Below are 54,983 nucleotides of genomic sequence, written 5' to 3'. Positions count from 1 at the left end.
CACCTGCAGGGCGCCGCGCATCTGCAGGTGGCAGCGATCGAGCCAGGGCTGGTGACTCTTTTCGGCGGGGCGGAACACACGTTCCATCACCTGCAGCAGTGCCTTTTCGACGGCGCCGGTCGCATAGCCGACCAGCTTCAGCGCCTGCCGGCGCTGCGCGCCGTGCGGCGGCAGCAGCGAGGTGCCCTCGGCGGCCTGGCCGTCCAGCCAGTCGAGGATCACCGCCGACTCGGTCAGCGCTTCGCCGTCGTCCAGCACCAGCACAGGCACGCGCCCGAGCGGGCTGTACTCGCGGATGTGGTCGAAGTCACGACCCACCGACCAGTCGCGGTGTTCGAACGATACGCCGTGCAGCTCCATCGCCACGGCGACGCGCCGTACGAACGGCGAATCGAACATGCCGATCAGGATCACGCGCCGTTGTCCCGCTTCAGGCCGGGGAAGCCCAGCTTCTCGCGCTGCGCGTAGTAAGCCTCGGCCACGCCCTGCGCCAGCTTGCGCACGCGCAGGATGTAGCGCTGGCGCTCGGTCACGGAGATCGCGCGGCGCGCATCCAGCAGGTTGAAGCTGTGGCTGGCCTTGGTGACCTGCTCGTAGGCGGGCAGCGGCAGGCCGGCCTCGACCAGCTTCAGCGCTTCCTTCTCGCAGGCGTCGAAGCGATGGAACAGCTCGGCGACGTCCGCGTGTTCGAAGTTGTACGTGCTCTGTTCGACTTCGTTCTGGTGGTAGACGTCGCCATAGGTGACCACGCCCTGCGGACCGACGGTCCACACCAGGTCGTAGACGTTGTCGACGTTCTGCAGGTACATGCAGAGGCGCTCGAGGCCGTAGGTGATCTCGCCCAGCACCGGGCGGCATTCCAGGCCGCCGGCCTGCTGGAAGTAGGTGAACTGGGTGACTTCCATGCCGTTCAACCAGACTTCCCAGCCCAGGCCCCAGGCGCCGAGGGTCGGCGATTCCCAGTTGTCCTCGACGAAGCGCAGGTCGTGCACGCGCGGATCGATACCCAGCGCCTTCAGCGAGCCGAGATACAGCTCCTGCAGGTTGTCGGGATTGGGCTTCATCACCACCTGGTACTGGTAGTAACGCTGCAGGCGGTTGGGGTTTTCGCCGTAGCGGCCGTCGGTGGGGCGGCGGCTGGGCTGCACGTAGGCGGCATTCCACGGCTCCGGTCCCAGCGCGCGCAGGAAGGTGGCCGGGTGGAAGGTGCCGGCACCGACTTCCAGGTCCAACGGCTGGATCAGCACGCAGCCCTGTTCGGCCCAGTACTGGTTCAGGGTCTGGATCAGGGCCTGCAAACTGAGGCCCTGGAAGGTGGTTGCCGATGAAATGGTTTGTCCGGCCATCGCGTTATCGTGCACTGCGGAAAAGCGGGCTAGTATACGGGCAAGCCCTTGTCCTTCCGCCGCTTTTCGCCCGTTCGCCGCCGTCGTGGATATGCCCGTGAAAGCCCCTTTCCTCATCGTCGAAACCGGCCAGCCGGTGCGCTCGATGCGGCGCTATGGCGGCTTCCCGCACTGGATCCGCGTCGCCGCCGGATTGGAAGCGGACGAAACCGTGGTGGCCAACGTCGAGCGCGGCGATGCCTTGCCCTCGCGCGAAGGCTTTGCCGGCGTCATCGTCAGCGGCTCCGCCGCGATGGTCACCGATCGCGCCGACTGGAGCGAGCGCAGTGCCGACTGGCTGCGCGATGCCGCCCATGAAGGCCTGCCGCTGCTGGGCATCTGCTACGGACACCAGTTGCTGGCGCACGCCCTCGGCGGTGAAGTCGCCTACAACCCGGCCGGGCGCGAGTCCGGCACGGTCCACATCGACCTGCATCCGCATGCGCAGGACGATCCGCTGTTCTCCGCGCTGCCGCTGAAGTTCGCCGCCCACGCCACCCATGTGCAGACGGTGGCGCGGCCGCCGGAAGGCGCCACGGTGCTGGCGCGCTCCGAGCAGGACGGGTGCCATGCCTTCCGCTGGCGCGACCGCGCGTGGGGCGTGCAGTTCCACCCCGAATTCGCCACCCACCACATGCGCGGCTACGTGCATGCCCGCGCCGACCACCTGCGCAGCGAGGGCCGCTGCCCGGGCACCATCGCCCGCAGCGTGACGGCGGCGCCGCAAGCCCGCAAACTATTGCGGCGGTTCGTCCGCCATGCGCGTGGCCTGCACGCGCGCTGATTCACCGCTGCACACCCCTCAGAGAACCCCGATGTCGACGATCAACAAGGTGCCGGCCAGTGCCGGCGCGGAATGGCTGCTGGCGGGCTTCGCGCTGCTGAAGCGCGCGCCGGTGCCGCTGGCCACGCTTGCTGTGCTGTGGGGATTGATGTCGATGGTGGTGGCGCTGGTCGCCGTGACGCTGCCGGCGATGACGCTGGCGATGCAGTTCCTGTTGGTGCTGGCCGGCCCGCTGTTCTTCGCGGGCATGCTGTGGGCCGTGCGCGAAGTCGACCAGGGACGCGCGGCGCAGCCCTCGAACCTGCTGCAGCCGGTCCGCGATGGCCACGCGCCCGCGCTGCTGGCGACGCTGTTGCCGCAACTGCTGGCCGCGCTGGTGATGGGCGCGCTGCTGTTCGTGATGGTGGGGACCGAACAACTGCAGCATCTGGCCGATGTCTACCAGAAGATGCAGACGATCGCGGCCGCCGGCGGCCAGCCCGACCCCTCACTGGTCGAAGGGCTCCCGGCCGGTCGCCTGCTGCTGTGGCTGTTGCTGGTGGCGGTCGTCTTCGTGGCGGTGAAATGGATGACGTTCATTGCGTCGCCGCAGATCCTGTTCTCCGGCACGCACGTCATCGACGCCATGCGCAACAGCCTGCGCGCCTGCGTGCACAACTGGACCGCGATGCTGGTGTTCTACCTGCTGGCCGGCATCGCCATCTTCGCGGTCGGCATGGGATCGCTGCTGGTCGCGTCGATCCTGGCGCTGGTCGTCGGTGGGGCCATCGCAATGGGGCTGTGGCAGTTCACCTTGATGGCATTGGTGATGCCGGTGCTTGCGGGTGCCGCCTACACCGCATGGCGACAGATGCTGGGCGAGGGCGCGGCCACGCCGGGCGCACCAACGGCGCCCTCGCGGATCGAGGTCTGAAGCCGGCGCAAGCGCCGACGCTGCATCCAGTAGAGCCGAGCTTGCTCGGCTGAGCCGCCAACCGACGTCGGCCGAAGAGAAGCGGAGCAAGCTCCGCTCTACGAAAAGCGCGCCCACGCTCGGGACATGCCGGTGCCGTGGAGGCGGACTTGCCTTGTCGAGCGACTACGGCGTCTCGGGCGCCGGTTTCGGTTTCAACCAGCCGGCGGCGATGATGCCCAGCTCGTACAGCAGGCACATCGGGATGGCGAGCATCAGCTGCGACACCACGTCGGGCGGCGTGATCAGCGCGGCGATGACGAAGACACCGACGATGGCGTAGCCACGGCCCTCGCGCAGCTGCTGCGGCGTCACCCACCCCAGCAGCACCATGATCACCAGGGCCACCGGCAGCTCGAAGCTGACGCCGAAGGCCAGGAAGATCACCATCACGAAGTCGAGGTACTTCGCCGGATCCGGCGCCAGCGTCACGATGTCCGGCGTGAACACGGTCAGCGCGTGGAACACGCTGGGCAGCACCAGGAAGTACGCGAACGCGCAGCCGGCATAGAACAGCGCGATGGCCGAGACCAGCAGGGGCACCGCCAGTCGTTTCTCGTGCTTGTACAGGCCGGGTGCGACGAAGCTCCAGGCCTGGAACAGCAGCCACGGCGAGGACAGGAACAGGGCGAGGAAAAACGCCAGCTTGATCGGCGCGAAGAACCCGGACGTCGGGTCGCTGGCGATCATCTGCGTCGCCTGTCCCGCGGGCAGCTGGGAGATCAGCGGCTGGGCGAGGCGATCGTAGAGCTGCCGCACGAACGGTAGCAGCGCGAGCAGGATGATGCCGGTCCCTGCGAGACCGCGCACCAGCCGCGTGCGCAGTTCCAGCAGATGTTCCATCAGGCTGCTCTCGGCTTCCTGCTCCGGGGATTCGCGGTTCATCGCGCGTCCTTCGGCGGGAACAGGTCGGCGGTCGTGCCCGTTTCGGGCACGTGCGTTTCGTCCTGCGGAGCATCGACCTGCGTGTCGGTCGTCGAAGCGAGGCGGGCTTCCTCTTCGAGCACCGGCCCAGGATCGGCTGCCGCAGGCGCAGCCGGCGGTTTCGCGAGCGCGGGCGGCGTGATGGAAGACTCGATGTCGTCGCGCAGCGCCTGTGCGTCATCGCGGGCGGCCTGCCGCAGGTCCTCGAACTGGCGCTCGGTTTCGCGCGTGCTGTCGCGGATGCGCTGCTCGGTATCGCGCAATGCGTCCTGCGCGTCCTTCAGGTTGCGCTTGAGTTCCTCGGAGGCGAGCTCACGTTCCAGCTCGTCCTTCACCGAATACCACTGCGCACGTGCACGGCGGACCCACAGGCCGGCGAAGCGCGCGGCCTTGGGCAGGCGTTCGGGACCCAGCACGATCAGCGCGACGATGGCGATGACCAGCAGTTCACTGAAACCGATGTCGAACATGGTCGCGGCGGGCGTCCCGCCGGATCAGTTGGCGTCGCGGTCGCGCTCTTTGGCGGCGCTGGACTCATCGGTGCGCGACTGGTCGTTCAGCTGGCCGGCCGGCTTGTCGTCGTCCTTCATGCCCTTCTTGAAGCCCTTGACCGCTTCGCCCAGGTCCTGGCCGGCGTTGCGCAGGCGCTTGGTGCCGAAGACGAGCAATACGACCACCAGCACGATGATCCAATGCCAGATGCTCAAACCGCCCATGGTGTACTCGCAGGAAAGTTGGGGCGCTCAGGATAGCGCAGGCGGACCGCCCGGATGGCGATCCACCGCCCATTACTTCCGTTACGGGGTGCCGTCCAGCGGCTCGGTGCGCACTTCACCTTCCTGCACGGGCTCGAAGCCCTGCGTCTGCACGGGCGCTTCGACGACCACCGGCGCAACGGCGGGTGCGGGCGCGCGCGCCGTCGTCTGCGCGGGGGTGCCGCTCGTACCGCGGTTGCCGCGGGCAAGCTCGGTGACTTCTTCCAGTTGGTCGCGGAAGCCGACCACGGCATCCGACGGCTGACCCGCGCGGCTCTCGAAGATGGCGCGCGGCGTGGCGGCGCTGCCGTAGACCGAGGTGTTGGCGTCGTCGTCGATCTGGAGCACGGCACCATCGAGTGCCACGCCGGCGAACAGGCCGCGCGCGCGCGACCACGACCAGATCTCGGCCTTCAGCTGGCCATCGGTGGAGGCGCTGGCATTGCGGCCGACCGGGCCGGCCGCCACGCCGGCATCGGCGCCGAGGGTGAACTTGCCGTTGACGATGGAGTCGAGCGAGCGGTCGTTGCGGAACACCAGCACCACGTCCGACGACTGCACGCCGGCCTGGAAACCGATGCTGCCGCCGGTGAGCTTGATGAAGACCGGTTGCGACCAGCTGCCATCGGGATTCTTCACCGACATCAGGCCGTGGCCGCGGCGACCGCCGATCACCAGGCCCGCCTTCAACGTATCCGGAATGACGACGATCGCCCTGCCTTCGTCGAGCAGCTTGTCGGGGATCCCGTTCTCGGGGATGCGCTGGATCTCGTTGAGCACGCGCACCGCGTTGGTGGCGCGCTCGTCTTCCTTGGGACCCGCGATGGCCTGGCCGGCGAACAGGGCGGCGGCCAGCGCGAGCGCGGTGGGCGGCAGCAGGCGACGGGAGGTGCGGTTCATGGCGGCTCCATAAGGGGGTTTCGCAGCAGGACGCTGCAACTGCCTGAAAGTAGGCGGGCTGTGATGAATCGGTGCTGACGCGTGCCGTCCCGTCTGCGGTGCGGCGAAAGGTCGCACGGCATCGGCGCGACTGCGACGCTCTGACACAATACGCGGATGCCAGCGACCACGCCCGCCACTGCACTGCTCCTCGTCAATCTGGGAACGCCCGAGGCGCCCACGGCTCCGGCGGTGCGCCGCTATCTGGCCGAGTTCCTCAGCGATCGCCGCGTGGTGCAGATCCCCTGGCTGCTGTGGCAGCCGCTGCTGCGCGGGTTGATCCTGCCGCTGCGCGGCCCGCGCGCAGCGGAGAAGTACGCCAGCATCTGGATGCCGGAAGGTTCGCCGCTCGCCGTGTACACGCGCCGGCTGGCCGGAGCGGTGCAGGCGCAATTGCCGGAATGGCGCGTGCTCGACGCGATGCGCTACGGCCAGCCGGCATTGGCCGAGCGGCTGCGTGCGCTGCGAGCCGAGGGGATCCGCCGCGTGGTGGTGCTGCCGCTCTATCCGCAGTACTCCACGACGACCACCGAGTCGGTCCGCGACGTCGTGCTGCGCGAGGCCACCGGCCTCGAAGTGCAGTTCATCGAGCAGTACGCGACGGATCCGCACTGGGTCGCGGCGGTCGTGGCCTCGGTCCGGCAAGGGCGCGAGCGCCACACCGCCGGCGAACACCTGCTGTTCTCGTACCACGGCCTGCCGCAACGGCTGGCGCGCAACGGCGATCCGTACCCGCAGCAGTGCGAGGCCAGTACCCGAGCGATCGTGGAGGCGCTGGGCCTCGGTGAGGGGGAGTGGACGCTGACCTACCAGTCCCGCTTCGGCAAGGAGCGTTGGCTGGAGCCGGCCACCGACGCCACGCTGCAGGCGCTCGCGGCGCGTGGCGTGCGCCGGGTCGATGTGGTCTGCCCTGGCTTCGCGGTCGATTGCCTGGAGACGCTGGAAGAGATCGCGATGCAGAACGCCGAGCTCTTCCATGCAGCGGGTGGTGGTGAGCTGCGTTACCTGCCATGCCTCAACGATGACGCCTTGCACGCCGATGCGCTGGCGGCGCTGGCGAGACGGGTAGCGGGCCCCGGCGCATGAGCGTGCGCGAGTTCGAGGTCGACATCCCGCTGGGGCGGATCGCCGGACTACGGGCCGGCCACGACGGCGCGCGGGTGCTCGCGCTGCACGGATGGCTGGACAACGCGGCCAGCTTCGTCCCGCTGGCGGGCCACCTGCCGGGCGTGCAGCTTGTAGCTCCCGACCTGCCGGGCCACGGTCGCAGCGCGCATCTTGCGCCCGGCGCCGAGTACACCAGTGGGGTGGCGGTCAATGCCGTGCTCGACATCGCCGATGCGCTGGGCTGGGAGACGTTCTCGCTGCTCGGCCATTCGATGGGGGCCGGCATCGCCAGCCTGATGGCGGCGGCGGTACCGCAGCGCGTGCAGCGGCTGGTGGTGATCGAAGCGCTTGGTGGCCTGGCGGAAACCGTCGAGCGCACCGCCGACCGCTGGCGTGAAGCGATCGCCGCGGCCCGTGCGCTGCCGGGCAAGCAGTTGCGCGTGTTCGCCGATCTCGCGGCACCGGTGCGCGCGCGCATGCTGGCGAACCAGTTGAGCGAACCGGCGGCGCGGCTGCTGGTCGAGCGAGGGGTGCGGCCGGTGGAAGGCGGCTTCGTCTGGAGCAGCGATCCACGATTGACGCTGCCGACGCCACAGCGCCTGGATGAAGCGCAGCTCGCGGCGCTCGTGGCCGGCATTGCCTGCCCGACCACGGTGGTCTACGCGGATCCGCCGCAGCCCTACTTCCCCGAACCGCTGCGCTCGCAGCGCGCGGCACGGCTGCCGGATGGTCGGTTGCACGTCATGGCCGGCACGCACCACCTGCACATGGAAGATCCTGCCGGCGTCGCCGCCGTGGTCTCAGGTTTCCTGGCGTCCTGATCCGCCGCGCTTGGCGGCATGGAATTCCACGGCCAGCGCCACATCGCCCTTCCGGATGGGCGCGCTGCTCCGCCACCAGGTGGTGGTGACCGCGTCCAGCTCGCCATCCTGCTGCGCCAGACGACGCAGCAGTGCGATGTCCTCCGCACTGGCCAGTTGTTCGTTGGGCAGGTAGTAGTGCTCCAGTGGCGCGCGCGCCGCTGCCGGCATCCGTGTCAGACGGGCGATGAGTCCCGCGGCCGCCAGGCCGGACAGGATGTAGCCGGCGAGCAGCAGGGGGATGGAATCGTGCGTGCTGCCGAGCCACGCCACGCTTCCGGCGGCGGGCAACAGCAGGGCCAGGAGTTTCCCGAGGCGGTCGAAGCGCTGGATCCTGCTGGCTTCGCGTCGTCGTTCACGGGCGCGTGCGCCGGCTTCCTCGACCGACAGGCTCTTGCGGCTCATCAGCGCGCGGCGCGCGCCGAGGCTGGCGGCCGTTTCGGTGATCGGAAGGTTGTACAGCGAGAATCCCCGCGCGGCGTTGCCGGGCTCCGGCGGACGGGAACTGTCCGCGGTATCGGACGTGAAGGGGAGATGTGGCGCGGATGGACGCTGGTTCATGATCGGCGGGCGGCGGGAGGAAGGGGCCGACCGGCGGTCCAGCGCTCCTTGCTGGCCCGCCGATGCCGGCTTGCCTCTGAATTCGTGACGCCCGTCTCATTCAGGACATGAGAGGCATCACATGAAGTCGGCGCCTACTGTGTGTTGAGAAGCCGGTGCAGCTTGGCCTTGAGCCGGCGGCCCTCGGCGTGGAACCACGCCCGCTCATCGCGCCAGGAGGGGAAGCGGCTTTCGACTTCCCGCCAGAAGGCCGGCGAATGGTTGGCCTGCAGCAGGTGGCACAGCTCGTGGACGAGCACGTATTCGAACGCCGACGGCCGGCCCAGCACCAGCGCCAGGTCCAGCGTCAGGGTGCCATCCGGCGCCAGTGATCCCCATTGCGAGGACATCACCTTCAGGCGGATCTGGCGTGGCGCACGCGGAAGCCCGGCGAGGTAGGCCGGCAACCATCGCCCGATGTCGGCGCGCGCCTCGGCCTCGTAGAACGCGCGCAACGTACGTCGCAGGGTGGCGTCGCTGACGCGGGCAGGCAGGTGGACGTGGATGCCGTCCGCCTGCCGTTCGATGCGGGCGAAGCGGCCCTCGTGCCACCGCAGGGGAATGTCTTCGCCGCGCAACGGCAGATGGGTCGTCTCGCCCGGAACGAACGCGGGCGCATCGTCGTCCGGCGCGTGGCGCGCGAGCTGCTCGGCCAGCCAGTCGCGATGCTGCTGCAGGAAGCGCTCGCCCGAGACCAGGCTGGCGCGCCACGGCAAGGTCAGGCGCGCGCCACGCTCGTCGATGCTGAGCTTCAGCCGCTTCGCGCGAGGGTCGCGGACACGCTGGACGTCCAGCGCGCGGCCGTCCTCCAGCGTCACCGTCACCGTATCGCGCTCCACGCTGCGCGGCGTGCGGGTGATCAGGCGCTGGAGCAGGGACGGCATGGGGCGATGGTAGTGGATGGGCCGCCGCGGTCGCGTGCGCTCAGTCGGCCTTGCTGAGCTTGAGCGCGTGTTCCAGCACCAGGAACAGGCGCTTCACCTCACCCGACATCAGGGCGAAGCGTGCATCCAGTTCGGCGCGCAGGTCGTCGTGCTCGGTGTTCTCCAGCTGGTCGACCGCACCGTCGAGGAACTTCAGCTTGCGCACGATCAGGTCTTCGCCGAGGACGAAGGACACGTGGTCGTCCAGCACCAGCGCCAGCTTGGTGACCTGCTTGCCGGCTTCCAGGTGCTTGGCGATCTCGTCGCTCTGCAGCTCCTGATTCTGGCACTTCACCACGGCGCCACCGTCCATCGCGTCCTTGAGCTCGCATTCCTCGCCCAGCGACAGGCCTTCCGGCAGGGCTTCGCCGGCGATCCAGCCGGTCAGCACGTTGCGCGGCGCCACTTCGGCATTGAGTGGCAATGCGGGGAAGCTGCCCAGCGCGCGGCGCACTTCCGACACCACGTTCTCGCCGGTCTTGCGCGAGGACGCATCGATGGCGATGAAGCCATGCTCCAGGTCGATCAGCGCGTCGGTGCGCGAGGGCTTCACGAACGCGCGCGGCAGCAGTTCGTGCAGCAGGTCGTCCTTCAGTCGCTTGCGCGTCTTGCCGCCGGGCTTGCGGCCTTCCTTCGCCTCGATTTCCTGCAGCTTCTTCTGCAGCAGGTCGTTGACCACCGCGCCAGGCAGGATCTTGTCCTCGCCGCCCACGCTCAGCCAGATGGCGTCGTTGATGCGGTGGGACAGCGCTTCCTCGCCACGGCCGAACGGCGAGATGAAGCCGCGCGAGGACAGTTCCAGCGGCCCGACCGGCTTGAGGGCGGCTTCCGGGAGCAGTTCATCGAGCTGGGAGAAATCGAGGGAGGTGGGGAAGCGGAACAGCGTCAGATTGCGGAAGAACATCGAAAGACAGGTCTCTGGAAAGCGGAAAGGCCATGCCGCGGTGGGCGTGGTCGAAAGGGGCGTATCAGGTCTCGTCGGCGACAGGATCGCCCGCGAGCCACTGGGCCGCGCCGGGCAGTGCGGCGCCATCGCGATGGCCGAGCGACAGGAAATCGAACAGGTTCGGATCGCTGAGCTGCGACGGGCGGATGTCGCCCAGCGCGCGTGCGATGGTCTCGATGCGGCCGGGCGTCTCGCGTTCCCAGGCGTCCATCATCTTCTTGACCTGCTTGCGCTGCAGGTTCTCCTGGCTGCCGCACAGGTTGCAGGGAATGATCGGGAAGCCCTTTGCGTCGGCGTACTCGGCGATGTCGTCCTCGCGTGCGTAGGCGAGCGGGCGGATCACCACGTGCTTGCCGTTGTCCGACAGCAGCTTGGGCGGCATGCCCGACAGCTTGGCGTGGAAGAACATGTTGAGGAAGAACGTCGCCACCAGGTCGTCGCGATGGTGGCCCAGCGCGATCTTGGTGAAGCCGTTCTCCTCGGCATAGCTGTACAGCGAGCCACGGCGCAGGCGCGAGCACAGCGAACACATCGTCTTGCCTTCCGGGATCACCCGGCTGACCACCGAATAGGTGTCCTGCTCGATGATGTGGAACGGCACGCCCACGCGCTCCAGGTACTCCGGCAGCACGTGCTCGGGGAAGCCGGGCTGCTTCTGGTCCAGGTTCACCGCGACCAGCTCGAAGCGCACCGGCGCCTTCTTCTGCAGCTGCAGCAGGATATCCAGCATGGTGTAGCTGTCCTTGCCGCCGGACAGGCACACCATCACCTTGTCGCCGTCCTCGATCATGCCGAAGTCGGCGATCGCCTGGCCGACCTGGCGACGCAGGCGCTTGGCCAGCTTGCCCTGCTCGTGCGCGGCGCGACGCGGATCGGTGGCCGGACGGCGCAGGACGGGGTCGGGCAGGGGCAGGACGGTGCTCATGGCGCCATTCTACCCGGGCGTCCTCCGACCCTCGCCTCGCGCGGGACGGGTGCTGTCAGTCTGCGGCGGCGTCCTGCGGCGGCGTGTCCCCGGCGGCCGGTGCTTCGGGCTCCGGCGTGTCGCCTTCCGGCATCCACGTGGACGAGGGGTGCCGGCCCGGCATGGTGTTTCCTTCCGGCCAGGACAGCCACGCCATCGGGCCGCCGGCGCGGATCACCATGCCGTCGCGGGTTTCTTCCGGGATCGGCGGCATTTTCCAGAAGCCGGGCTTGGGGAACGGCTGCAGGTCCTGCGCGTACAGGCGCGGCAACAGCGCCGCCGCCCGCGCAGCATTGGTCTCGATGGCCTGGCGCAGCGGCGCGCAGTCGTCGGCCACCCAGACGCGCGCGCGCTCTGTCGAGGCGTAGCGTAGCGACCACTCCGCCGAGCGCGCGTCCTTGAGGCGTTGCTGGTGGGTGGCGTAGCGGCCGGCGACACGCCGCCGCGCGTCGGCGTCGCCGCGATTGGCGGCTTCGACGAGCGCGGCTCCGCCGCCCTCGATCCACTCGGCCTGTGCCTCGTCCACCAACCGCTGCATGTCGTCGGGGGTCTTGGCGGGCAGCGGGGCGGCAGGACTGGCGACCGTGATCTGGCCGTCCCAGCTGACGCGGGAGTCCTTGCTGCCTTCGCCCTTCGGCGCGTACATCACCTGCACCGTGGTCAGCAGGTAGTCCAGGTCCGGTGTCAGCGCATAGCTGAGCAGCAGCATGTGGCGTTCGTCCTTGGCCGACACCACGTCGTCCAGGGTCTGCTTGCCCGTCAGCACGTGGCGGGCGACGGTCGGTTGCCCCTGGTGGCGGGCGATGGGCTCCAGCGCATCCATGAAGGCCGTGCTTCCGTCCAGCAGGCACTGCCGTTCGCGCAGCAGGTCGTACGCAGGCTGTACGGTGGCGCGCGCTTCCTTGAGGCGCTGGTGCTCGATGCCGGCGACGACCAGCCCACCGATCAGGTTGCCGGCCAGCAGGGCGCCGGCCGGGATCGTGTTGGACACGACGGTCGGGGCGCCGGCAGGGCCGACATAGGGCACCTGCATGCGGGTGCGGTCGTTCAGCGCGACCAGGTGCAACGGCGCCGCACGCAAGGTGTCCAGCGGCGGCGGTTGCCGATCGGCGGCAAGAACGGTGGGCGACATGGCGCACGACAGCAGCGCCGCCATGCAGCAGCGTGACAACACGGACATCGATTTTCCCCTGGACATGATGATGCCGGTCCCTCGCCGGCGGCCGATCCTAGCACCGGACAGGCACGCGCATGCGGTGACGATGCGGAGCGGGACGGTGTACGCTCGCGGCGTGGACATCGACAACCCCGCCGACATTGCCGAGAAGATCGCCGCGCTCCGGGTGGAGCACCGCGATCTGGATGAGGCCATCGTGCGGCTGGTCGACGATGAGGCCGCCGACGAGGTCGCGATCAAGCGGCTCAAGAAGCGCAAACTGTGGCTGAAGGACTGCATCGCGCGTCTCGAAAGCGCGCAGATCCCCGACGAGCCGGCCTGACCACCGGAGACAGCGAAGACGAAGGCCCGCCTGGGCGGGCCTTCGGACCTCCGGGGCGATCGATCACCGGTAAAGACGGACGACCTGCAGGGTCCAGTCGACTTCCTTGTCGCCGGCCTTCGCCTCGAGCACGGCATGTTCCGTTTCCAGGAACGCATCCGCCGCGGGCGAATCCAGGTCGCCGATGGCTTTCAGTGCCATGGCGCGGTCCTGCCAGAGGTTGCCGTCGCGGTAGATCGACGTCAGCAGGTCCAGCTGGTCGACCGCGCCCAGCGTGCCCAGCGAGGAAATGGCCGCCAGGCGGACGTACTCGTCCGGATCGCGCGCCAGCGTCGCCATGGGGCCGATCGCGTTCGGGTTGTTGGTGAATCCGAGCGCGTAGACGTCGAGATAGCTGTCGTCGCTGCGCGTGGCGATCTTCTTCACCAGGCGGTCCACGTCGGCATCGCTGCTGCGCGCGCCGTGCAGGCGTGCGGCGATCTTCGCGGCCAGTTCCTTGATGGCCAGCGACAGCGGCTGGTTGAAGGTGGGCTCGACGACTTCATCGAAGCTCCAGACCGGGACCTTGCCGCGCTTCACGAACACGCCCAGTCGCTGCTTGCCCGTCGGCGTCACCAGGTCGCCGCCGAGGAAGGTCAGCGTGACGAACGGACTGAAGCCGTTCGCGCGATGGTTCTGCATGCGGAACGCCGTCAGTTCCAGCGTCGGCAGCGCGTTGCCGCCCAGCTCGACCTGCGTGGGCAGGCCGCGCGCCACCAGCTCCGCCTGCAGGTTCTTCGCGAGGTAGCTGGCCGCATCGAGCGGCGCGCCGTCCACCGTCAGCGCGGCCGGAAGGACGCCGCTGGAAAAGGCGCGGCCCGCACCCGGCCGTGCATCGACCAGGGCCAGCGTGGTGGACGGCCCGGAGGTGCCGAACACCAGGTGTTCGGAAGGTGCCGGATGGCGGACGGAATACGACTTGGGCGCGCAGCCCGCGAGCAGGGCGAGCGCAGCCACGCATGCGGCCATGCGGGCGAAATGACGGACGGACATTGAGTTCCCCTGTGTGATGTGACGTTCCCTGTGGCGACCGGTCCCCACCGGACGCCGCGGGCGAGTATAGCCACGCCGACACGACTGACACGCGGGCGCGCGACGTCCTTCAGGGGCGACGCAATCTGACGCAGTGCGTCACTCCGGCGCAGGCCGTTGCGCCACGTCCGGCGACGCGCGTCCGGCTACGCGCCGCCGAGAGGGGAAGAAGGCGCCGCATGCGTGCGCGGCCAACAGTTGGCCCGATGCTTGCTTGATTGTCCGGCGTGGGGATTTCCCCTACCGACTGACCGTCTGCCGTCCTGCCGGCGCCGCGGTTCCCGATGATCAGGCCCCGTGCGCTGCCGCGCCGTGGCGAGGGAGTGGCATGGAGCAGGACAAACCGTTCAACCACCGGATGCCGACAACTGCCCGCGAGGCGCGGATCGCATCGGCGTCGGCCGAGGCGGCGCTGGCCGGCATCGGGCTGCGGACGCACCGCATCCAGCCGGGGGAATCCTTGGGCGACGTGCCACGCCTGCGACGCGAGGTCTACTTCCACGAACAGGGCCAGTTCGGCGACCGCAGCAAGCGCGTCACCGATGGCCTGGACGATTGCGGCACTACGCTCGCGGTGGAAAAGGGCCAGCAGGCGATCGCCACACTGCGTCTGCACGATTTTTCGCCGCTGGCGGTGCAGGTGGAGTACGGCAGCCTGTTCCAGATCGACGATTTCGCGCGCACCTGGCCGCTGGCGCAGGTGGCGGTGGGCACGCGCTTCGCGGTGCAGGCCGACCAGCGCAGCAAGCCGGTGGTGGATCGCCTGATGGAAGAGGCGTATCGCTGGGCGCAGGAAGCGCGCATCCAGTACTGCCTGCTCGCCTGCGAGCCGTTCCTGCATGGGGTGTTCGAGCACTACGGCTTCCGCGAGTACCTCCCGCCGGCGATCCTGCCCGGGGGCGTGGATCTGCTGCGGATGGTGCTGGTGATGGAGGACGAGCCGTACCTGTCCGAGTGCGGCTCACCGCTGCACCGGTTGATCCGGGAGCCCGCGCGCGCGCTGCCCGCCAAAGCCTGGCTGACGCGCTCGTTCCACGCGATGTCCTGAGCCGCGGCGCGTCAGCAGACCGCGTTGAGCGCACCCAGCAGGCGCACCAGCGCCGGCTGGCTGCGCTCGCCGGTCTTGTCGAACACCACCTTCAATCGCGTCTGCGCGGTGGATACCGCCACGCCGCAGGCCTGTGCCGCGAGGGCGAGGTCGGCGTGCTGCAGCATGGCCACCGCGAGACGGCGTTCGGCGTCGGTCAGACCGAACAGATGATGCAGCGCCTGTTCCAGTCGCGCGGGGCTCGCGGAGGCGACCGGCTGCGCGAACACCAGCAAGGCGGCGTCGCCCGCGACCAGCGGCGGCGCCAGGGGATGTGCGGTGATGGCGATGGCGCCGATGCCGGGCGCCTGTACCACCAGCTTTTCCACGTCGCCTGCCTGACCGTCGGGGCGCGCCAGCGTGGCGCGCGCCAGCAGCTGTTGCAGGGATGCATCCTGCCAGCCCGATGCGGACAGCTGGCCCGCTGTGCGATGCAGGACGCCGAGGCTGAGCAGGCGCTCGCCACCGGCATTGGCGCGCAGCAGCTGACGATTGGCGGATAGCGTGAACATGGCCATCGGCGCCTGGTCCAGCGCCGCCTCCAGCGACTCGACGCGCTGCTGCAGCAGGTCGAGCCGGCGCATGATGGCGTAGGCGTTCACCCAGTGCGGCACCACCTGCTGGAACAGGCCCAGTTCGTCCTCATCGAACAGGCGATGCCGGTCGTCGCGGCAGATCGACAGGGTGATCGAATTGGCACCGTCGTAATGGCCCACCGCCGCGACCTGCTGCTCGACGCCGAACTGCCGGTAGTAGGCGTTGAAGATGTCGCTGCGCCTCATCTTCGCGTTGGGCAGGAGGTCTTCCGTATTGAAGACGCGGCCGGTGGCGAGGTGTGGCATCGCACGGCTGACCCAGGGATCCTCGTTGAGGTTGAGCGGCTGCATCTCGGTAGCCATCCGCACGGGATCGGCGCCGTGCACGCGCGCCACGCTGCCGCGGCCGCAGGCGACATCGTGGCCGAGGATGCCGGTGAGATGGCTGCGCGTCGCCTGGCCGAGCAGGAGGTTGAAGTCGTCCAGCCGGCTCGGGTCCAGGATCGATTCGTACAGCGGCTCGAGCACGCGCGCCAGGGCGTGGTCGTCGTTCATCGGTATTCCCCCGTGGCGGCGCGCGCATCGCGCCCCGCGCCATCTTCGCCGCAGTTAATTACGAAACGCGTCCGCGCACAAGCCGGATTCCGCGCCCGCGTCAAGTCCGGAACGGGAGTGCGCGCGCCTGTCGCAGGTCGCTATCGTCCGCACAGGGGCGCGATCGCCGCACGCGGTGGATCGCACGGGGCCATGGGGATGGCGTCGGGGGATATGCGCAGGCTCAAGGACGGCAAGTGGGGTGCCGATATGGCTGCGAGGGAATGCGCCGCGGCATCGCGTGTCGCCATCGCACCCCGTCCATCCTGTCCCGGAATCCGATCATGTCCCTGTGCCGCGTCCTCCTCGTCCTCGCATGCCTGGTCATCGGCATTCCCGGTGCGCGCGCGCAGGAGGCCGCCACCGCCGAGCCTGCCATCGACGCCGCCGCATGGGGGCCCTACGTCCGGCTGGTGGAACATGGCTGGCAGCTCGGCGATGGGTATCGCGTGGAATGGCAATGGCTGTCGCCGGGCCAGGAACTCCGCGAGCAATGGATCAACCCGCATGACGGCAAGGTGGTGCAGACCAACGTCATCCGGCCCACGTCCACGCCGGGCCGACTGGAGCTGACGTCGTCGCTGCTCGGCATGAACCTCAAGTGGCAAGGGCGCGTCGCGTCGCCGGGCGAGGTGGTCTGGGCGCGCGAAGGCATGATCAAGCTGCCCTACCGTCTGCGCCTGGCGGGCGACAACAAGGTGATGTACGAGGGCGTCAAGCTCAAGGACGAGCAGGTGACGGACGTGAAGTACGCGCACGAGCTGAAGCCGCTGGCGTCCCGCGACATCGCGCCCGTCGTCGCGGAAGCAGCCGACGTTCCGGCCGGAACGCCGATGGCGACGATGCCGGCCTCCGACCCCGACGCGATGGCGACGACGCTCGTGTCCACGCCGGCGCTGCCCGAGCCTCCACCCGCACCCGCGCCGGTCATCACCGGCCTGGGGCCGCTGGCGGCGTTGTCGGGCCAGACCTTCACCTGGTGCAAGCCGTCCCAGGTGGGTGGCAACAACTGCTACATCCGCTTCCACCAGCAAGGCGATGGACTGCGCGTGTGCTTCTTCGCCGCCGACGGCGGCAGCGAGTGCGACTTCGCCTACGTCGCCATGCCCGGCGGCAAGCAGCCCAACGAACTCAAGCCGCAGATCACGTCGCGCAAGGGCGAGTACTACGTGAGCACCGGCGCGCGCTGGAAGGACGATGGCCGGGTGCTGGAGTTCACCACCCGCAAGAAGTACTACGAGAGCCTGTTGAGCGAAGCCATCAAGGTGACGATGGCGCCGCATACGGGCTGGGTGCGCAATGCCGATTTCTGGGTGGCGCCGGATGGCGCGCCGCGGTGGCGCAGCTACGGCTGGACGGCCGGCATGCTCGGCGGACGGTCGAACGCCTACGACCAGACCTACGACCTGATGCCGGTGACGCCGGCGCTGGCGCAGGAGTATCGCGGCATCCACGCCAACTGGAAGGTGCAGGACGACTATCAGCGCCAGATCGACGCGCAGCGTCGCCGCGAAGAGGAGGCGCAGCGCGAGGCCAACTTCGCTGCGTTCATGGGTGGCCTCAACACGGCCGCGGCGACCATCCAGCAGGACATGGCCGAGGTCGATCGTGCCAACCAGCGCGTCGCCGACGCGCGGCGCGCGATGGAGGAAGCGCAGGCGCGCGAACAGGCGCGACAGCAGGCCGAACAGGCGGAGCAACAACGCGCCCGCCAGCAGGCGCAACAGAGTGCCATCGCGCAGCAGCAGGCCAATGCGCAGGTCGCCGAGCAGGCGCGGCAGCAGGCGGCGCAGGAAGCGGAACGGCAACGCGTGGCGCAGCAGCAGGCCGTCGACCAGGCACGCAGGAAGCAGCAGGAGGAGGCCGAGCGTCAGCGGCAGGACGAAGCAAGGCGGCTGGCCGACGAGCAGGCGAAGCAACGCCAGCAACAGGCGTGGCAGCAGAGCCTGCAACTGGCGCGCAGCACGCTGCGCCTGCGCGCGGATACCTGCCTGGGCGGCAGCGGCCGCTACTACGTGATCGGCCCGAAGACCACCGTCAATGGCTGCGTCACGGTGCACTACGAGGCACGGTGCCCCGGCGTCGCGCAGGGCGCGGGTGTGCAGGGTAGCCAGCACAACTACGTCGGCGGTAGCTGCATGGGCGTGGGCGATGCGATCGCCATTCCCGGTTCTCCGCTGTCGTGCCCGGTGGAGCAGGTCACGGTGCGGGTAACGGAGGTGACAGGATGCTGAGGCTGCTTCCCTGGCCGGCACTCGCCGTGGCTCTCATGCTCTTCGGTGCGTCTTCGCACGACGCGGCGGCCCAGGCCGTGAAGACCATTCCGTGTCCGGACGGGCGCGCCAGTCTCCACAGTTGCATCGCCAGCCACGAGACGTGTGGTTGGAGGAATGCGCGTCCGACGGAGCAGGAACTGAAAGCGGAGCAGCGTGGCGGCCTCGTTCTCCTCGCTCCTTGCCCGAAGCTGAGCAATGGCGTCGAACTGCAGCACTGCTTCATCGACAGGACGTACTACTGCAAGGTTCCTAGCGCGGCCGACATCGCGGCAGCCATTCAGGCCAAGCGCGAGCGTGAGGAGAAGGCGCGACAGGAGAAGCTGGCGGCCGAGCGCAAGGCGGCCGAGGTGGCTCGCGAGATCCAACGCCTCGGCAGCCATCGCGAAGCGGAGGCGCGGCGGCTGGTGGAGATGCGCGAAGCAGCGGAGAAGGCGCGCCCCAAACCGAAATGCCAGGAAAAGACCATCACCGTCGGCGGACACTCCAGCCAGTACGTCAACAGCCACCTATTCACGGGTTGGAAGACCCGCGACAAGGCGTTGTCGCAGGCCAAGGGCCCGCAGGGTGAACTCGGTCGCAAGTGCGCGGCGATGACCGGAAGTGCCGGCCATGGCGCCATCAGTGAACGCTGCCAGCAGGACAAGGATGGGCGCTGGGAGTGCTCGGTCGACACGACGTGCTCGGCTCAGCAGAAGTTATGTGGTGGCCAACAGTGACAAGGGGGCGGATGAAGATGCGAATGATGATGTGCAGGGCCATGGCCGTCGCCGTGGTGTTCTCTTTGAGTGGTGGCGCGCATGCGCAAGCGGCGCAGACACCTGCAGGCGCGCAGGATTTTCTCGGCAAGGTATTGGCGCAGGGCACCTCGTCGCTGAGCGTAGACCGGGGCAGGGGATGGAACCGCGTGGAAGCGGCGGAAGCCGAACGCTGCATGTGGACCGAGGAGTTCGGTGGATTCTTCGCCGGGATGCAGCGGGTCTGGAAGTGCACGGGGCGCACCAGTCCGTCCTTTCTGTCCGACGACGATTCGCGCATGTGGGTCGACGTGGGGTCGTGGACGCCCCGCGGGGCCACGGCCGAGGGTGAGTGCAAGACCCGTATCCAGGTGGACGGAAAGGGTTCGGTCTACCGCGAGTTCAAGGGCCGGTACGACGGCAAGGCGGCCGAGTTCACCGCTTGGTCGGGTCAGCAGCAGGGACCGTTCCTGATCGACTGGGGCAAGGTCGCGGGCGCCACCAGCAACGGCCGTGAAGTCCATCTCAAGGGCGTCGCGCCGGCGATGTACTTCGTACTGCCGTCGGAAGAACTCGCGGTGCGTTTCGCGTACGCGATGGAATTCCTGCGGTTGAACTGCGATGCCACTGCGGGCACGGGCTTCTGAGTAAGCGCCCGGCCAAGAACGGACTCGGCATCGTGCGCCCGGATATCCGGGTGCTTCCAGGCCGCAGCACACCTCCAAACCAGCCGTCGCCCGAACGCGCGGCAAGGGAATCCGAATGAAGATGTCCAGCATGTTTTCCGCCCTGGCCTTGTTGGCGATGGCGTTCAGCGTCCGAGCGCAGCAGCAGACGGTGGAAGGAGCGCACCTGTTCCTCTCCAAGGTGGCCGGACAAGGGGGCACGACGTTCCAGGTCGATGGTGGAGATGGCTGGAGCAGAGTGCGTGTCGAAAGATCCTATTGCCGCTACTACGGATACGACACGGTGTCCGGCATCCGGGCGGGAGAACACGACTGCTCCGATTTCAAGTCGTCCACGCACGCCATCGATTCCCGCTCGCTGGTGTCCGCGGCTTCCTTGTCGCGTTGCGCAACCCAGATCAAGGCGACCCGTGCCGGGGGAAGGGAGTTCACCCTGAACGACAGCGGCAGGAACTACTGGGACGTGCGGATGCCACCACAGCCCGGTTCGTTCGATATCGACTGGGGGAAGGTGGCCGAAGTGAAGCGTGACGGCAGCGCCATCAACGTGACGGGAATAAGGCCTGCGATCCGTTTCCAGATGGCTTCCGAGGCGTTGGCCGTGCGCGTGGCCTATGCCATGGAGTTCCTCCGCACGGAATGCGACGCCACGTCGGGGACGGGATTCTGATGTTACCGGCAGCGTTCTCGCGCTCCGTTGGTGGTGCGTCTAACCCAGGCAGGCCCGTCTTGAAAAAGAGGTGCTTGTGAGCATTGCCTTCAGGCTGCTGCTCGCACTTGCGCTGCTGGCAGCACCTTACTTCGCGCACGCGCAGGTCGGGATCTGGCTTCCTTGCAGGGAAACCAGTGCGTACTCCGAGGGACGGACGGTCTACATCGCCCGCTACATGCAGATCAATACGGTCGGCATGCAGGTTGACGACCTTGAGAATCGCTATTGCGTTACTCAGGAGAAGTGCGTCGCCCTGGGCTACTGCAAGGCCGCTTCGCCCGCGGAACAGGCCGCCGCCGACAAGGCAAACCCGGGCGCCGCCGCCGAGCGGGCGCGCCTCGAGCGCGAGCAACGGCAGAGGGAGGCGCAAGCCGAGCTCCAGCGCAAGGCCGCCGAGGCCGAGCGCAATCGCAAGGCGGCGGAAGTAGCGCGTGAAACCCAACGCCTCGGCAGCCACCGTGAGGCGGAGGCGCGGCGACTGGTGGAGATGCGCGAAGCGGCGGCGCGCGCGCGCGGTGGTCCGGCGGCGGCCAGTGCGCGCCCGCCTGAACCTGCAGGAGATGCACGCAAGGTCTGCACCAGCGCGCCCTTCAGGACCACCGTCACCTCCATGTTCAAGACCAATGAAGCCGGCGCCCGCACCGATTTCGCGCAGAGTGCGGCCCACCTGTGCCGGACCAATACGGGAAATCCCGCCTACACCGGCGCGGTCTCCTGCGTCCGCGAGGACAGGTCGTTATGGGCGCAAATGCCGGTCGCACAGATGGCCAAGCGCCCCGCGAACGACCCGCCCCGGTTCGAGTTCAAGTGTTCCGCGCCCATCGTCTGTGCTGCGCCGAAGGAGACCTGCAAGACCGTGGGCACGGTCAAGAGCTCAGGCCAGTGAGGAACCATGCCTTGAGCGGAGGAATCTCCATGGACGCCGGTTCGCTCCAAGGCCTCGGCGAAATCGCGCGCGCAGGTGGAGAGATCCGGGGCGTGGTTCTGCATTGTTGATGCGACATGTCCGGCAAGACCACAGTGAAGTATCCCGCAGGACCATCACAGCAAGGGGGCGTCGAAATGAAGTTCGCAAAAACGCTACGGATCGCAAAAGGAGGAGTCCTCGTCGCGTGCATTGCGCTGGCCGGGCAAGTCGCCGCGCAACCCGAGCAGACTGCCGAGGGGGCACAGAAATTCCTTGCCATGACGCTTCCGCAGAACGGCTATCAGAGCGGAACGTTTGTGGCGAGCTTCGAGGAACTGAAGGGCCGATTGGTGTTCCGTCGTATCAAGTTTTCCGGAACAGCCAGGGTGGTCGACGTTCGCAGTCCGGATCTTTGCGTAACCGAAATCCTGCACGACACCTCATTCATCGATTTGCAATCGAGTGAACGCGTCTACGACACCAGTGATCAGGGGCGCTGGTTGCCTTGGGAAAAAAGCAGTCCTGCCCACCAGTACTATCCGCAGAATTTCGTGAATGGGACGATTGCGAAGGACACGATTTCCTGGTCCGACGTCACGCAGGTAAAAGCGACGTCCAGTGGAGCCACCGTACTGATCCACCAACGCGGCGTCGATAGCGCGTCTTCCGTTTATCTAGGCGCGACGGATCTGGTCGCACGCGTTCTTTACGCGATGGAGTTCCTTCGCATGAACTGCGACAAGGCGGCGGGAACAGGCTTCTGAGCCAGCCAGCGCCGTTCGAGGCTGGTCATCGCTGCGCACGATCATCCGTGTCGAGGGTGATCGTGCGTGTCGACCTGCTCGACGGCTGTGCTGGCGTCAATCCTGCGGCGCCACCACCGGCTCGGCCGGCTTGGCCGCTTCCGGGCTGACCTTCTCGATGGTGTGGCGCAGCTCGCGGCCGAGGATGGCCTTGGCGTCGCGCGCCCACGCGTCCAGGCGTTCGTCGAACAGCAGCTTGCTGTTCTCGTCGGGCCAGACCAGCTTCAGTTCGCGCAGCTTCTGGATGAAGCCGCGGAACAGCGTTTTGTCGAAGAATTCCGGCGCCGCCGGTGCGTACAGCAGGCTCAGGCGTTGTGCCGCCTGCTGGCACAGGCTTTCCAGCTCGGCCGCGCCCAGCGTGCCCGGACCGTTCTTCACCAGCACCGAAATGGCGATGTAATAGCGCTCGAACGCCTGCTGCAGCGAATGGCCGATCGCGCGCAGGCGGAACACCTCGTCGGTCTGGCCGGCGCTTCGCGCCAGGATGCCGCCATCGTCGTCGTTGACCTGCTGCAGCAGGCCTTCGCGGACGAACACCTCGATGGTGCGCTCCATGCGCTCGGCGAACTCGTCTTCCGTCCACGGTAGGAACAGCTCCGCCTGCAGGAACGGATACAGCGTGCGGCCCAAGCGCAGCACACCGGCACGGCTCATGCGGCGGTTGTTCTGGAAGCAGCACGCGATCCACGACGAGGCGGTGAACAGGTGCAGCACGTTGTTGCGGTAGTAGCTCAACAGCACCGCGGTGTCATCGTCCACGCTCAGCACGTCGCCGAGCGGATGCTTGATCCGCTGCAGCATGTTGATCTCCTCGGCGTGGGAGATGATGCGGTCCGGCGAATGCGGGGTGACGGTGACGCGGTCGGAGTAGGGCAGTTCGGCCAGCAGCGTCTTCGACAGTTCGATCTGCGCGATCAGGTCCGCCTCGCCCATCGCGTGCTTGGGCGTGGACAGCAGCGCCAGCGCCAGCAGGTTGATCGGGTTCACGTCGGCGGCGCGGTTGATGTTGACCTGGATCTGCTGCGCCAGCGCATCGACGATATCGGACAGCCACGCCGGCTTTTCCTCTTCGCCGACCGGCGTGCCATCCCATTCGGGCGCGTGTTTGGCCAGCGCGTCGTTCAACGGGATCGGCTCGCCGAAATTCACCACCACCTGGCCGTAGTTCTGCCGCAGCACCTTCGGGATGCCCCACAGCACGGCCCAGATGGATTCCTTCTCCTTCGGCCGGCCGCTGAGCTCGTCCAGGTAGCTGGTGCCTTCCAGCAGCTTCTCGTAGCCGATGTAGACCGGCTGGAACAGCACCGGCTTGCGTGGCTGGCGCAGGAAGGCGCGCAGCGTCATCGAGATCATGCCGCCCTTCGGCGGCAGCAACCGGCCGGTGCGCGAGCGCCCGCCCTCGATGAAGTACTCCAGCGAATAGCCGCCGGAGACCAGCTGCGCGACGTATTCGGTGAACACCGCCGAGTACAGCGGATTGCCGCGGAAGCTGCGGCGCATGAAGAACGCACCGCCCTTGCGCAGCAGCGTGCCCACCACCGGCAGGTTGAGGTTGATGCCGGCGGCGATGTGCGGCGGCACGATGCCGCGTTCGTACAGCAGGTACGACAGCAGCAGGTAGTCCATGTGGCTGCGGTGGCAGGGCACGTAGACGACTTCGTGGCCGGGCGCGGCTTCCTTGAACTTGTCCAGGTGATGGACCAGCACGCCGTCGTAGATCTGGTTCCACACGTGGCTCAGCAGGAAGCTGGCCGAGCGCACCACCGGGTTGGAATAGTCGGCGGCGATTTCCCAGGCGTAGGCGTGCGCCTTCTTCCACGCGTCCTCGGGCTTGGACTTGTCGCGCCGGGCCTGCTCGGCGATCGCGTCCTTCACCGGCTCGGCGGCCAGCACCTGGTCCACCAGCAGGCGTCGGGTCGACAGGTCGGGGCCGATGACGGCTTCGCGGATGCGGTGGAAGTGCGTGCGCAGCACGCGCGACAGCTTGCGGACCGTGCGTTCGGGCTCCAGGCCTTCGTCGACGGTGCCGCGCAGCGACACCGGCGGCGCGAAGCGCACGATGGTGCCGCGGCCGTTGAGCAGGATGGCAAGCAGGCGGCGGAAGCGGCCGACGATGGCCCAGTTCTCGGAGAACAGCACCGAGAACCAGCCGCTCTGCTTGTCCGGTGCGCGGCCGACGAAGATCGACACCGGCACCAGCTGCACGTCCAGCGCCGGGCTGGCGCGATGCGCGTCCAGCAGTTTGGCCAGCGAACCCGAGTGGGTCTTGGCGCTGATCTGGTCGGGGATCAGCGTGCTGGCGTTGCGGCGCGACAGCGCCACGTAGGCGCGCTTGCGGCCGAGCGGATTGCCGCCGACCGGCAGCGGCACCAGCGGGGAGGGCAGGCCGGCATCGCGGCAGGCGCGGTCCAGGATCAGCGCGTTCGACAGGCCGTAGTCTTCCAGCACATAACAGACCGGGCGGCCGTCCAGCAGGTCGGCCGGCACGCCGGGCTCGATGTTCAAGGCCAGCCACGGGTCCGCGAGCCGGCCGAGCATCCGCGCCCACAACGGGCGCTTGGCCTGGCGGGTGGCGACGGGCGGTGCCATCGGCACGCCCGCGGTCACCGGCGCAGCGTCGCGGCCAGCGGGATCCGGCGAGGTCGCGGGCGCAGCCGCATCCGTCGCATCGGACTTCTTCTCCGGCGGCGTCGGCTTGGGACCGTCGGGGAACGGCAGGGAGTTCTGTTCAGGCATCGGTCGCATTATGGCCCACGCCCGTGGCCGGCTGGAAAGCGGTTACAGCCCTCGGCGGGCGGTGTTTATCCTGAGCCGGCGGGATAGCCCGGGCGGTGCAGTGGCCATAAGTGGTTGAAAAACTAAAGAAAAGAGCGTTGCCGCGCCTCAGGGCTTGCTGGCGGGATCGTCGTCGGCAGGTGGCGTCGGAAGGGGAGGCGTCGCAGCCGCCAGCACCTCGTCGGCATGCCGGAGGTAGTCGGTCAGGTACCACTGGCCATCGCGCCGGGTCAGGCTGACGACGGTATCGATCTCGCGTTCGCCCAGCGGGTAGTGGATACGCACCGTGGCGGTGTCGCCCTTCTGTTCGACAAGGCCCGTGCGCAGGTCGGTGAACGTGGCGTCCAGCGGCAGCCCGTAGCGCGTGAACGTGGCCTTGGCCTCGATGAAGAACGGCGTCAGCCGCTGCAGGCTGGCGGCCATGCCGGCGTCGTTCAGGGCCTGCTCGGTGGTCAGCCCGCTGCGTCGCGCCGCCGGCGCCAGCCGCGCCAGCGTGGCCTTGGCCAGCGCCGGATCGCCGAGCGGCGCCTGCTGCGCCCAGTCGCCGAGGGCCGCGATCACCTGCGCGTAGTGGTCGCGTTCCTCCTGGGTGTAGTCGCCCTCGTTCTTCACGTACTGCACGCCGAACAGGCCCAGCGTGCGCGCGGCCTCCTTCAGGTCGCGGTCCTGCCGGGCGAACTGGCGCTCGAAGCTCCGCTGCAGCGTTCTTTCCGCATCCTTGGCCGACAGCGCGGCCAGCATCGCCACCAGCTTGTCGTCCAGCGGCAGCTCGGTCAGCGGCCAGCGGCTCGTGCCAGCGCGCCAGGCGATGTCCAGCCGCGCGTGGACGTCCGGCGGGACGGCATCGCGCGCGAAGCCGACCAGGTCGTTGCGCTGCAGGTGGGTCGCCAACTGGCGAACCGCCGCGGCCGGCTCGCTGGCGGCGCCGGCGAGTTCCACGGGCTCGCTCTTCCTGCAGGCGGCCAGCAGCACCAGCGACAGCCCGAGGGCTGCCAGCACGCGCAGGACGGACGCGGACGGCTTCGGCTTCATGCGGTGTGACTCCCCAGTCGCCCCGCATCTTCGCGGCCCGTGGCGAGAGCGGCAAGCATGGGCGTCGCAAGTTGCCGTGCTCCGGGCAATAAAAAAGGAGGTCCGGATGTCTTGCGACCCCGCGGACCTCCTGAAATCCGGCCGAAGCCGGAGGACGAAGTGTTGTGGCACATCTCCGGCCCAGAGGCCGGATGCGCACAGACTACCTGTGCCCGAATGCTAAGGCAATACCTGAAGTAATTTACTTCAAGTTATTGATTTTACTTAATGGCGGTGATGATTTCTGCCTGGATAGCCTCGGCGGCCGCGCGCGGATCGGTCGCCTTGCTGATCGGTCGGCCGACCACGATGGCGTCGGCGCCCAGTGAGAACGCCTCGGCCACGCCGACGGTGCGCTTCTGGTCGTCGCCGACCGGCCCGCCGGGGCGGATGCCGGGGCAGACGATCGAGAAGCCGAGGCCGGTCGCGGCGCGGATCATGCTCGCCTCCTGCCCGGAGCAGATCACGCCGTCGATTCCCGATGCCTGGGCTGCCACCGCGCGTTGGACGACGATGTCCGCCGGTTCGCCGCTGTTGATGCCCATGGCGCGCAGGTCGCCCCCGTCCATCGAGGTCAGCACGGTTACGGCCAGCAACCGCAGTTCGCCAGCACGCGCCTCGGCGGCCGCTTCCATCATCCCGGCATGCCAGCCGTGGATGGTCGCGTAGGTCACCGGCCAGCGCGACAGGCCGCGGATCACCCCGGCTACGGTGGCGGGGATGTCGAAGAACTTCAGGTCGACGAACACGCGCTTGTCGCGGCGGGCCAGTTCGTCCAGCACGGTGAAATAGTCGCCGCTGGCCAGCAGCTCCATGCCGATCTTGTAGAACTGCACCGCGTCGCCCAGCCGGTCCACCCACGCCAGCGCGTCGGCACCCGAGGGGGCGTCGAGCGCGAAGATCAGGCGCTCGCGTGCCGTCAGCGCGACCGGCCCGCGTGCGCTCACGGGGCGTAGTCCAGCGCGTCGCGCTTGGCCTGCGTGCGGGCGGCGGGCGGCTGGTCCCAGGCGTTGTTGAACAGCGCCGGCTCCCACGAACCGTAGGTCGGGTTGGGCAGCATCCACCAGCGCTCGCCGAACCAGTCGTCGTACTCGTCGAACAGCGCCTGGCGGGCGTCGCGGGTGTTGGCTTCCACCTGCACGAAGTCGCCGATCTGGTCGCCAAACTGCATCAGCACGCGGTACTGCTGGCCGGCCAGGCGGCGGCGGCAGTTCTTCTCGCTACCGTTCTGCTCGCAGCCTTCCAGCACCGTGCCCAGGCCGAGGAACACGCTGTCGTCGGCGACCGGCAGGCCGGCCTCGCGCAGGTTGGCCAGCGTGGCTTCCTTCAGGTGCACGGCGCGGTTGGAGATGTACAGGATGGTCACGCCCTTCTCGGCCGCGGCCCTGGCGAAATCGACCACGCCCGGCAGCGGCTTGGCTTTCTTCTCGGCGACCCACTGGTCCCAGCTGATCTCGTCGTATTCCTTGCCGTCGCGGATCAGGCGCGCCTGGTACGGCGAGTTGTCCAGCACGGTTTCGTCCACGTCCATCACGACGGCCGGCTTCAGGCCGGTGGCGGCGTTGCCACGTTCGCTCGGGACCAGCGCGTCCCAGTTCTTTTCCTTCAGCGCGACATCCAGGTGGTCGGCGGCCGCGCGGAACGTCTGCGTGGTGATCGCGCGGTATTCGACCGAGGTCTGCACCCACGCCACCGCGTTGAGGTTGTCGTGCGTGCCGGTGGGCTTCGTCGCGGCTTCGGCCGGGGCGGCGGCGGGTTCGGTGCGTTTGCAGGCGGCCAAGGTCAGCAACGACGCCGCCAGGCCGGCGGCAAGCAGGGAAACGCGCATGGAAGATCCCATTTCGAATGTGCGGGAATTCTAGCCGACCGGTGTTACACCCGTCGTTCGGTGCAACGGCATGCGGGTTATCCTGCCGGCCCCGCTCCTGTTCCCGATGCCTCCATGGAAGACACCGCGCCCGTCCTGAATGCCGCCGAGGCCCGCCTGCTGGGCTGCCTGATCGAAAAGGAGGCGACCACGCCGGAGACCTATCCGCTGACAGTCAACGCCGCGCAGGCCGCCGCCAACCAGAAGACCGCGCGCGAGCCGGTGATGGCGCTGGATCCCGGGGCGGTGAACCATGCCCTGCGGCAGCTGGAACAGAAGGGGCTGGCGAAGCAGGTGTTCTCCTCGCGCGCCGAGCGCTACGAGCACCGCACCGCGGCGTTCTTCGGCATTCCGCAGCAGCAGGCCGTGCTGCTGGGCCTGCTGATGCTGCGCGGTGCGCAGACCGTGCACGAACTGCTCGCTCGCAGCGAGCGGCTGTTCAAGTTCAATGATGCCGATGATGTCCGCCATCACCTCGATCGCCTGATCCAGCGCGAGACCGCCCTGGTCGTGCAGATCCCGCGCGGCCCCGGCCAGCGCGAGGACCGTTATGCGCACCTGTTGAGTGGGCCCGTGGATGTCGCCGCGATCGCGGCGCGCCTGCCGTCTGTGTCGTCGAGCGAGCCTGCGAGCGCCGAGCTCGAAGTCCGTGTCGCGGCGCTGGAAGGCGAGGTCGCCGCGCTGCGCGAACAGGTCGAGCGACTGCTCGCCGAGCGCCCCAGCGCTTGAGCGGCACCATGGACTGGACGGTTGCCGTATCCAATCCGCAATCACTGGCGCAGCTGCCGTCCGATACCGGTGCGCGGCCCATCGACCTGCATGAGGTGATCCTGCACCGCGATGGTCCCCGCGTGCGCCTGCGTTTCGATGTCGATGCCGTGCCGCATCCGCTGCCCTCGCGCTGGGATGGCGATGCCAACCGCACGCAACTGCAATTGGCCTGCTTCGGCGTCAGCGCGTTCACGTTGTCGGGCTTCGCGACCACGATGTCCGGACGGTTGACGATGCGGCCGGCCGATGGCGCGTGGGACGTGGAGTTTCGCGTGGACGATGTCGTGCTCGCGTTGCGTACGTCGATGGTGCGCGTCGAATCGCTGTCGGGCTACTACGATCCTGGCGAGGCAGGCTGAGCAATCGGCGGCTGTCGCGTCCGGTAAATGGATGAACCGTGTTCGATGCGCCGCGAACGGAAGTGCGAGTCCAGCGTCGTTTCCACTCCTTTCGTGAGTAGCGCTCCTCCACACGTTCTTCACATCTCCGCGGCGGATTGCGTGTGTATCCGCAGCGCGATAACGTGGGGCTGCCGAATGGTCAGGAAAGCCTCATGGAACGACGCCTTCTTCGGAGCATCGCCACGGGCGCGTTGATCTCCGTTGCCACGACAGGATGCAATGCCACCATGTCCACCTCCACTTCTCCCGCCTCGTCGACCGGGCTGCCGGATGGCCACTACACCAACGTCGGTGCCGAGTGGCCGTTGAAGTTCAGGGCGCATTATTTCGGCGCCCACTGCTTCGATACCCAGTCGTGCGAAATCCTCTATCGGGGTTTCAGGCATGGCGCGGAAGACAGGCCATCGCCTTCGGTCGAATCGTATGGGCGACCGCTCGACAAGCTGCTGAGCGCCGGCCGCGGCCCCATTCCGAACTTCCCTCCTCCCGCCACGGTGACGTGGCGCTCGAAGGACGGTACGCCGCTTGAGGCGACGATCGACATCGGCGAGATATTCAAGGACCAGCTGATCCGCCACCATGTCTCGCGCGAGGATGCACTGGATCCGGCATCCAGTGGAACACCCAAAATCATCGTTGAGGTCAATGATCGCACCATCAACGTATACATGCGGGACATGATCGCGCTGAAGAAGCCGCAGTTTCCCGATCGTCCGCACAGCGATTTCCGCGATGACCTGATCAAGGTATTCAGCCGCACCTACTGAGCAGGGAGTGCTCGTCATGGGGTCAGGAAATCCTTCAGCGCATCGCGATGGTGGCATCGATGTCGAACTGGCAGGCGATGCTGGTCGCGACAGCTACCGGCGTGCAGAGAGCGATCTTTCGCAGCTCCGGATTCCGGTTCTTCTTCGTGAGGACCGGCCGCATGATCGACTGTACGTGGCCGCGATGGACGGCACCGGCAACAGTATGGTCGACGACGATCCGGAGCAGTGGAGCGCCGTCGCCAAGCTCTACGAGCAGATCGAAGAGCTGAAGCACACGCGCATCTCGGCAGGCTACGTCGAAGGCACCTACACGCAGAATGGACTGCTGAGGACGCCGGAGAAATGGTGGGACGGTCGCTTCGGCCATACCTTCGACGAGCGGGTCGAGACCGCCTATCTGCAGTTCTGCGAGCAGGCCAAGAAATGGCTGGACGAAGATCCTGACGCGCAGATCCGGCTCGCGGGCGTCGGCTTCAGTCGGGGAGCCGAAGGTATCGCCGCGCTGGAGCGCATGGTGCATGAGCGTGGCATCCGCGATCCGCAAGGGGCGAAGATCGAGCGGGACGCCGAAGGACTTGTCGTGCGCGTCGAATACGCCGACCGTCCGCTTCTGGTAGAGCCGGGCAAGACACCGCAGGTCGCGTTGCTCTTCGACCCCGTCTCCACTGGTGTCGAAGAGCATGACCGTCGCCTGCCGCCCTCCACGCTGACGACGTTCCAGATCACCGCCCAGCACGAACGGCGCGATCTCTTTCCGTCCAGCGAACACGTGCCCGCAGGTTTCAGCGAAGACCACCGCAATTACAACGCGTGGGTGGCCGGTGCCCATAGCGATATCGGCGATACCTACCGGCGCAACGGCCTGGGCACGGAGAGCCTAAACCTCGGCGTCGCATTCCTCAACCGGCTCAGCGATCGGCCATACCTGGAAAAACGTGCCCTTCCCGAGGATCCGGATCAGTACGTGATCCACCGTTCGGACCAGCACATGGCAGGGCTCTATGGCACGAAGGGTTTCGATCGCGACGGCGTGCGCGATCGCGAGACTGATCTCGCCCCGGATAAGTTGTGCCGCCGTGGCATCGTGGACGACTGCAACCGCAAGGAGCCGATCGACGAAGCCCTCGACGCCCGGTTCGAACGCCGTACCGGGACGATGCCGCAGCCTGCGGTCCGGCCGGAGACCGGCCTTCCGGCGTCGGCGATGGAGCCGGTCCATCGGCCGGGCCTGAACGACATCGTGGAGAAGGTGTCGCGCGAGGGCGCGAGTAACGGTGCGGGTCTCATGCCGGCCGTTGTCGCCGAATATCTGCGCGGACCCTGGGCGCGCGAGTTCCAGGCGGAGATGGCGAAGGAACTGGCGGCGAGGGATGCCGCATCGCGGCCGGCGGTGGAGGTTGTTCGCGATACGCCCGAGGTTGTCCGCTAGGCCTGCAGGTGCGCGGTCACCGTTTCTCTTCCATCAGGCCCAGCAGATTGCCATCCGGATCGCGCAGAAAGCCCGTCCATAGTTCGTGATCGGGCATGCGCGCGGCGAGCTGCGGCGGACGCTCTTCCGTCGCGCCTCGCGCCACCAGCGCGGCTTGCGTGGCGACGATGTCATCCACGCTGAAGTAGAGGATCGAGTTCGCACCGACGGCACCCGCGCCCTGCGGCGTGGTCAGCATCAGGCGTACGTCGCCCGCGCTCAGGAACGCCAGCGTGGGGGCAGGCTGGAACAGGAAGGCAAGGCCGAGCACGTCGCGATAGAACGCCAGCGCAGTGTCGACGTCGCCGACGGTGATGGCGATCTGGCGGATGTCGGCGAGGCGCGGTTCCATGGCGAATGCTCCGGAGGAGGTCACTTCGGGCGACGGCTGCTGCGCAACAGGAACAGGCTGCCGATGAGCATGCCGAACAGGGATGCGCCGAGTCCGAGCACGCCGGCGACCACGACGTCCGCCACGGGCGCGCCGGCCGGTGGCAGGTGACGCATCGCATCCCATGCCATCCGCACGAGCACGGCTGCCGGCACTGCGCATGCAATCAGGAGCCATAGCGTGGCGAAACGTCCGGTGCCGAAGGCACGCAGCAGCATCGCGATCACGCCGACAGCGACCAGGCCAGGCCCGTAGAGCGCGCGAGGCAGGCCGGCCAGTTCCGGCGGCAGTTGCCAATACGGGAAACCGACGCCGACGAGGGCGATCAGGAAGCCGATCCACCGCCAAGCCTTGCTGTCGCGCGTCATGCCCAGGTCCACCGGAGTGCGATGCCGCGCAGCGTAACGCAACCGCCGTCGTCGCGGGTCAGTCGAACATCGCCTGGATGGCGGCCAGGCCGGCGCTGGCGCGTTCCTTCTTGCGTTCCGCGTCGGCGACCGGGTCGGCGCCGTCGCGCTGCAACTCGTCGGCGGGAAGTTCGTCGATGAAGCGGCTGGGCTGCAGGCGCAGGCGTTCGCCGAAGCGGCGCGTCTCGCGGTTGTGGCTGAGCCACAGCTGCTCCTTCGCACGGGTGATGCCCACGTACATCAGGCGCCGCTCTTCCTGCAGGTTGCCTTCTTCGACGCTGGTCTCGTGCGGCAGCGTGCCGTCCTCGCAGCCGACGATGAAGACATATCGGAACTCCAGTCCCTTGGCCGCGTGCAGGCTCATCAGTCGCACCTGGTTGCCGCCGTCGTCCTTGTCGTTGCGCGACAGCAGCGCCAGCTGCGCGGCCAGGTCGCCGGCCGAACTACCGCGCGGGCCGCCCTCGAACCAGTCGGCCAGTTCATCCAGGTTGGCGCGACGGCGCTGGAACGAGGCTTCGTCCTTGCACTGCGAGCGCAGGTCGGCGAGCAGGCCGGAGCGCTCGCTGAGGCGGCGGACCAGGTCGGCCGGCGGCAGTTCCTCGGCATGACGGCGCAGGTCGCGCACGATATCGACGAAGGCGCTGAGCCCGTTGGCCGCGCGCGGCGGCAGGGCCTTCAGCGCGCCCATCGATTCGGCGGCGCGCGACAGCGGCAGGTGCGCGTGCTGGGCCATCTCGGCCAGCTTGGCCAGCGAGGTGGCGCCGACTTCACGCTTCGGCGACTGCACCGCACGCAGGAACGCCGCATCGTCGTCCGGATTCACCAGCAGGCGCAGCCATGACAGCGCGTCCTTCACTTCCTGGCGTTCCAGGAACGCGGTGCCGCCGGTCAGGTGGTAGGGAATGCGCAACAGCTGCAGCGCCTTCTCCAGCGCACGCGACTGGTGGTTGCCGCGGAACAGGATGCAGAAATCGCTCCATGCGGCGCTCTTGGACGCATGCACGAACGAGATCTCGGCGGCGACCTTCTCCGCTTCGTGCTCGTTGTCGCGGCATTCCCACACGCGGATGCGCTCGCCATCGGCCTGGTCGCTCCACAGCGCCTTGGGGTGCTCGTGCGGGTTGTTGGCGATCAGCGCATTGGCCGCGCGCAGCACGCGGTTGCTGCAGCGGTAGTTCTGTTCCAGCTTGACGATCTGCAGGGCGGGGTAGTCCTTCGCCATCTGCAGCAGGTTGTCCGGGTTCGCGCCTCGCCAGGCGTAGATGCTCTGGTCGTCGTCGCCCACGCAGGTGAAATCGCCGCGCTCGCCGGCGATCGCCTTCAGCAGGCGGTACTGCGCATCGTTGGTGTCCTGGCACTCGTCGACCAGCAGGTAGCCGATGCGCTCGCGCCACGCGGCGGTGATCTCGGGGTTGTTCTCCAGGATCTGCACCGGCAGGCGGATCAGGTCGTCGAAGTCCACGGCGTTGAACGTGGTCAATCGATCCTGGTAGCGCTGGTACAGCAGCGCGGCGTCCTTCTCGCGGTTGGTACGCGCTTCGGCCAGCGCTTCCTCGGGCGACAGGCCGGCGTTCTTCGCGCGCGAGATCAGGTTCTTCGCCGCTTCGATGTCGTCGGGCTTGGCGCCGTACATCAGGTCCTTGACCTGCGCGGTGGCGTCGTCCGCATCGAAGATCGAGAAACCGCGCTTCAGGCCCACCGCGGCGTGTTCGATCTGCAGGAACTTCAGTCCCAGCGCATGGAACGTGCAGATGGTCAGCCCTTCCGCGGCGTCGCCCCGGATCCGCTTGGACACGCGTTCGCGCATTTCCTTGGCGGACTTGTTGGTGAAGGTGATCGCCGCGATCCGGCGTGCCGGGAAGTGGTTGCCGGCGATCAGGTGCGCGATCTTCTCCACGATCACCCGCGTCTTGCCGCTGCCGGCGCCCGCGAGCACCAGCAGGGGGCCCTTGCTGTGAAGGACGGCGGCGCGTTGGGGGGGGTTGAGACCGTGCATGTGACGTACTTCTGCGTAGGCCATCAGTTTACAGACAACCGCGTTCCGCTTCTCCTAGCATGGCGCCATTCCCGGTCTCCGGAAGCAGGCATACCACCATGAACGCCCTGCGTTGCTGCGTGCTGATCCTGTCCGTCCTGTCCGTCCTGTTCGCGGCGTGGCCTGCGATGGCGCAGCAGGCGAATGCCGACCCGGCGGTGATGACCGAGGGCTTCCTGGCGGCGCACCCCGACCTGCGCTGGCGCGCGGAAGGTGCGCGGGCCTACGAGCGCAAGGATTACCCGGGCGCGCTGGAGCGTTTCAAGCGGGCCGCCTACCACGCCGACAAGCCGTCGCAGGCGATCATCGCGGACATGTACTGGCAGGGCACCGGCGTTGCGCAGGATCGCGCCATTGCCTACGCCTGGATGGACATCGCCGCCGAGCGGCTCTATCCCGATTTCCTCGCGCAGCGCGAGTTCTACTGGGCGCGCCTGGATGAAGCGCAGCGCAAGGCGGCCATCGAGCGCGGGCAGGCGATCCTCGCGGAGTACGGAGATGACGCCGCCAAGCCGCGGCTGGAGAAAGCGCTCCGGCGCGGAGTGAGCGGCATGACCGGCAGCCGTGTCGGTTACGTGGGCAACCTCGACATCATTCCGCATACCGGTCCGCTGGCCGGCACCGGCATGACGGTCCGCGGCGACCAGTACTACGACCGCAAGTACTGGCAGCCCGAGCTGTACTGGCGCCTGCAGGATGCGGTGTGGGAGGCGCCGAGGAAGGGCCGGGTCGACGTCGGCGACGTCGAGCCGCTGAAAGCGGGCGAGGGCGAGTAGGCGGAACGCCGCCGCCCGTACAATGGCGGCATGGCCAAGCTCTACTTCTACTACTCGGCGATGAATGCCGGGAAGACAACCACCTTGCTGCAGTCCGCGCACAACTACCGGGAGCGCGGCATGCGCGTGGCGATCCTGACGCCGCGCCTGGACGACCGTGCGGGAACCGGCGTGGTGGCGTCGCGCATCGGGCTGCGTTCGGACGCGGTGGCGTTCGACCGGGCCGACGATCTCGAGCGGTGGGTACGCGGCGACATCGCCGCGCATGGCAAGCTGGATTGCGTCCTGGTCGACGAAGCGCAGTTCCTCACCCGCGCACAGGTCTGGCAACTCAGCGAAGTGGTCGATGCGTTGCGCATCCCGGTGCTGTGCTACGGCCTGCGCACCGATTTCCGCGGCGAACTGTTCGAGGGCAGCCAGTACCTGCTGGCCTGGGCCGACGAGATGAGCGAGATCAAGACGATCTGCCATACCGGCAAGAAGGCGACCATGACCGTGCGCGTCAACGAGCAGGGGCTGGCCGTACAGGACGGGCCGCAGGTGGAGATCGGCGGCAACGAACGCTACGTGTCGGTCAGCCGCGCCGAGTTCAAGCGGATCGCGCGCGGGGAAAGCCGCATCGAGTCCCTGCAGCAGGCACTGCCGCTGGGCTGAGCCGCATCAGCGGCAGGCGGCACGCAGCGCGGCGACCTCGCGGGGAATGATGCCGCCGTCCGGCAACGCGACGCGAAGCTCGCCCGCCAGCGCGTCCAGGTCGCGGCGCGCGCGTTCCTTGTCGCCCAGGCGGCAGCGCGCCTCGGCCAGGTAGGCACGTGCGGACCAGCGCAGCTTGGGCGCCTCGCTGCCGTCGCCCTCGTGCGCGGCCAGCACCTGCAGCGGCGCGATCGCATCCTGTGGCCGTCCCAGCCGCGTCAGGTGGCGGGCCATCGACAGTTCGGCGAACCAGGTGCGCGGATGGTCGGGCCCGAAGCCCACGCGCGTCAGCCGCACGGCGCGGTCGAACCGCTCGGTGGCGCCGCGCAGGTCGCCCTTGGCGGCCAGCACTTCACCCATCATGCGGTCGGTCTCGCCGATCAGGGCGTGGCTGGCACCGATCGTCCCCACCCGCATCTGGCGCGACTCCTCCAGCGCCGCCAGCGCTTCGTCGTTGCGTCCGGCGCTGTGCAGCACCATGCCGTAGTTGAACAGGCCACCGGGCAGGATCTGCAGGCTCTCGTTGGCGCGCCAGATCGCCACGGCCTGTGCGACATCGCGCACGGCGGTCTCGTTGTCGCCGCGCTCCCACGCGATGATGCCCATCGAGTTCCAGCTGGATGCCGTATCGCGGTGGTGCGGTCCGAGCGACTCCAGCGTCATCGCGTGCAGGCGGCGCAGTTCCTCGTCTGCCTCGCGCAACTGGCCCTGGTCCACCTGTACGGCCGCGATGTGCCGACGCAGCGCCTGGGTGAGGGGGTGGCGCGGACCGTGGATATCCTCCGACAGCGCGCGTGCACGCCGGAACGCGGCCAGCGCGGCATCGGTCTCGCCACGATTGCGGTACAGCAGGGCGAGGCTGCGCTGGATCTCGATCACCAGCGGATGGCGGCCCTGTCCGTGCGCCTGCAGATGCGTCAATGCGGCGCGATAGCCGCGGGCGCCCGCATCGGCATTGCCCAGCTCGACGTCCAGCTGCGCCAGGTCGCGCATGTTCTCGGCGACGCCGGCTTCGTCGCCCAGGTTGCGGCGTATCTCGAGCGAGCGGTCGAACATCTGCCGCGCGATCTGCTTCTCGCCGGCATCCGCCCGGCAGCGTCCGTTCTGCGACTGGAATTCGGCCACCCGCAGGGGCAAGCGCGATTCGAGCGCGCCCAGACGCGCCTCCATCGGGGCCATGGCCTGCACGCACTGGCGCGAGCGGCCCAGCAGGCGCAGCACGCGGCCGTGCTGCGTGGCCGCCTGCAGGCGCAGGCTGTCGGGGACGTCGTCGGTCACCGCCAGTACGCGCGCCTGCTTTTCCAGCAGGGCGAGCGATTCGTGGTAGTCGCCCAGACCCAGCCGCAGGCGGGCGATCACGCCCAGCAGTTCCGCCTGTGCGCGCGGCTGGTTGGCCAGTTCGCGATCGCCGCGACGCTCGCCCGCCGCCAGCAGCTCGCGCGCATCGAAGGTGTTGCCCTGTTGCGAAGCGCTGGCGTTGTCGAACAGGCCGATCACGAAGTCCTGCATCGCCTGCGCGCGCGCGGTCTCGCGCATCGCCTGGCGCCCCTGCAGGACGCTGACGGCGAGCGCCGAGATCAGGATCGCGGCGGCCACCCCGCCACCGGCCAGCGCCCAGCGGTGCCGCACGAGGTACTTGTGCACCCGGTAGCCCACGCTCTGCGGGCGCGCGAGGACCGGCCGGCCCTCGATATGCCGCTGCAGGTCGAGCGACAGCGCTTCCACCGACGGATAACGCTGTTCGGGCGCCTTCTGCAGCGCCTTGAGGGTGATGTTGTCGAGGTCGCCGGCCAGCTTGCGTGCGGTGCGACGGGCGTCGGGACACGCGTTGCGGCTGCCGTCGGTGGTGCGCAGCGTGGCCACCGACGGCTTGAGCGGCTCCACCGCCAGGATGGCCTGTTCCCACTCGGCGTCGGTCTGCCGGCGCAGGCGGTAGGGCTTGGTGCCGGCGATCAGTTCGTACAGCACCACGCCGAGCGAATAGACGTCGGTCATGGTGGTGACGGGTTCGCCGCGCACCTGTTCCGGCGCCGCGTAGTGCAGGGTGAACGCACGCACCTCGGTGCGCGGATGCAACGCCACCGGCTCGGGGTCGTCGAGCAGCTTGGCGATGCCGAAATCCAGCAGGCGTACGTCCCCGTTGGGCGTCACCAGGATGTTCGACGGCTTGAGGTCGCGATGGACGATCAGGTTGGCATGGGCGTGGCTGACCGCTTCGCAGACCTGCAGGAACAGCGCGAGCCGTGCCTCCAGGCCGATGTTGTTGGCCAGGCAGTAGTCGGTGATCGACACGCCTTCCACGTACTCCAGCGCCAGGTAGGGCTGGCCCTCGCTGCCGACGCCGGCATCGAGCAGGCGCGCGATGTTGGGGTGCTCCAGTCGCGCCAGGATTTCGCGTTCGCGGGTGAAGCGCAGGCGCAGGTTGGGGTCGGCCAGGCCCGGGCGCAGGAGCTTCAGCGCGACGCGGCGCTGGTACAGGCCGTCGGCGCGCGATGCCAGCCAGACCATGCCCATGCCGCCCTCGCCGAGCAGCGATTCCAGCTGGTACGGGCCGACGCGGGTGCCGGGCTTCAGCTGGCCCGGCTTGTCGACCAGCGGCTGGTCGATGAACCCGTCGCCTTCTTCCTCCAGCGCGAGCAGCTTCTCGATTTCGCGCGCGGTGTCGGGATCATCCGCGCGCAGGATCTCGAGCTGTTCCGCGCGCGCCTCCGGCTCCAGCTCCAGCAGGACGTCCAGCAACGGGGACAGGCGTTTCCAGCGTTCGACGTCCATCGGCGCGGTGCGGCTGGCCTGGGGTCAGCTGTCCTGCATCGCAGACAGCAGGAACAGGCGGGCCTTCTGCCAGTCGCGGCGGATGCTGCGCTCCGAGCGCTGCAGCAGTTCGGCGATCTCCAGTTCCGACAGGCCGGCGAAATAGCGCATCTCGACCACCTGGGCCAGGCGCTCGTCGGCGGCGGCCAGCTTCTCCAGCGCGTCGTTCAGCGCCAGCATGTCCTCGTCCAGGCGAAGGTTGCCTTCGACCTCCTCGGGGATGTCGGCGACACGCTTGAGGTCGCCGCCGCGCTTGCGCGCCAGGCGGCTGCGGGCGTAGTCCACCACCACGCTGCGCATCGACGAGGCGGCATAGGCGAAGAAGTGGGCGCGGTCCTCGAACTTGGCCGTGCCGGTGGAGCCGAGCAGCTTCAGGTAGGACTCGTGCACCAGCGCGGTGGCGTCCAGCGTGTAGCCGTGCTGGCCGGACAGCTGGCGGCGCGCCATGGTGTGCAGTTCCTGGTACAGCGTGGCCAGCACGCGGTCCAGCGCGGCGCGGTCGCCGCCACGGGCCGAATCCAGCCACAAGGTGATGTCAGGTGCGTCGGCCATCCGTCTTCCCCACGTGCCAAGGGCGGGAATATAACGTCATTTACCTCACATGACGTGATTGAAGCCGGGTCCTTCAGCGGGTCAGCGCTGGCAGTAGCCGCACCAGACCGTGGCGCGCTGGCCGATGCTGGCCTGCTTCATCGGCCGTCCACAGCGGGGACACGGTTCGCCGCCACGGCCGTAGGCGGACAGTTCCTGCTCGAAGTAGCCGGGTGCCCCGTCCGGGCTCAGGAAGTCCCGCAGCGTGGTGCCGCCGCGGGTGATCGCATGGGCCAGGATGTCCTTCACGGCCGCCGCCAGCGCCACGTACCGGTCCCGGGAGACCTTGCCGGCCGCGCGCAGGGGCGAGATGCCGGCGCGGAACAGGCTCTCGGCGGCATAGATGTTGCCCACGCCCACCACCACCGCCTGGTCCATCAGGAAGGTCTTCACCGGCGCCTTGCGGCCGCGGCTCAGGTCGAACAGGTAGTCGCCGTCGAAGTCGTCCGACAACGGCTCCGGTCCCAGGCCCTGCAGCAGCGGATGGACCTCGCCGACCGGTTGCCACAGCAGGCAGCCGAACCGGCGCGGGTCGTTGAAGCGCAGCACGCGCTGTTCCTTGCCCTGCAGCGCGATGTCCACGTGGTCGTGCGCCGTCACCGGCGTGTCGGCAGGCAGCACGCGCAGGCTGCCCGACATGCCCAGGTGCAGCAGGGCGCTGCCGGCGGCCGTATCCACCAGCAGGTACTTGGCACGCCGGCGGACAGCATCGATGCGCTGGCCGGGCAGGTCGTGCGTGATCTCCGGCGGGATCGGCCAGCGCAGGTCGGGGCGGCGCAGCGTCACGGCCTGGATGCGGCGGCCTTCCACGTGCGGCGCCAGACCGCGGCGCGTGGTCTCGACTTCGGGCAACTCAGGCATGGCCGGGCACCGCACTGTAGAAACCGTCCTCGCAGCGCACGCGTACCGGCCCACCGAATGCGTGGCTCAGGTGCGCGTCGGTCAGCGTGGCCGCGCGGTCGCCGTCGGCGTAGACCGCGCCGTCGCGCAGCAGCAGCACGCGGTCGATCTCGGGAATGATCTCCTCGATGTGGTGCGTCACCAGCACCAGGGTGATGCCGCGCTGAGCCAGCAGCCGCATCAGGCCCAGGAAATGCTGCCGCGCCACCAGATCCAGTCCGGCCGTGGGCTCGTCCAGCAGCAGGGCTTCCGGTTCGTGCACCAGCGCACGGGCGATCAGCACGCGCCGCATCTCGCCGGTGGACAGTTCGGCGACGTGGCGATCGGCCAATGCGGACGCCCGCACCTGCTCCAGCGCGTTGCGTGCCCGCGTGCGCATGTCGGCATCGATCTGCCGATGCGGCGGCACCACGAAGCTGGAGAAGAAGCCGGTGACCACCGCATCTTCGACGCGGAGGTACGGCATCTGTTGCAGGTCGCGGGTCAGGTCGCTGGTCACCACGCCCAGGCGGTTGCGCAGCTCGTTGACGTTCCAGCGGCGCAGGCCGAACACCTTCACCGGCGCCTCGCCCTCGCGGGCCAGCGGATACAGCTCGCGGTTGATCAGCTTGATGAAGGTCGACTTGCCGCCGCCGTTCGGCCCGAGGATCGCCGTGTGCTGGCCGAGCGGGATGGTCAGCGACAGGTTGTGAAGCACGCGGGTCGCGCCGCGCACGACGGTGGCGCGGTCCAGTTCGAACAGGGGCGCGGCGGACGCGGCCGCAGCAGGGGAGACGGGCAGGTTCATCGGTGCGGGGAGGGTTGGTGCCCGGGCAGCGTACCTGAATCCGCAGGCCCGCCGAGGACCGTGCCGCACCGGGACCGACCGCATCACGGCATCGATGACGTCGCGGCCTACAATGCGGGCATGCGCCGCTGCCTGCTCCCGTTCGTTCTCGCCTGCCTGCCACTGCCGGCCTCGGCCCAGGTCACCGCCACCGGCGAGTATCTGGCGCGCATGGACACCGATCGCGACGGCCGTGTCAGCCTAGCCGAATACCAGGCCTGGATGAGCTACGCCTTCGACGGCATGGATCGCAACCGCGACGGCGTGCTGTCGGTCGACGAGCTGCCGGGCGGTCGCGGCAAGCCGATCACCCGAGAGGCGCATCTCGCGCAGTTGGCGGATCGCTTCAAGCGCCAGGACGCGAACGGCGACGGCTTCCTCAGCGAAAAGGAACTGGCGGCACCGCCGCGCTGACGCCCGTCACGTGTGGATCAGTCGTCCACCCGCGAACGCCCAGTTCTCCCACGTGGTTTCCTTGAAGCAGACCATGACGTTCTCCGGATTCCGACCGGCGGCCGTCAGTCGCTGCATCAGGTCGGCCAGCAGCGCCTTCTTGACCTTCACGCTGCGGCCGACAGACCACAGGATCTCGATCAGGGCGAAGTCGTCGTCGCGCGCACCGGTGACGTCCGGATAGGACGGGTCGAAACGGAAGTCTTCCGCCGACAGCTCCAGCACGCGCTGGAAGCGGTCGGTGGCCGGTACGCCGGACGCGACCAGCGCGCCATGCACGGCATCGAGGATCGACGACTTGAAGGCATCGTCCTTCGGTGCGCGGACGGTGAGGGTGACCAGCGGCATGGTGGCGCTCCCGTGGAAAAAGAACGGCCAGCTTAGCTGGCCGCCGTGACGCAAAAAAGAAAACGCCGGCCACGAGGGCCGGCGTCGAGGTTGCCGGCCCTGGGAGGGGCCGGCGGGGGAGGACCTTGTTACTTGGTGATGTCGACGTCCTTGGTCTCACGCAGGAACAGCGTGCCGATGATCAGCGTCATCACCGCGATGCCGATCGGGTACCACAGGCCGTAGTACAGGTTGCCCGTGGCCGCGACCAGCGCGAAGGAAATCGCCGGCAGGAAGCCGCCGAACCAGCCGTTACCGATGTGGTACGGCAGCGACATCGAGGTGTAGCGGATCTGCGTCGGGAACAGCTCGACCAGGTAGGCGGCGATCGGGCCGTACACCATGGTCACGTAGATCACCAGGATCCACAGCAGGAAGATCGTCATCGGCACGTTGATGCGATCCGTGTCCGCCTTCTCCGGATAACCGGCGGCACCCAGCGCCTTCTTCAGCTCACCGCCGAACGCGGCGGTCTTGGCCTTCACGTCGTCGCCGGACAGGCCGGCGGCTTCGAACGACGGCACCGAGGTGGTACCCACGTTCACCTGCGCCAGCGAACCGACCGCTGCGTCCTGCACGCTGTACGGCACGCCAGCGCGCGCCAGCGCCGCGGTGGCCTGGTCGCACGAGCTGGTGAACTTGCGCGTGCCCGGGATCGGGTCGAACTGGAACGAGCAGGTGTTCTTGTCGGCGACCACGACGGCCGGCGACGTGCGGCTGGCTTCTTCCACGCCCGGGTTGGCGTAGTGGGTGATGCCCTTGAAGATCGGGAAGTAGGTCAGCGCGGCCAGCAGGCAGCCGGCCATGATGATCTTCTTGCGACCGATGCGGTCCGACAGCCAGCCGAAGAACAGGAAGAACGGTGTGGCCAGGAACAGCGCGGCGGCGATCAGCAGGTAGGCGACGGTGGAGTCGACCTTCAGGATGCTCTGCAGGTAGAACAGGGCGTAGAACTGGCCGGCGTACCACACCACGGCCTGGCCGGCGGTGGCGCCGAACAGCACCAGCAGCATCAGCTTCAGGTTGCCGCCCTTCATCGAGTCGCGGAACGGCGTCTTCGAACCCTTGCCCTCGGCCTTCATCTGCTGGAACAGCGGGGACTCGCTCAACTGCATGCGGATCCACACCGAAATACCCAGCAGCACGATCGAACCCAGGAACGGAATGCGCCAGCCCCAGGCCTCGAACGCCTCCGTGCCCAGCGACAGGCGGCACGCCAGGATCACCAGCAGCGACAGGAACAGGCCCAGCGTCGCGGTGGTCTGGATGAAGGCGGTGTACAGGCCGCGCTTGCCGTCCGGTGCGTGCTCGGCCACATAGGTCGCCGCGCCGCCGTACTCGCCGCCCATCGCCAGACCCTGCAACAGGCGCAGCACGATGAGGATGACGGGCGCCGCCATGCCGATCGTTTCGTAGTTGGGCAGCACGCCGACCAGGAAGGTCGAGATGCCCATGATCAGGATGGTGACCAGGAACGTGTACTTGCGGCCGATGCGGTCGCCGAGGCTGCCGAAGAAGGCCGCGCCGAACGGACGCACGAAGAAGCCCGCCGCGAACGCCAGCAGCGCGAAGATCATGCCCGTGGTCGGGTTGACGCCGCTGAAGAACTGCTTGGCGATGATGGCCGCCAGCGAACCGTAAAGATAGAAGTCGTACCACTCGAAGACGGTGCCGAGGCTGGAGGCGAAGATGACCTTCTTGTGGCCCTTCGTCAGCTCGCCCTTCGACGAATGCTGCGCAGACGTGGAACTCATGTGGATTCCCCTCAGAATGTGTATTTGACGGAGGTGTGCAGACGCTTCAGGTCGCCCTCGCGGTCGTCCTCAAGCGAACGCTGCCCGTAGATGAGCTCTGCGCCGATGTCCAGTTTCGGGAACGGCGAATAGATCACGTTGGCATGCATGGACTGCGTGCGCTCGGTCACTCCCCAGCCCGTGAGCGCGGTGTCGTTGTCGAAGTGCGAGGCGGAGTACATCAGGTTGGTGCGCACCTTCGGGCTGAAGACGTGGCGCCAGGCGACGAAGCCGCCGTAGCCGTCCAGCGCGTTGATGTCGCCGTTGGCTTCGGTCACCACGTCGCTGCCCACGCCGAAGGCGAGATAGCGGCCGATGCCCTGGCCGGCGTTCACCGCATAGCGGATGTCGTCGTTCTTGCCCAGGTTGAACTTGCCCGACACGCTGACGGAGGCGCCGGTGTCGGTTTCGTCCAGCAGCTTGAACTGGCGCACCATGCCGGCCACGGTGAAGTGACCCCAGTCGCCCTTGGTCAGCCAGCGCGCGGTGACGTCCGGCGCGGCGTTGTCCCCGCTGTTGAAGCGGGCGCCGGTGAGGTACGGGGTGACGGTGGTCTGCGGGTTCTCGATCGAGAACGACCACGGACCCTTGGTGTAGCGCAACTGCGCCTGGCGCACGAAGATCGTGCCGTCGGTGGGACCGACGAAGTCCACGGCATCCGGCAGTGCCGCCGCGTCCATGAAGTTGGACCAGGTCTGGCCGGCCAGCCAGTTGTTCCAGCTGACATACGCATGGCGCAGCGTGACGGCGTAGGTGTTCGTCGCGGTCTCGTTGCCGGCCAGCGCGTTGCTGCCGCCGCCGAAGAAGTCCATCTCGACGAAGCCCTTGAGCTTGTCGCCGCCTTCGGTCACGTGGTCCGCGCTCAGCCAGAAGCGCGAGAACTGCGCGTGGAAGTCGGCATAGGGATCGCCGCCGTCGGCGGTCGGGCCACCGACCGGGATGGTGCTGGGCACGTAGAACAGGCGGCCCGATGAACCGTCGGCGATGCGGCCATCGCTGGTGTCGGTGACCATCGCGTCCATCTTGATGAAGCCGCCGTAGGAGAACGTGCTCCCCGGATTGGAGGCGGTCAGGATGGTGGAGTTCTGGATCGGCTGCTTGGCGGCCGGTGCGGCGGGCTTGGCCGCCTGTGCGGCCTGCACCTGCGTCACCTGCTCCTGCGTGGTGGTGATCTGGGTCTGCTGTTGCTGCTGCGACGACAGCAGCAGCTGCACCTGCCGCTCCAGGTCGGCGACGCGGGCCTCCAGCGCCTTCTCCTTGGCGGTCTGTGCGAACGCCATCCCCGGCGCGATCAAGGCGACGAACAGCGCGGCAGCCAATGGCCGTCGCGCGAATGCGGAACGTTGGGTCATAACCCCTCCCGAAAGGTTGATGGCCGCGTTGCGCGGCTGGGAGGAGACTTGCGCCTGCGTACCGGCAGCGCCTATTCGCCATTAGTCGTAACGGCAGTGCAGCAAAAGCAAACCCCTACAAAAACAGGGGTGCGGCGTTCTGTCGCACTCGGCGACCCGCGTGCTTTAAGACCATTGTCTAAGCCGGATGCTGCAATGCCGCACGCCGGTATGCGTCAAACTCGATCCCCCGGATGCGCCGACACCGTCCTTGCGGACGCGCGCCTTCCGCCCTTCTTGCTTCAGAATCGACGCCTTACTTGAACGTCCCGGGAGGACCTCATGACTGACCTGTATCCGGTCAAGCCGGAATTCGCCGCCAAGACACGCATCACGCGCGAGCAGTACCAGCGTGACTACCAGGCGTCGATCACCGACCCGGAGGCGTTCTGGGGCAAGGCGGCGGAGCGGCTGGACTGGTTCAAGAAGCCCACGCAGATCAAGGACGTCAACTACGCCCTCGACGACTTCCGCATCCGCTGGTTCGCCGACGGCGAGCTCAATGCCAGCGTCAACTGCCTGGACCGCCAGCTCGCCGAACGCGGCGACAAGGTCGCCCTGCTGTTCGAACCGGACGGTCCCGATACGCCGTCCTACGGCGTCACCTATCGCGAGCTGTACGAGCGCACCTGCAAGCTGGCCAATGCGCTGCGTGCGCTGGGCGTGCAGAAGGGCGACCGCGTCACCATCTACCTGCCGATGATCCCGGACGCCGCCGTGGCCATGCTGGCCTGCGCGCGCATCGGCGCCATCCACTCGGTGGTGTTCGGCGGCTTCGCGCCCAACTCCATCGCCGACCGCGTGGCCGACTGCGCCAGCAAGCTGATCATCACCGCCGACGAAGGCCTGCGCGGCGGCAAGAAGGTGCCGCTGAAGGCGAACGTCGACGCGGCGCTGAAGCTGCCGGGGACGAATTCCGTCGAAACCGTGCTGGTCGTCCGCCATACCGGCGGCGCCGTCGACATGCAGATGCCGCGCGACCGCTGGTTCGACGCCGTGGTCGATGCGCAGCCGGCCGAGTGCGAGCCCGAGCGCATGAACGCCGAGGACCCGCTCTTCATCCTCTACACCTCCGGCTCGACCGGCAAGCCGAAGGGCGTGCTGCACACCACCGGCGGCTACCTGCTGTACGCGGCGTACACGCACGAAGCCGTGTTCGACCTGCGCGAGGATGACATCTACTGGTGCACCGCCGACGTGGGCTGGGTCACCGGCCACAGCTACATCGTCTACGGTCCGCTGGCCAACGGCGCCACCGCGGTGATGTTCGAGGGCGTGCCCAACTACCCGAACGTGTCGCGCTTCTGGGAAGTGATCGACAAGCACAAGGTCACCATCTTCTACACTGCGCCCACCGCCATCCGTGCACTGATGCGCGAAGGCGAGGCGCCGGTGAAGAAGACCTCGCGCGCCTCGCTGCGCCTGCTCGGCAGCGTCGGCGAACCGATCAATCCGGAAGCCTGGCGCTGGTACTACGACGTGGTCGGCGACGCGCGCTGCCCGATCGTCGACACCTGGTGGCAGACCGAGACCGGCGGCATCCTCATCACCCCGTTGGCCGGCGCCATTGACCTCAAGCCCGGCTCGGCTACGCTGCCGTTCTTCGGCGTGAAGCCGGCACTGGTGGATGCCAACGGCGAACAGCTCGACGGCGCCACCGAAGGCAACCTGGTGCTGCTGGATTCGTGGCCGGGCCAGATGCGCACCGTGTACGGCGACCACCAGCGCTTCATCGACACTTACTTCCGCACGTATCCCGGCACCTACTTCACCGGCGACGGCTGCCGTCGCGACGAGGACGGCTACTACTGGATCACCGGCCGCGTCGACGACGTCATCAACGTCTCGGGCCACCGCATCGGCACCGCCGAAGTGGAAAGCGCGCTGGTCGCGCATCCCAAGGTGGCCGAGGCGGCCGTGGTCGGCTTCCCGCACGACATCAAGGGCCAAGGCATCTACGCCTACGTCACCCTCAAGGCCGGTGAAGCGCAGAGCGACGAGCTGCTGAAGGAACTGGTGGCGTGGGTGCGCAAGGAGATCGGCCCCATCGCCACGCCCGACCACCTGCAGTGGGCGCCCGGCCTGCCGAAGACGCGCTCGGGCAAGATCATGCGCCGCATCCTGCGCAAGATCGCCGAGAACGCGCCCGAACAGCTCGGCGACACCTCCACGCTGGCGGACCCGTCGGTGGTGGAATCGCTGGTCGCCGAGCGCAAGGTCAAGTAAGCACCACGGGTCCTTCGCGGGGAGGCGGAGGACCAGGCACGGTGCGGGCGGATGATGCCCGCACCTGTGCAGCACGACCCCTACGGATTACCCTTCCCCCACGATGGACCGCAACGCCATGCCCACCCTACTGATCGCCGACGACCACCCGCTGTTCCGCGAGGCGCTGCGCGGCGCCGTGCAAAGGGTCATGCCGGGGGTGAAGCTGCACGAAGCCGACAGCGTCGATGCGCTGTACGTGCTGGTCGACGCGCATCCCGACGCCGACCTGCTGCTGATGGACCTCAACATGCCCGGCGCGCACGGCTTCAACGCGCTGGTGCACCTGCGCGCGCTGCATCCGCAGCTGCCGGTGGTCATCGTGTCGGCGCGCGAGGAGCCGGCGGTGATGCGCCGTGCGCTGGACCACGGTGCGCTCGGTTTCATTCCCAAGTCCGCCGACTCGGACACCATCGGCCAGGCCATCGGCGCGGTGCTCGACGGCGAGCGCTGGGTGCCCGACGAAGCGCACAACGCGCCGGCCACCAGCCGCGACGAGCAGGAAACCGCGCAGCGCCTGCGCGATCTCACCCCGCAGCAGTTCAAGGTGCTGCAGATGCTCGGCGCCGGCCGCCTCAACAAGCAGATCGCCTACGACCTGGGCGTGTCCGAAGCGACCATCAAGGCCCACGTCACCGCCATCCTGCGCAAGCTGCACGTCACCAACCGCACCCAGGCCGTGCTCGCCGCCGGTCGCCTGGCGGTGGATCCCGACGGCATCATCCTGCCGCCGGAAGAGGGGGAGTAGGGCCGGCTACCGGCGCGGCGCCACCGACAGTCCGAACAGCCGCATCACCGGTCCCGTCAGCAAGGCGCCGACAATGGCGCACGGCGTGCCCCACAGCAGCACCGCCACGTAGATCATCGACGCCCCGCCGCCTTGGTAAGGCCGCACGCAGTCGACGTAATAGGCGAACACCAGCCAGGGTGCGAACAGCAGGCAGGCCCCGACCGCCCGTAGCGGATTGGCGGTGAACAGCGAAACGATCGCCGGCAGCAGGGGCGCCAGCACGAACACGCCCAGCACCAGCAGAAACGTCAGCAGCGTGTGCTCGTAGCAGGCTACGCTGTTGAACGCCTGAAGCGCGATGATGCATGCGATGGCGGCGGCTCCGGCGATGAGGGCCTGCCTGCGCGGGATTTCCATGCACGATCTCCGGTGAAGATGCCGATGGTCTGACGCCCGATCATGCGGAACGTCATGCAAAGACGACGTGTTCACGTGCGCTAGGATGAAGCCGCGTGCCATCCATCCTGCGTCTCAGGCAGGCCGACCCATGAGCCGAGATCGGCTTCGAAGCCTTGTCAGACTGCTCCGTCCGGCACGAACCCGGTCGCACGAAGCGTGGCAAGAGGCTGGAACAAGGGATGTGGCAACTCCGCCCAGCGGAACCATTGCCAACCGGCACACTTGGCTGGCTCGCACGGCATCGGATCACCGGCGTCGCTTTGGGCAACGACAAACAAGGTGACGTAATGCTTGCCCTCCTGGGCGAATACGTCACTCGTGTAGGGAGCGGCGACGGCGTTCGTGATCTCCAGCCCGGTCTCTTCGCGGACTTCGCGTGCGGCACACGCTGCAGCGCTCTCACCGAACTCGAGATGACCCCCAGGAAGCGCCCACGTGTCGGCGCCGTGCGAGCCGATCCTCTGCCCAAGCAACACCAGCCCATCGCGCATGACGATTGCGCCAACGCCAACACGTATCTGTTCTGGGCTCATCGCGGAAGTTCTTTGTGACGAGATGTCGTTAAAGGTGGCCCGCGAAGCGGGTTCGGCTTGAATGGATTGTTGGGTCGCGTGCTACTGCTCAATGCGACGGACCGTATAGGGGCTGGTGCGACCAGGAAAAAACTGCGGCGGATAGTACGACACCTCGTAGTTGGCTAGACCATTGCAGGTCTTCACCACCCATCGCTCTACTCGAACACCGTTGTTTCCGACGAGCGAAAGGGTGGATTTGATCGGCTCAACGGTGCAGGTTGGGCCAACATCCGCTTGAATCTTTCTCAGCGGCTCAGTATCGAACTCAGCGGCCAGAAGAGGTGGCCAGGGCAGGAGCAGCAGCGTGGCTAGAAGTACTCGCATTGATCTCACTGGCGGCCTGATGTCTGAATTCAGCCGCGCCGCGAAGAGGCCTCGGCTTGAATGAACTGTTAGGCGCCTACTTGAGCACGCTCAGGCGTCGTCCGGCAAGCTGTCCGAGCGTGGTGGTGGCCAGGCTTCTGCCTCACAGGCCTCCCGCTTGAATCGAAGTTGTTCAATCTCAGTCATAACCTCATCACAAAACTCCAGTAGCGGCAGCCCCTTTCCTAACTCCCAGCCCAAGTGGAAATCGTCGGGCAACGACTCTCCCGCGCACATAATTGAGAGAGAAGATCGGTGGGTATTCTGTTGCCTGATCTCATAGAGTTGTTGCAGAACTCCCCTGGAAGCCGTTGTCTTGACGTAAGACGCGTACTTCTTGTTCTGGGTAACATCGATGTGTTCACGAACTGCGGATAGAAGAATCTCATCCGCAGTATCCTCTCCAGTGCTTTCATCGACTTGCGAAATGCAAGCCCAGTAAGCAGCCTGATCAAAAAAGCTGTAGGCCGCACTTAGGAACGCGCTTACTAGCCATCTAAACCTTGATCTATCAGTCTGTGCTCTCGCAAGTTCAAGAAAGAATCTGCACTCATCGGCTTTGTAGTCCTGCGCTGCTGCCGAGCTTACGTCTACGGTCAACATGAAATTCCGCAGCTCTTCGGGATCAATGGCTATGCCAGCGCCTAACGCCCGAATTATGCCGGCCCGCGAAGCGGGTTCGGCTTGAATGAATTGTTAGGTGGCGCCTTGGGAAATTGACCACCATGCCCAGACAGCCACCGTGAGAGCCGCGCCCAACGGGCCTAATGACGCTACCAGCAGAACTGGCGCACGTCGTTTGAAGGATGCAGCGACAACGGCCCCGACAATGCTGCCCGCCAAAAGCGAAAGCCAGAAGTCGGGATTGGAATAACCGCGAGATTGGGCTGGGATGCCAAACTCTAGCAGCAAGAGCAGGACTAAAGGGAGTAGCAGGCAGCCAGTCGCAAGGGCTACGGCCCCGCGCACAGCTCTGGTGCGGGTACTGGCAGAGATCGGGTTGACTGGCTCAACAGTACTGATCGTCATGTGCCACCTAACGCCTGAATTAAGCCGCGCCGCGAAGCGGCATCGACTTGAATGAATTGTTAGGCCTCATGGCTGGCACACTGCACCAATTGAACCAACTCTGTCGCCAGATACGCCAAGTTGAAGCCAGCAAGAAGATTGACTGCTGTAGTACTCCCAAAAGCTACCAGACTCACGCTCTGATCTGATGGGCTGGCCGTAGACCGCCAAAGCCTTTGACAGCGGAGCGCCCGGACAAATGCCTGCAAGGGTACAAGCATCTTGCCCCGTGGCATTGAGCTGGAGTACGTGGCGTGACTTGCCCGGAGCAGCCTGCTCTAGCCAACCGACAAGCACGGTCAGCCCCGGATACTCGAACGCAATGCTCTCGCCCGTGTCAGATTGCCGTACTGGTTGACCGAGCTCGGCCAAGACCTTGTTCTCGGGATCACCAAGCGTCACGCCGCCTAGACTAAGCTCTCCGTCTGTAACAGCAACATCACCGGCTGAGCCAGAAAGAAGTGCAACGGCGAGAATGATGCTTTTCATGAGGCCTAACGCCTGAGTTAAGCCGCGCCACGAAGTGGCGTCGGCTTGAATGAATTGTTAGGACTCATGGCCATCGAAGCTGACCCTCATGAGCTTTGCCCGCAGTCCAGTAGACGTCACAGAAGAAGCGCTGAAACCAAGTGCCAACCTTATACCGGGAAAACTGACCGGAGTAGTCTTGGTTGAGAAGCGTTGGTGGGGCGAAGCGAAACTGGTAGTCCGTCTCAAGTAGTTGGACGAACGTGGTGATCTGCTCAGGTGAGTGGGTGTATGGAGGACTCCCGAACCTACTCGTAGTGATTAGCCCGCCGAACTTTGAGAAGAGAATGGCGGTGGGAGCTAATGAGGCTCCAGTCGCGGCCCTAGTGAAGAGTGCGCCGTCCTGGAAAAGCGAGGGATCAGAGACGAGCCAGTCCGTCGAGGTCGTGCGTCCAAGACGTTTAGCTGCCCGTTGAACACGATCAAGCAGGGCGGCCTCAGCTGCCAAGTCAGTGGGAAATGGCTCGGGCGAATCAATCAGCAAAAGATCTGAAACTGCGAGAGCGTCTCTCATGAGGCCTAACGCCCGAGTTAAGCCGACCCGCGAAGCGGGTTCGGCTTGAATGAATTGTTAGATCTGCCAACCGCAGAGCTCGACAAGTCTGTGAGCTGGACCTCTACCGGAACTTGATGGCGGCACGTACTCCCTCGCGCGGGGTAACGCCATTGGGTCACAGCGGAAAGAATAGCCTCGTTGTATCCAACAGGCTGGCCGCGGCTACGGCCGATAGGATGCCACTCCGCAGAGACGATGGCGGGTGACTGCACCTGACCGGTGGGGGTAATGACAAACGAAACCTGGGCTTTGCCAGAAAACTCGTTGTGCATCCTAGGCGGAAGCTTTGGCGGCGCGGTCGATGTAGGAGTAAGCCAAGAAGAACAGACCTTGGGCGGCTCGGCGGCAGCGCATGCACCAAGCGTGATGCCAAGAAACAGAACCATCAGATGGAAGATTGTTCTCATGGCAGGTCTAACGCCTGAATTAAGCCGCGCCGCTCAGCGGCGTCGGCTTGAATGAATTGTTAGAGCGCACGAAACACATTGGAAAGCTCCTTGTCTGTGTTGGCCGTCTCCCACTTGGACATCCAGCAGAACGATATACCGGAACGCTCCGCGGTGCGTTTGAACATCTCCAACTGATGCTGGGTCGGTTGGTAGTGCTCTGGAATGAAGTGCATCAGCGCGGTGGGCTTGCGTAGTGAGAAGCCCGGCGCTAACTCGTTGACCAAGTGCGTCAATGCTTCCCGGATCCGCGAGAAGTCTGGATCCCCGCGTGAGTTGTCTAGGGCATGACAGTCGCGCCGCGCTCTTCTGTCCTCACCGACCACACGGCCCATGAAGTGATCGGGGAAGACCTGGATGTAGAGGTTCCGTTTGCGAAACACGTGGTGTGCGCTCTAACGCCTGAATTAAGCCGACTTGGCCGCGCCAGCGGACAAGTTCGGCTTGAATGAATTGTTAGGCGGCACGTACCCGTGAAGATGACAACTGCCGCCTGATGAAATGGTATGCCAGAAGAATGACGATGAGAATTGGCCAAGCCAGAAGCCAAGTGGACGTTGCGAGCTCTTGGCCTTTTTGGCTCCAGCCGGCTACGAAATGACTAGGAATTAGAGATGGCTCAAAGCCCACTACCGAAAAGAACGCTACCAGCCATGCGAGGCAGTAAGCGATGATCACTGCAGCGATTGATTTGACGAACTTGGACATTCGCTAGTGCCGCCTAACGCCTGAATTAAGCCGCGCCGCGAAGCGGCGTAGGCTTGAATGAATTGTTAGGCCCAGGCCGACACATTGCGTGAGACCCCGCTACAAACTGCATGGTCTCCGAAGCGAGTGCAGAGTCTGAGGCAGTGGGCGGGCAAGCATGAAGGCAATTGCTCCCGACCCCGTTGTCACAGCCGCTGCGAAAGCATGCCAAGGTGCAAGCGCCAATAGGCTCACACTCCAACGCCAGCTTCCGCATGATGTTCATATCGCCGGGCGAAGATAGGGACAGGCCATTCGTTGTGCACTGGGCTTGCCATGTGCTGTCCTTCTGCGAAAGTGCGGGACGCGAGCACGCGACGCTGCAGAGAGTGATCGCTATGGCCGCTAGTTGAAGAAGAGCTCTCATAAGGGGACCTAACGCCTGAGTTAAGCCGACCCGCGAAGCGGATTCGGCTTGAATGAAATGTTGGGCCCCGTCACGGTGAGCATGTCGTCTCCACGCTGATTGTTATATCGGACTCAAATCTGATCCGAAGCCAGCATCCATCGTCCCAAAGGTAATCCCTGAAGAAGTGTCCATCACGCTCATAGAGATCTGACTTTCCGTACACCGCCGTTACTCGCTCGTACGTCATGCCAGGGCAGATGCCGGCTGGCGTGCAGAACTCTCTACTTGTACTGAGAACACCGCCAACGCCTTGCTCATCAAGAGAAACAACGATGCCTAGATAAGACAGCGTTACAGGAAGAAAGACGTCCGGTACTTTCGTGCGCTTCTTGGGTTTCCCGAGCCTTGCAACCACGGACGGCTCACTTTGGCCAATCGTGATTCCGCCCAATGTCAGAGGCGTCTGCGGGGAAGCGGCAGCCTGCGCGGGTTCGGCTTGGCCAAGGATCATTAGCAGTGTCGCTAGTGTTTTCATCAGGGGCCTAACGCCTGAGTTAAGCCGATCCGCGAAGCGGGTTCGGCTTGAATGAACTGTTAGGCACCGGCCACAACCAGGCAGCCGCTGCCGACGAATATGTTGCCGAGAGCCTCTCGCAGCATCAGGAAATCGTCGCGACTCAACTGAAAGCAAATGGATAGGTGCTCCATGCCATCCAGTTCCGCAACTGCCTGTGGCTCAAATGAGACCTCAACCCCGGTTGAGCTAAGCAAGAAGCGCGAGATGCCGCCGTAGCCGGACATACCCTGGCCACGCCACTCAAGGTGATAGGTGTCCATTCCTAGAGCTCGGTCCTGCTCATCATGCTCGAGGGCGCGTTGGAGCATTAGGTAGAAGCGAGTGTCGAACTTTTGATCGGCGAAACCAACGAGATGAAACTCGCCGTCAGGCTGCTCCGTCACCACGCATTTTGCTTCGAACGCAAAGCTGCTCATTCCGGTGCCTAACGCCTGAACTAAGCTGACTTGGCCGCGCCAGCGGACAAGTTCGGCTTGAATGAATTGTTAGGGCCTGCGAACCGCGGATTGCGCCAGAACGCGACCAGCCAGAATACAAGCCCAGATATGACGCCTGATAGGAGCCCGTAAATGGTGATGCCTAGGCCGCTTTGCAGGAAATGTTGCCAGTTGGTCAAAAGGAAATAGGCAGTGACCAAGAAGCCGGCTGCAAGAGTTGCTCCCAAAGTCACCTGCCACCACTTGAGCCAACGCTTGCGGATGAAAAGGAAGATCAGAGGGATGCCAAAGAGAACCATGCCGCTATATGCAAAGAACAACTCAGGCCGAAGCCACCACAGCGTGTGAGTCTCGTATGGCGGAATGAAGTACGGCGCCTTCAGCAGCAGGGGTGTCAAGATGATTGCGATGAACAATCTGAGCATGGCCCTAACGCCTGAATTAAGCCGACCCGCGAAGCGGGTTCGGCTTGAATGAATTGTTAGGCACCACCCGCGTGCACCTAACGTGCACCTAACCGGTGACGCTCACGATCTCTTGAACCTCAGAGAATGTCCAGCGCCCATCTGAGCGAATGAAAATGTAGCGCTTATTGGGATTGGGCCGCTGGGCCACGAGGGTGCCGTCAGGCTGCGTATACCAGCAGAGCTTGCCCGCAGGAGCATCAGGAATTTGGCCGCGCAAGGCTTCCTCGGAGTTGCGGTCGAGTTTCAGAAGGCCGAGCGGATCCTGATTGGGCTGATCTGTATAGAGATAAACCGGGCACTTGGCCGCGAGTGCGGACGAGTGCCAGGAAAGAATCAGTGCAAGCAGCAGGAATCGCATGGATCGTCTCGTGTGGTGCCTAACGCCTGAATTAAGCCGCGCCGCGAAGCGGCGTCGGCTTGAATGAATTGTTAGGTGCCAGCAAGCTCAGCCGGAAGACTGGTCTCACAAGCGTCGCAGAGCCCGCGCTCGGTGAGTGTCAGCACCTTGTATCTGCGAGAGAGCATGTCCCGCACACCATAGTCTCCCAACTGCGTATCTAAAACACCTGGCTTGATGCCGACGGAATGACAAGCCCAGCACTCATGCAGCAGCTTGGCTTGGAATGGCGAGCTCTGGATTTTGGTGCTGAGAGAGTCTCGTTTCATGGCACCTAACGCCTGAATTTAGCCGACTTGGCCGCGCTAGCGGACAAGTTCGGCTTGAATGAATTGTTAGGGCTCATGCTCGCGCCTTATACGCGCCATGGCAACTAAGGTGCCTAAGCCCGGCACGGT

Annotated in this window: 56 protein-coding genes (1 of these 56 running past the window's edge); 21 read left to right on the top strand and 35 right to left on the bottom strand. The window is 66.6% G+C overall.

Features of this window, described 5'->3' with window-relative positions; all coding sequences use genetic code 11:
- Together IB230_RS19375 and glyQ are read right to left on the bottom strand one after the other, a co-directional pair.
- Positions 1–414: the 5' portion of a glutathione S-transferase family protein gene (locus IB230_RS19375; RefSeq protein WP_192274516.1), read on the bottom strand. The gene continues 243 nt to the left of window position 1, outside the view; only the first 414 of its 657 coding nucleotides appear in the window; it begins with the start codon at positions 412–414; its stop codon lies beyond the left edge, outside the window.
- Positions 411–1,346, bottom strand: coding sequence for a glycine--tRNA ligase subunit alpha (glyQ, locus tag IB230_RS19370; protein WP_192274515.1), 936 nt, complete (start codon positions 1,344–1,346; stop codon positions 411–413). The genes IB230_RS19375 and glyQ overlap by 4 nt, the downstream gene beginning before the upstream one ends.
- 91 nt (positions 1,347–1,437) lie before the next feature.
- On the opposite strand from glyQ, the gene IB230_RS19365 reads away from it, so the two are divergent.
- Both IB230_RS19365 and IB230_RS19360 read left to right on the top strand, forming a co-directional pair.
- Entirely contained in the window at positions 1,438–2,169 is a 732-nt protein-coding gene (locus IB230_RS19365; protein ID WP_192274514.1) for a glutamine amidotransferase, read from the top strand.
- A gap of 31 nt (positions 2,170–2,200) precedes the next feature.
- Entirely contained in the window at positions 2,201–3,082 is an 882-nt protein-coding gene (locus tag IB230_RS19360) for a BPSS1780 family membrane protein (RefSeq protein WP_192274513.1), read from the top strand.
- A gap of 165 nt (positions 3,083–3,247) precedes the next feature.
- Here the strand turns inward: IB230_RS19360 and tatC are convergent, their stop codons facing one another.
- The 4 genes from tatC to IB230_RS19340 form a co-directional block, all read right to left on the bottom strand.
- The gene (gene tatC / locus IB230_RS19355; RefSeq protein WP_192274512.1) at positions 3,248–4,006 is read right to left on the bottom strand and encodes a twin-arginine translocase subunit TatC; all 759 of its coding nucleotides are present in this window, start codon (positions 4,004–4,006) and stop codon (positions 3,248–3,250) included.
- On the bottom strand, positions 4,003–4,515 hold the full coding sequence (gene tatB, locus IB230_RS19350; RefSeq protein WP_192274511.1) for a Sec-independent protein translocase protein TatB: 513 nt from the start codon (positions 4,513–4,515) through the stop codon (positions 4,003–4,005). Before tatB ends, tatC begins: the two co-directional genes overlap by 4 nt.
- Before the next feature lie 24 nt (positions 4,516–4,539).
- Complete coding sequence (tatA, locus tag IB230_RS19345) at positions 4,540–4,761, bottom strand: Sec-independent protein translocase subunit TatA (protein WP_062353690.1); 222 nt, start codon at positions 4,759–4,761, stop codon at positions 4,540–4,542.
- An 81-nt stretch (positions 4,762–4,842) separates the two neighbouring features.
- Positions 4,843–5,700, bottom strand: coding sequence for a lipid-binding SYLF domain-containing protein (locus tag IB230_RS19340; RefSeq protein WP_192274510.1), 858 nt, complete (start codon positions 5,698–5,700; stop codon positions 4,843–4,845).
- A 156-nt stretch (positions 5,701–5,856) separates the two neighbouring features.
- On the opposite strand from IB230_RS19340, the gene hemH reads away from it, so the two are divergent.
- Positions 5,857–6,825, top strand: a complete 969-nt coding sequence (gene hemH / locus IB230_RS19335) for a ferrochelatase (protein WP_192274509.1) — start codon at positions 5,857–5,859, stop codon at positions 6,823–6,825.
- Positions 6,822–7,667: an alpha/beta hydrolase gene (locus IB230_RS19330; protein ID WP_192274508.1), complete on the top strand. Its 846-nt coding sequence runs from the start codon at positions 6,822–6,824 to the stop codon at positions 7,665–7,667. Before hemH ends, IB230_RS19330 begins: the two co-directional genes overlap by 4 nt.
- On the opposite strand, the gene IB230_RS19325 is transcribed toward IB230_RS19330, so the two are convergent.
- The 5 genes from IB230_RS19325 to IB230_RS19305 all read right to left on the bottom strand — a co-directional run bounded on the left by IB230_RS19325 (position 7,647) and on the right by IB230_RS19305 (position 12,271).
- The gene (locus IB230_RS19325; RefSeq protein ID WP_192274507.1) at positions 7,647–8,267 is read right to left on the bottom strand and encodes a hypothetical protein; all 621 of its coding nucleotides are present in this window, start codon (positions 8,265–8,267) and stop codon (positions 7,647–7,649) included. The genes IB230_RS19330 and IB230_RS19325 overlap by 21 nt on opposite strands.
- Before the next feature lie 134 nt (positions 8,268–8,401).
- Positions 8,402–9,190: a SprT family zinc-dependent metalloprotease gene (locus tag IB230_RS19320; protein WP_192274506.1), complete on the bottom strand. Its 789-nt coding sequence runs from the start codon at positions 9,188–9,190 to the stop codon at positions 8,402–8,404.
- A gap of 40 nt (positions 9,191–9,230) precedes the next feature.
- Complete coding sequence (locus IB230_RS19315; RefSeq protein WP_192274505.1) at positions 9,231–10,133, bottom strand: recombination-associated protein RdgC; 903 nt, start codon at positions 10,131–10,133, stop codon at positions 9,231–9,233.
- Positions 10,134–10,197: 64 nt separating this feature from the next.
- Complete coding sequence (gene ttcA / locus IB230_RS19310) at positions 10,198–11,100, bottom strand: tRNA 2-thiocytidine(32) synthetase TtcA (RefSeq protein WP_192274504.1); 903 nt, start codon at positions 11,098–11,100, stop codon at positions 10,198–10,200.
- Between the two features lie 55 nt (positions 11,101–11,155).
- Positions 11,156–12,271, bottom strand: a complete 1,116-nt coding sequence (locus IB230_RS19305) for a hypothetical protein (RefSeq protein WP_192274503.1) — start codon at positions 12,269–12,271, stop codon at positions 11,156–11,158.
- A gap of 160 nt (positions 12,272–12,431) precedes the next feature.
- On the opposite strand from IB230_RS19305, the gene IB230_RS19300 reads away from it, so the two are divergent.
- Positions 12,432–12,638 carry a YdcH family protein gene (locus tag IB230_RS19300; protein ID WP_343227373.1) on the top strand — a complete coding sequence of 69 codons (207 nt, stop codon included), beginning with the start codon at positions 12,432–12,434 and terminating at the stop codon, positions 12,636–12,638.
- Between the two features lie 63 nt (positions 12,639–12,701).
- Here IB230_RS19300 and IB230_RS19295 read toward each other — a convergent pair whose 3' ends face one another.
- Positions 12,702–13,670 (bottom strand): HEAT repeat domain-containing protein, encoded by a 969-nt coding sequence (locus IB230_RS19295; RefSeq protein ID WP_192274502.1) that lies wholly within the window; start codon positions 13,668–13,670, stop codon positions 12,702–12,704.
- A gap of 367 nt (positions 13,671–14,037) precedes the next feature.
- On the opposite strand from IB230_RS19295, the gene IB230_RS19290 reads away from it, so the two are divergent.
- Positions 14,038–14,757, top strand: a complete 720-nt coding sequence (locus IB230_RS19290) for a GNAT family N-acyltransferase (RefSeq protein WP_192274501.1) — start codon at positions 14,038–14,040, stop codon at positions 14,755–14,757.
- Between the two features lie 11 nt (positions 14,758–14,768).
- Here the strand turns inward: IB230_RS19290 and IB230_RS19285 are convergent, their stop codons facing one another.
- A complete protein-coding gene (locus IB230_RS19285) occupies positions 14,769–15,887 on the bottom strand; it encodes a hypothetical protein (RefSeq protein ID WP_192274500.1) in 1,119 nt (372 codons plus the stop codon).
- Positions 15,888–16,210: 323 nt separating this feature from the next.
- Between IB230_RS19285 and IB230_RS19280 the strand changes: the two genes are divergently transcribed.
- The 6 genes from IB230_RS19280 to IB230_RS19255 all read left to right on the top strand — a co-directional run bounded on the left by IB230_RS19280 (position 16,211) and on the right by IB230_RS19255 (position 22,005).
- On the top strand, positions 16,211–18,160 hold the full coding sequence (locus IB230_RS19280; RefSeq protein WP_192274499.1) for a hypothetical protein: 1,950 nt from the start codon (positions 16,211–16,213) through the stop codon (positions 18,158–18,160).
- Positions 18,154–18,918 (top strand): hypothetical protein, encoded by a 765-nt coding sequence (locus IB230_RS19275; RefSeq protein ID WP_192274498.1) that lies wholly within the window; start codon positions 18,154–18,156, stop codon positions 18,916–18,918. The genes IB230_RS19280 and IB230_RS19275 overlap by 7 nt, the downstream gene beginning before the upstream one ends.
- A 41-nt stretch (positions 18,919–18,959) precedes the next feature.
- On the top strand, positions 18,960–19,583 hold the full coding sequence (locus IB230_RS19270; protein WP_192274497.1) for a hypothetical protein: 624 nt from the start codon (positions 18,960–18,962) through the stop codon (positions 19,581–19,583).
- 115 nt (positions 19,584–19,698) lie between these two features.
- The gene (locus IB230_RS19265) at positions 19,699–20,292 is read left to right on the top strand and encodes a hypothetical protein (RefSeq protein WP_192274496.1); all 594 of its coding nucleotides are present in this window, start codon (positions 19,699–19,701) and stop codon (positions 20,290–20,292) included.
- Between the two features lie 76 nt (positions 20,293–20,368).
- Positions 20,369–21,220 (top strand): hypothetical protein, encoded by an 852-nt coding sequence (locus IB230_RS19260; protein WP_192274495.1) that lies wholly within the window; start codon positions 20,369–20,371, stop codon positions 21,218–21,220.
- 116 nt (positions 21,221–21,336) lie between these two features.
- The gene (locus IB230_RS19255) at positions 21,337–22,005 is read left to right on the top strand and encodes a hypothetical protein (protein ID WP_192274494.1); all 669 of its coding nucleotides are present in this window, start codon (positions 21,337–21,339) and stop codon (positions 22,003–22,005) included.
- Between the two features lie 96 nt (positions 22,006–22,101).
- Here the strand turns inward: IB230_RS19255 and plsB are convergent, their stop codons facing one another.
- The 4 genes from plsB to IB230_RS19235 all read right to left on the bottom strand — a co-directional run bounded on the left by plsB (position 22,102) and on the right by IB230_RS19235 (position 27,718).
- Positions 22,102–24,789, bottom strand: a complete 2,688-nt coding sequence (gene plsB, locus IB230_RS19250; RefSeq protein ID WP_192274493.1) for a glycerol-3-phosphate 1-O-acyltransferase PlsB — start codon at positions 24,787–24,789, stop codon at positions 22,102–22,104.
- A gap of 138 nt (positions 24,790–24,927) precedes the next feature.
- Entirely contained in the window at positions 24,928–25,851 is a 924-nt protein-coding gene (locus tag IB230_RS19245) for a hypothetical protein (RefSeq protein ID WP_192274492.1), read from the bottom strand.
- 260 nt (positions 25,852–26,111) lie between these two features.
- On the bottom strand, positions 26,112–26,837 hold the full coding sequence (gene pyrF, locus IB230_RS19240; protein ID WP_192274562.1) for an orotidine-5'-phosphate decarboxylase: 726 nt from the start codon (positions 26,835–26,837) through the stop codon (positions 26,112–26,114).
- Complete coding sequence (locus IB230_RS19235) at positions 26,834–27,718, bottom strand: 5'-nucleotidase, lipoprotein e(P4) family (protein ID WP_225589696.1); 885 nt, start codon at positions 27,716–27,718, stop codon at positions 26,834–26,836. The genes pyrF and IB230_RS19235 overlap by 4 nt, the downstream gene beginning before the upstream one ends.
- A gap of 114 nt (positions 27,719–27,832) precedes the next feature.
- Here IB230_RS19235 and IB230_RS19230 point away from each other — a divergent pair, with 114 nt between their 5' ends.
- The 4 genes from IB230_RS19230 to IB230_RS19215 all read left to right on the top strand — a co-directional run bounded on the left by IB230_RS19230 (position 27,833) and on the right by IB230_RS19215 (position 31,128).
- Positions 27,833–28,486, top strand: a complete 654-nt coding sequence (locus tag IB230_RS19230; protein WP_192274490.1) for a DUF480 domain-containing protein — start codon at positions 27,833–27,835, stop codon at positions 28,484–28,486.
- 8 nt (positions 28,487–28,494) lie between these two features.
- On the top strand, positions 28,495–28,887 hold the full coding sequence (locus IB230_RS19225; RefSeq protein WP_192274489.1) for an Imm50 family immunity protein: 393 nt from the start codon (positions 28,495–28,497) through the stop codon (positions 28,885–28,887).
- Positions 28,888–29,030: 143 nt separating this feature from the next.
- Complete coding sequence (locus IB230_RS19220) at positions 29,031–29,696, top strand: hypothetical protein (protein ID WP_192274488.1); 666 nt, start codon at positions 29,031–29,033, stop codon at positions 29,694–29,696.
- A gap of 16 nt (positions 29,697–29,712) precedes the next feature.
- Positions 29,713–31,128, top strand: a complete 1,416-nt coding sequence (locus tag IB230_RS19215; RefSeq protein ID WP_192274487.1) for a DUF2235 domain-containing protein — start codon at positions 29,713–29,715, stop codon at positions 31,126–31,128.
- A 16-nt stretch (positions 31,129–31,144) separates the two neighbouring features.
- Here the strand turns inward: IB230_RS19215 and IB230_RS19210 are convergent, their stop codons facing one another.
- The 3 genes from IB230_RS19210 to IB230_RS19200 are packed head-to-tail and all read right to left on the bottom strand — an operon-like array spanning position 31,145 to position 33,961.
- The gene (locus tag IB230_RS19210; protein ID WP_192274486.1) at positions 31,145–31,519 is read right to left on the bottom strand and encodes a VOC family protein; all 375 of its coding nucleotides are present in this window, start codon (positions 31,517–31,519) and stop codon (positions 31,145–31,147) included.
- Positions 31,520–31,539: 20 nt separating this feature from the next.
- Positions 31,540–31,926, bottom strand: a complete 387-nt coding sequence (locus IB230_RS19205; protein WP_192274485.1) for a hypothetical protein — start codon at positions 31,924–31,926, stop codon at positions 31,540–31,542.
- A gap of 58 nt (positions 31,927–31,984) precedes the next feature.
- A complete protein-coding gene (locus IB230_RS19200; RefSeq protein ID WP_192274484.1) occupies positions 31,985–33,961 on the bottom strand; it encodes a UvrD-helicase domain-containing protein in 1,977 nt (658 codons plus the stop codon).
- A 98-nt stretch (positions 33,962–34,059) separates the two neighbouring features.
- On the opposite strand from IB230_RS19200, the gene IB230_RS19195 reads away from it, so the two are divergent.
- Positions 34,060–34,776 carry a sel1 repeat family protein gene (locus IB230_RS19195; protein WP_192274483.1) on the top strand — a complete coding sequence of 239 codons (717 nt, stop codon included), beginning with the start codon at positions 34,060–34,062 and terminating at the stop codon, positions 34,774–34,776.
- A 30-nt stretch (positions 34,777–34,806) separates the two neighbouring features.
- Positions 34,807–35,430, top strand: coding sequence for a thymidine kinase (locus tag IB230_RS19190; protein ID WP_192274482.1), 624 nt, complete (start codon positions 34,807–34,809; stop codon positions 35,428–35,430).
- A gap of 6 nt (positions 35,431–35,436) precedes the next feature.
- Here IB230_RS19190 and IB230_RS19185 read toward each other — a convergent pair whose 3' ends face one another.
- The 4 genes from IB230_RS19185 to IB230_RS19170 all read right to left on the bottom strand — a co-directional run bounded on the left by IB230_RS19185 (position 35,437) and on the right by IB230_RS19170 (position 40,558).
- Complete coding sequence (locus IB230_RS19185; RefSeq protein WP_192274481.1) at positions 35,437–38,241, bottom strand: serine/threonine-protein kinase; 2,805 nt, start codon at positions 38,239–38,241, stop codon at positions 35,437–35,439.
- 24 nt (positions 38,242–38,265) lie between these two features.
- Positions 38,266–38,832 carry an ECF-type sigma factor gene (locus IB230_RS19180; protein WP_192274480.1) on the bottom strand — a complete coding sequence of 189 codons (567 nt, stop codon included), beginning with the start codon at positions 38,830–38,832 and terminating at the stop codon, positions 38,266–38,268.
- An 81-nt stretch (positions 38,833–38,913) separates the two neighbouring features.
- A complete protein-coding gene (gene mutM / locus IB230_RS19175; RefSeq protein ID WP_192274479.1) occupies positions 38,914–39,732 on the bottom strand; it encodes a bifunctional DNA-formamidopyrimidine glycosylase/DNA-(apurinic or apyrimidinic site) lyase in 819 nt (272 codons plus the stop codon).
- Complete coding sequence (locus IB230_RS19170) at positions 39,725–40,558, bottom strand: ATP-binding cassette domain-containing protein (RefSeq protein WP_192274478.1); 834 nt, start codon at positions 40,556–40,558, stop codon at positions 39,725–39,727. Before IB230_RS19170 ends, mutM begins: the two co-directional genes overlap by 8 nt.
- A 120-nt stretch (positions 40,559–40,678) precedes the next feature.
- Between IB230_RS19170 and IB230_RS19165 the strand changes: the two genes are divergently transcribed.
- Positions 40,679–41,011: a hypothetical protein gene (locus tag IB230_RS19165; RefSeq protein ID WP_192274477.1), complete on the top strand. Its 333-nt coding sequence runs from the start codon at positions 40,679–40,681 to the stop codon at positions 41,009–41,011.
- 6 nt (positions 41,012–41,017) lie between these two features.
- Here IB230_RS19165 and IB230_RS19160 read toward each other — a convergent pair whose 3' ends face one another.
- From IB230_RS19160 to IB230_RS19150, 3 genes are all read right to left on the bottom strand, one after another.
- The gene (locus tag IB230_RS19160) at positions 41,018–41,398 is read right to left on the bottom strand and encodes a tautomerase family protein (protein WP_192274476.1); all 381 of its coding nucleotides are present in this window, start codon (positions 41,396–41,398) and stop codon (positions 41,018–41,020) included.
- 128 nt (positions 41,399–41,526) lie between these two features.
- Positions 41,527–43,191 (bottom strand): MFS transporter, encoded by a 1,665-nt coding sequence (locus IB230_RS19155; protein ID WP_192274475.1) that lies wholly within the window; start codon positions 43,189–43,191, stop codon positions 41,527–41,529.
- A gap of 11 nt (positions 43,192–43,202) precedes the next feature.
- Positions 43,203–44,582 (bottom strand): DcaP family trimeric outer membrane transporter, encoded by a 1,380-nt coding sequence (locus IB230_RS19150; RefSeq protein ID WP_192274474.1) that lies wholly within the window; start codon positions 44,580–44,582, stop codon positions 43,203–43,205.
- A gap of 321 nt (positions 44,583–44,903) precedes the next feature.
- On the opposite strand from IB230_RS19150, the gene acs reads away from it, so the two are divergent.
- Together acs and IB230_RS19140 are read left to right on the top strand one after the other, a co-directional pair.
- Complete coding sequence (gene acs / locus IB230_RS19145) at positions 44,904–46,847, top strand: acetate--CoA ligase (RefSeq protein WP_192274473.1); 1,944 nt, start codon at positions 44,904–44,906, stop codon at positions 46,845–46,847.
- A 118-nt stretch (positions 46,848–46,965) separates the two neighbouring features.
- Positions 46,966–47,634 carry a response regulator transcription factor gene (locus IB230_RS19140; RefSeq protein ID WP_192274472.1) on the top strand — a complete coding sequence of 223 codons (669 nt, stop codon included), beginning with the start codon at positions 46,966–46,968 and terminating at the stop codon, positions 47,632–47,634.
- 6 nt (positions 47,635–47,640) lie between these two features.
- Here IB230_RS19140 and IB230_RS19135 read toward each other — a convergent pair whose 3' ends face one another.
- From IB230_RS19135 to IB230_RS19100, 8 genes are all read right to left on the bottom strand, one after another.
- Positions 47,641–48,033, bottom strand: a complete 393-nt coding sequence (locus IB230_RS19135) for a Na+:solute symporter (RefSeq protein ID WP_192274471.1) — start codon at positions 48,031–48,033, stop codon at positions 47,641–47,643.
- Between the two features lie 158 nt (positions 48,034–48,191).
- Positions 48,192–48,608, bottom strand: a complete 417-nt coding sequence (locus IB230_RS19130; protein WP_192274470.1) for an NUDIX hydrolase — start codon at positions 48,606–48,608, stop codon at positions 48,192–48,194.
- Positions 48,609–49,064: 456 nt separating this feature from the next.
- Positions 49,065–49,616, bottom strand: a complete 552-nt coding sequence (locus IB230_RS19125) for a hypothetical protein (protein WP_192274469.1) — start codon at positions 49,614–49,616, stop codon at positions 49,065–49,067.
- Between the two features lie 492 nt (positions 49,617–50,108).
- Positions 50,109–50,570, bottom strand: a complete 462-nt coding sequence (locus IB230_RS19120; protein ID WP_192274468.1) for a hypothetical protein — start codon at positions 50,568–50,570, stop codon at positions 50,109–50,111.
- A 1,061-nt stretch (positions 50,571–51,631) separates the two neighbouring features.
- Positions 51,632–51,994 (bottom strand): hypothetical protein, encoded by a 363-nt coding sequence (locus tag IB230_RS19115; RefSeq protein WP_192274467.1) that lies wholly within the window; start codon positions 51,992–51,994, stop codon positions 51,632–51,634.
- A 1,307-nt stretch (positions 51,995–53,301) separates the two neighbouring features.
- Positions 53,302–53,700 carry an Imm10 family immunity protein gene (locus IB230_RS19110; protein ID WP_192274466.1) on the bottom strand — a complete coding sequence of 133 codons (399 nt, stop codon included), beginning with the start codon at positions 53,698–53,700 and terminating at the stop codon, positions 53,302–53,304.
- Positions 53,701–53,720: 20 nt separating this feature from the next.
- A complete protein-coding gene (locus IB230_RS19105; RefSeq protein ID WP_192274465.1) occupies positions 53,721–54,146 on the bottom strand; it encodes a hypothetical protein in 426 nt (141 codons plus the stop codon).
- Between the two features lie 88 nt (positions 54,147–54,234).
- Positions 54,235–54,546, bottom strand: a complete 312-nt coding sequence (locus tag IB230_RS19100; protein WP_192274464.1) for a hypothetical protein — start codon at positions 54,544–54,546, stop codon at positions 54,235–54,237.
- Positions 54,547–54,983: the final 437 nt, after the last annotated feature.

It is taken from the genome of Pseudoxanthomonas sp. PXM01 (genome assembly GCF_014851815.1).
In the GTDB taxonomy this organism is placed as follows: Bacteria; Pseudomonadota; Gammaproteobacteria; order Xanthomonadales; family Xanthomonadaceae; genus Pseudoxanthomonas_A.
Note: the sequence above shows the minus strand (reverse complement) of the source record. Positions and strands in the feature narration are given on the sequence as shown.

Excerpts from the sequence above, each read along its gene's own strand:
- IB230_RS19255 (WP_192274494.1), top strand. The coding sequence starts at position 21,337 with ATGTCCGGCAAGACCACAGTGAAGTATCCCGCAGGACCATCACAGCAA.
- IB230_RS19360 (WP_192274513.1), top strand. The coding sequence starts at position 2,201 with ATGTCGACGATCAACAAGGTGCCGGCCAGTGCCGGCGCGGAATGGCTG.
- IB230_RS19135 (WP_192274471.1), bottom strand. The coding sequence starts at position 48,033 with ATGGAAATCCCGCGCAGGCAGGCCCTCATCGCCGGAGCCGCCGCCATC.
- IB230_RS19295 (WP_192274502.1), bottom strand. The coding sequence starts at position 13,670 with ATGTCCGTCCGTCATTTCGCCCGCATGGCCGCATGCGTGGCTGCGCTC.
- IB230_RS19340 (WP_192274510.1), bottom strand. The coding sequence starts at position 5,700 with ATGAACCGCACCTCCCGTCGCCTGCTGCCGCCCACCGCGCTCGCGCTG.
- IB230_RS19365 (WP_192274514.1), top strand. The coding sequence starts at position 1,438 with ATGCCCGTGAAAGCCCCTTTCCTCATCGTCGAAACCGGCCAGCCGGTG.
- IB230_RS19170 (WP_192274478.1), bottom strand. The coding sequence starts at position 40,558 with ATGAACCTGCCCGTCTCCCCTGCTGCGGCCGCGTCCGCCGCGCCCCTG.
- IB230_RS19150 (WP_192274474.1), bottom strand. The coding sequence starts at position 44,582 with ATGACCCAACGTTCCGCATTCGCGCGACGGCCATTGGCTGCCGCGCTG.
- IB230_RS19320 (WP_192274506.1), bottom strand. The coding sequence starts at position 9,190 with ATGCCGTCCCTGCTCCAGCGCCTGATCACCCGCACGCCGCGCAGCGTG.
- IB230_RS19245 (WP_192274492.1), bottom strand. The coding sequence starts at position 25,851 with ATGAAGCCGAAGCCGTCCGCGTCCGTCCTGCGCGTGCTGGCAGCCCTC.
- IB230_RS19290 (WP_192274501.1), top strand. The coding sequence starts at position 14,038 with ATGGAGCAGGACAAACCGTTCAACCACCGGATGCCGACAACTGCCCGC.
- glyQ (WP_192274515.1), bottom strand. The coding sequence starts at position 1,346 with ATGGCCGGACAAACCATTTCATCGGCAACCACCTTCCAGGGCCTCAGT.
- IB230_RS19325 (WP_192274507.1), bottom strand. The coding sequence starts at position 8,267 with ATGAACCAGCGTCCATCCGCGCCACATCTCCCCTTCACGTCCGATACC.
- IB230_RS19165 (WP_192274477.1), top strand. The coding sequence starts at position 40,679 with ATGCGCCGCTGCCTGCTCCCGTTCGTTCTCGCCTGCCTGCCACTGCCG.
- IB230_RS19110 (WP_192274466.1), bottom strand. The coding sequence starts at position 53,700 with ATGAGCAGCTTTGCGTTCGAAGCAAAATGCGTGGTGACGGAGCAGCCT.
- IB230_RS19330 (WP_192274508.1), top strand. The coding sequence starts at position 6,822 with ATGAGCGTGCGCGAGTTCGAGGTCGACATCCCGCTGGGGCGGATCGCC.
- IB230_RS19275 (WP_192274498.1), top strand. The coding sequence starts at position 18,154 with ATGCTGAGGCTGCTTCCCTGGCCGGCACTCGCCGTGGCTCTCATGCTC.
- IB230_RS19120 (WP_192274468.1), bottom strand. The coding sequence starts at position 50,570 with ATGAAAAGCATCATTCTCGCCGTTGCACTTCTTTCTGGCTCAGCCGGT.
- IB230_RS19100 (WP_192274464.1), bottom strand. The coding sequence starts at position 54,546 with ATGCGATTCCTGCTGCTTGCACTGATTCTTTCCTGGCACTCGTCCGCA.
- IB230_RS19265 (WP_192274496.1), top strand. The coding sequence starts at position 19,699 with ATGAAGATGTCCAGCATGTTTTCCGCCCTGGCCTTGTTGGCGATGGCG.
- tatA (WP_062353690.1), bottom strand. The coding sequence starts at position 4,761 with ATGGGCGGTTTGAGCATCTGGCATTGGATCATCGTGCTGGTGGTCGTA.
- IB230_RS19285 (WP_192274500.1), bottom strand. The coding sequence starts at position 15,887 with ATGAACGACGACCACGCCCTGGCGCGCGTGCTCGAGCCGCTGTACGAA.
- IB230_RS19160 (WP_192274476.1), bottom strand. The coding sequence starts at position 41,398 with ATGCCGCTGGTCACCCTCACCGTCCGCGCACCGAAGGACGATGCCTTC.
- IB230_RS19280 (WP_192274499.1), top strand. The coding sequence starts at position 16,211 with ATGTCCCTGTGCCGCGTCCTCCTCGTCCTCGCATGCCTGGTCATCGGC.
- IB230_RS19140 (WP_192274472.1), top strand. The coding sequence starts at position 46,966 with ATGCCCACCCTACTGATCGCCGACGACCACCCGCTGTTCCGCGAGGCG.
- IB230_RS19185 (WP_192274481.1), bottom strand. The coding sequence starts at position 38,241 with ATGGACGTCGAACGCTGGAAACGCCTGTCCCCGTTGCTGGACGTCCTG.
- IB230_RS19205 (WP_192274485.1), bottom strand. The coding sequence starts at position 31,926 with ATGACGCGCGACAGCAAGGCTTGGCGGTGGATCGGCTTCCTGATCGCC.
- IB230_RS19105 (WP_192274465.1), bottom strand. The coding sequence starts at position 54,146 with ATGCTCAGATTGTTCATCGCAATCATCTTGACACCCCTGCTGCTGAAG.
- IB230_RS19200 (WP_192274484.1), bottom strand. The coding sequence starts at position 33,961 with ATGCACGGTCTCAACCCCCCCCAACGCGCCGCCGTCCTTCACAGCAAG.
- plsB (WP_192274493.1), bottom strand. The coding sequence starts at position 24,789 with ATGCGACCGATGCCTGAACAGAACTCCCTGCCGTTCCCCGACGGTCCC.
- hemH (WP_192274509.1), top strand. The coding sequence starts at position 5,857 with ATGCCAGCGACCACGCCCGCCACTGCACTGCTCCTCGTCAATCTGGGA.
- tatC (WP_192274512.1), bottom strand. The coding sequence starts at position 4,006 with ATGAACCGCGAATCCCCGGAGCAGGAAGCCGAGAGCAGCCTGATGGAA.
- IB230_RS19230 (WP_192274490.1), top strand. The coding sequence starts at position 27,833 with ATGGAAGACACCGCGCCCGTCCTGAATGCCGCCGAGGCCCGCCTGCTG.
- IB230_RS19180 (WP_192274480.1), bottom strand. The coding sequence starts at position 38,832 with ATGGCCGACGCACCTGACATCACCTTGTGGCTGGATTCGGCCCGTGGC.
- IB230_RS19130 (WP_192274470.1), bottom strand. The coding sequence starts at position 48,608 with ATGAGCCCAGAACAGATACGTGTTGGCGTTGGCGCAATCGTCATGCGC.
- IB230_RS19210 (WP_192274486.1), bottom strand. The coding sequence starts at position 31,519 with ATGGAACCGCGCCTCGCCGACATCCGCCAGATCGCCATCACCGTCGGC.
- IB230_RS19155 (WP_192274475.1), bottom strand. The coding sequence starts at position 43,191 with ATGAGTTCCACGTCTGCGCAGCATTCGTCGAAGGGCGAGCTGACGAAG.
- IB230_RS19270 (WP_192274497.1), top strand. The coding sequence starts at position 18,960 with ATGGCCGTCGCCGTGGTGTTCTCTTTGAGTGGTGGCGCGCATGCGCAA.
- IB230_RS19225 (WP_192274489.1), top strand. The coding sequence starts at position 28,495 with ATGGACTGGACGGTTGCCGTATCCAATCCGCAATCACTGGCGCAGCTG.
- IB230_RS19315 (WP_192274505.1), bottom strand. The coding sequence starts at position 10,133 with ATGTTCTTCCGCAATCTGACGCTGTTCCGCTTCCCCACCTCCCTCGAT.
- IB230_RS19125 (WP_192274469.1), bottom strand. The coding sequence starts at position 49,616 with ATGTTGACCGTAGACGTAAGCTCGGCAGCAGCGCAGGACTACAAAGCC.
- IB230_RS19305 (WP_192274503.1), bottom strand. The coding sequence starts at position 12,271 with ATGTCGCCCACCGTTCTTGCCGCCGATCGGCAACCGCCGCCGCTGGAC.
- IB230_RS19215 (WP_192274487.1), top strand. The coding sequence starts at position 29,713 with ATGGGGTCAGGAAATCCTTCAGCGCATCGCGATGGTGGCATCGATGTC.
- IB230_RS19190 (WP_192274482.1), top strand. The coding sequence starts at position 34,807 with ATGGCCAAGCTCTACTTCTACTACTCGGCGATGAATGCCGGGAAGACA.
- mutM (WP_192274479.1), bottom strand. The coding sequence starts at position 39,732 with ATGCCTGAGTTGCCCGAAGTCGAGACCACGCGCCGCGGTCTGGCGCCG.
- IB230_RS19195 (WP_192274483.1), top strand. The coding sequence starts at position 34,060 with ATGAACGCCCTGCGTTGCTGCGTGCTGATCCTGTCCGTCCTGTCCGTC.
- IB230_RS19235 (WP_225589696.1), bottom strand. The coding sequence starts at position 27,718 with ATGCGCGTTTCCCTGCTTGCCGCCGGCCTGGCGGCGTCGTTGCTGACC.
- ttcA (WP_192274504.1), bottom strand. The coding sequence starts at position 11,100 with ATGAGCACCGTCCTGCCCCTGCCCGACCCCGTCCTGCGCCGTCCGGCC.
- acs (WP_192274473.1), top strand. The coding sequence starts at position 44,904 with ATGACTGACCTGTATCCGGTCAAGCCGGAATTCGCCGCCAAGACACGC.
- tatB (WP_192274511.1), bottom strand. The coding sequence starts at position 4,515 with ATGTTCGACATCGGTTTCAGTGAACTGCTGGTCATCGCCATCGTCGCG.